This window comes from Candidatus Rokuibacteriota bacterium (assembly GCA_016188005.1).
Taxonomy (GTDB): domain Bacteria; phylum Methylomirabilota; class Methylomirabilia; order Rokubacteriales; family CSP1-6; genus UBA12499.
The window spans coordinates 1-51,861 of record JACPIQ010000076.1; the positions used below are offsets into that span (position 1 = coordinate 1).

Below are 51,861 nucleotides of genomic sequence, written 5' to 3' on the forward strand. Positions count from 1 at the left end.
CCACGGGTCGTTCGTGACGAGCACATCGCCGGGGCGGAGCGACGCGCCCGGATACACTCTGAGCACGTTCTTGAGGGTGGAGTGCAGCGCGCCGATGTGACTGGGATTGCCGTGGGAGGCCTGGACCAGCATGTCGCCACACGGATCGCAGATCGCGCAGGAGTAATCGTGGGCATCGCGCACGATCATGGAGAACGACGTCCGGACGAGGGCGGCGGCGACCTCGTCCGCGATGCCGGACAGCCGGCGCCAGAAGACCTCGAGGTCGAGCGCATCCGCCTTCATCGTCCGGCTCCTGCGAAGTGGAGGTGGAGGTTGCCGTGCCGGTCGACGCTGATGTGCCCGGGGTAGGGGAGGACGGTCGTCGACTCCTCCTCCTCGACGATGCACGGGGCGTCGAGCTGGGTCCCGGGACCGAGCGCGTGGCGCTTCGCGACGCGGAACGGCACGAATGCGTGGCTCAGCGGATCGTAGGCGGGGCGACGAACCGCCTCCCGATCGGCGCCGCGCGGGCGCTGGCCCTCCAGCGCCGCCGTGTCGAGACCGACGAGGGGACGCCGCGCCGCCAGCCGGACGTTGATGATCTCCCGCTCGACGCCGACGAGGATGCGCCCGTAGAGCCGCTCGTACACACGGTCGAATGCCCCGGCGATATCGGCGCGGGCGGGCTGAGCGCCGTTCAGGGGAACCGACACGTCGTATCCTTGACCCACGTAGCGCATGTCCAGGCTCACGTCCCAGTCGGTCTGGGGCAAGTCGCGGACCTCGAGGAAGTGCATCGCCTCCTCGAGGAGGTTGGCGATGAGCTTCTCGAGGGTCACGGCATCGAGCTCGGACAGCGGGACCTTGTAGGTGCGAACGGCCTCGTAGATCATCGGCGCCGTCAGGAACGACAGCGCGGAGAAGAGCCCGGGCGAGACGGGGACGATGACGTGTCGGATTCCCAGCTTCCACGCGAGGCCGGCGGCGTGGACCGGGCCTGCGCCGCCGAACGCCACCAGGGTGTAGGCGGCGGGCTCTTCCGCCTTCTCGGCGAAGTGAACGCGAGCGGCGGCGGCCATGTTCTCGTTCACAAGGTCGTGCATCGCCCAGGCGGCGCCCGGGGTCGCGAGGCCGAGCGGGGTGGCGATCGACGTCTCGATCGCCGTCCTCGCCGCATCCACGTCGAGCGCCATCCGACCGCCGAGGAAGCTCGCGGGGCTGAGGTACCCGAGGACGAGGTCGGCGTCGGTCACCGTCGGCGCCGTCCCCCCGCGCCCGTAGCACGCCGGACCGGGATCTGCCCCCGCGCTCTCGGGCCCGACGCCGAGCATTCCGATCGCGTTCCGGGACGCGATGGAGCCGCCGCCGGCGCCGATCTCCAGCAGGTCGACGACGGGGACCCGAAGGGCGATGCCGCTGCCCTTCTTGAACCTCGCCTCTCGCGCGATCTCGAACTCGTGTGCGCGTGAGAGCCGGCCGTCGTGGACGAGGCAGGCCTTGGCCGTGGTGCCGCCCATGTCGAACGAGAGGACGCGGTCCAGGCCCAGGCGCCGCGCCAGCACCTCGGCACCCATCGCGCCCGCCGCCGGCCCCGACTCCGCCACCCTGATGGGATACTCGGCAGCCAGAGCGCTCGAGGTCAGCCCGCCGTTCGAGAGGACGATGTAGAGGCGGCCCCCGAACCCGCGCTGCCGCAGTCGTTCCTCGACCTTTCCCAGGTAGGCCGCCATCAGCGGCTTGACGTAGGCGTTCGCGACCGCGGTCGACGTCCGCTCGTACTCGCCGATCTCGGGCAGGAGCTGGCTGGACACGGTCAGGGCGACGTCAGGGAGCGCCGCCCGGAGCACGTCGGCGGCAAGCTGCTCGTGGGTCGGGTTCGTATACGAGTGCAGGAACGAGATCGCGACCGACGCGATGTTCTCCGCGCCGAGCTTCTCGATCGCCTCGTCAAGGCTCTCCGCCGCGAGGGGGACGTGGATCTCGCCGTCACTGAGGATCCGCTCGCGCACCTCGATCCGCCACCGCCGGGGGACCAGGGGCTTCGGGTAGGTGATGAAGATGTCGTGCATGTCATAGCGTCGCTCGCGAGCGATCTCGAGGATGTCGCGGAATCCGGCGGTCGTCAGGAGCGCGGTGCGGCTGCCCTTCCGCTCGATGATCGCGTTGCACGCGAGGGTCGTGGCGTGCAGGAGCACGGCGGTCCTGGCCGGGAGCCGTGGAATCGCCGAGACCAGCTCGTCCACGCCACGCAGGAAGCCTTCCGAGGGGTCCTGAGGGGTCGTGAGGAGCTTGAAGACCCGGAGGCCCGAGCCACCGGGGTCCCACACGACGATGTCGGTGAAGGTGCCGCCGATGTCGCATCCCACGACACACGGGTTGCCCTGGCCGTCGCCGATCGTCGCCACGGTTGTCACTCCTCCGCCGGGGTTGTTGGCACGGCGAGCGGCGGGGTCTTGCGTCGCAGAGCGCCTCCGTCGCCCTCGCTGAGCGGGAGCGAGACGGCGAGGGGACGGATCTCGCGCACGATGAGCGACGCGTACTGCGCCATGACCTCGCGGGTGAAGCGCGACTCCGGCCCGTGAACGCTGAGGGCCGCGACGACGGACCCGCTGACGTCGGACACCGGCACGCTCACCGCGAAGGCGCCCGAGATGTACTCCCCGAACGACGTTGCGTAGCCATCGGACCGGATCCGGTCGAGCTCTTCGCGCAGCCGGACGAGGGAGAGCTCGACGCCGTCCTCCGCCGCTTTCCGCGCGAGCCCCTCCAGCACGCTGGTCTGTTCCGGCTCGGGGATGAAGGCGAGCAGGACCTTGCTCGGCGCGCCGACGTGCAGGGGTGCGCGCGTGCCGATGCCGGCCCGGTAGCCGATCGGCTGCAGGGTCTCGAGCTCGGCGACACACAACCGCTCCAGGCCGACACGGACGTGGAGGGCGACGGTTTCCGCCGTCTGCTTCCAGATCCGGTGGAGCGGATCGCGAAGGGCCTCGGCGATGTGGCGGTGGCGGCGGAGGAGCTGGCCGGCCAGCAACACCATCCGCGCGCCCACGGAGTAGCCGCCGCTGCCGGTCCGCGTCACCATCCCGGCGCGGCCCATCGTCTCCAGGAGCCGGCTGACGGTCGCCTTGTGGAGATGCAAGCGCTCGGAGAGCTCGACGAGCCTGAAGTCCCGGTCCCCGAGCGTGACGAGGATGTCGATCGCCCGATCGACTGCACGGACGGTCCGCGGGTTAATGGGTTTCACGGTGCGCTATTGAGTCTCACAATGCGCAACTGACGACAATCAGCTGTTTGCAGGGTTTTCGTGACCCAAAGTCCCCAGCCTCAAGAGGCGGGCAGCGATCCCTGCGCCCACGCCCGCTGGCAGGAAGCGGTGAACCGACGCGGGTCGGGTCCGGCTCGTCGATCAGTCGGGGAGGGGGCTACGGAAGGGCTGCGGGGGCAGCTGGGGCCGGCCCGGGCGGGCCGTCGGCTCCCCCGAGGGCTCGAACACCTCGCGCTCGGCGCGCCGCTTCAGGTTCGCGAGCTGGCGCGTCTGCATGATCCAGTGCGCGGGCTCCCAGAAGAGCAGGTCCGCGATCAACTGCAGGAGCCGCGGACGAGCGGAGGCGTAGCCGCTGACCACGAGCCGCGTACGCCTCTCGGGCAATTCTTTCAGCTGGAAGCCCCACAGGGCGTCGATGTAGAAGGGCGGCCGCGGCCCCGCAGTGTCGAAGGGGCGCCCGCCTCGCAGGTTGATCGGCGCTCGCAACCCAAGAAAGCGCTCCGGGTCGAGCGCTGCGACTTCGAACCAGGTGCTGCCGCTCGGCGTTGACGCCAGGCGGCCCCCCACCGCCAAGTCCTGCCACTCGGGGTGGATCCGCTCGGCGCTCGGGACGCGACCGTTGTCGAGCCGATCCCAGCTGTACCAGCCGGCCCGATCGCAGCCCATCTGTACGAGCCACGGCCACACACGTGACGGTGGAGCGTTGATCGTCACGGCCATCGTCGCGCCGCGCTGGCCGCCGGGAACCAGGTCTGCACCCGGATACGGCGCCCGCACCTCCTCGTCCGAGGCGCCCCACCGAAGGATGCGGGGCCGTATGGCGACCGCGTAGGCCCCGGCCGAGAAGGCGAGCAGCGCGACGATCCGGCGAGCGTCTGTCACGGCCACAGCCGAGGGGGTACCGTCAGCGGCAGCCGGCGGGCGGTGTGCCCGGACCCCGGCGGGGCACGAGGGTGCAGGCGAACGTGGCCGGCTGCTCACGGTACCGGTCGAGGGTGGCCCGCAGCCGGGCCAGCGTCCGGTCCCGCTTCGCCAGGCCGATCCCGTAGATGGCCATGTCGTTGACCAGGCGGGTGTAGAAGATGTGCGGGGCGTCGCCGCCGCTGCCTATGCAGGGCGACGGCTTCTGGGCCACGCGCAGGAGCGGGCCGAAGGCCGTCACGTATTCGGCCAGGATGGGCGCGTCCCGGAGGTCACCCGGCACCTCGGGGAAGCGCGCGAGGAACTCGTCCACGGTCATCGGCGCGCAGCCCGTGCGAGTCCGCTCCCCGAGGTCCCGCGACAGGCGGATCTGAACCATCGCGCCCAGTATAGCCCCGTCCGCGGCCGGCGCCTATCCGCGCCGGCGCCGGAGGTGGCGCGCCGCGGCGTCGTGGGCCGGCAAGGGGCGTGCCGAGGAAGGTCCCGGCCGGGGTGCAGGGGCGACGGGGACTTGCGCGGCGGCATGGCCGGCGCTGCCCGTCTCGGCGGCACGCGGCGCCGGGTGCCTCTTCCGCATGCAGGCGCCTCGCGGCTTCCCCCCCTGCAGCCAGGACCCTTGACCGGCTCGTCCGTTGACGCCAGATGGCGCCATGAGCTCCGGGGGAATATTCTGGAATAGGTGTAAATGATGTGGGGTCGACGCTCGTCCAAGGCGGTGGTGGACCCATGAAGAAGGTACTGCTGGTCCTGCTCCTGGTGGTTGGAGTCCTGGCGTTGACCGTCACACCCGGCGACGCACACGGTCGCTGGCGTGGGGGCGTCTTCATCGGCGTAGGTCCCTACTGGGCTCCGCACCCGTACTGGTGGTACCCGCCGCCGTACTACGCCTACCCGACCTACGTCTATCCGCCGCCCACCGTGGTGGTCGAACAGCCGCCCGTGTACGTGGAACAGCAGCCGGCGCCGCCGGCAGCTCCCCCGGCGCCTCCCGCGTACTGGTACTACTGCCCGAGCGCCAAGGCCTACTATCCCACTGCGCCGGGCTGTCCGGAGGAATGGGTGAAGGTCCCGGAGCGGCCGCGGTGATGACCGGGTCCCTCGTGCGCCCTGCTGCGCCCGCGATGCTTGTCGGGTTGCTGCTCGTGACCGGCTGCGCCACCATTCCGAGCGGCCCGAGCGTCATGGTCTTGCCGGGCACCAGCAAGAACTTCGACCAGTTCCAGACGGATGATGCGGTGTGCCGCCAGTGGGCCTCCCAGCAGACCGGGACCACCGCCGAGAAGGCCTCCACGCAAAGCACCCTGGCGGGGGCCGCCATCGGGACGGTGGTGGGTGCCGCCGCGGGCGCCGCCCTCGGGGCGGCGGCCGGCAACCCGGGCGTGGGAGCGGCCGCCGGGGCCGGGGTCGGCTTGCTCGGGGGAACCGCGGTCGGCGCCGGCCGTGCCGAGGCCTATGGCGGCTCGGTGCAGCGCCGTTACGATCAGAGCTACATCCAGTGCATGTACGCCAAGGGCCATCAGGTCCCGGTCGCCCGCGGGTCGCGCGTGCAGCAGCCGGCAGCGCCCCCGCCGCCGCCCCCGCCGGCACCTCCGGCCGCGGTGCCTCCGGGCACGCCGCCGCCGCCCCCCGGGCCGCCTCCGCCCCCGCCCCCCCGCTAGGCCTCCGCCTCCGGCTGCCTAGGCGATGCCCTGGCCGCCGCGGTGCGTATCGGAACGATGACCGCGCACCTGGCGAAGCGGGAAGATCTGGCGCCCGGAGCGGACTCGCCCGGTGAGGTCCAGCACGAAGTCGAACGTCGCAAGCTTGCTTTCGGGCCCGTCCTGGAGCTTCACCACGAGATCCTTGTCGAAGATCGGGTCCCGCTGGTTGCTCGGCTCGCCGGGAAGGTAGAGCTGGGTCGTGAGGACTGGACGGTTCGGCGCCTGGACCTTCACGTGGAAGTGGCGCGTGCGGCCGGGATAGGCCCCGGGCACGATCGTGTCGAGCCGGTAACGGCCCTGGTCGTCGGTGAGCTGGTGACCGCGCAGCCGGTAGCCGGCATTGTCATAGTCGCCGCGGTCGTCCGCGTGCCAGAAGTCGATCAGCGCGCCCGGGACGGGCTTGCAGTCGGTGGACAGGACCCGCCCGGATACGACGATCCTCCTTCCGGTGACACCGGGCTCCAGAAACGATGTCCGCCGTGGCGAGTGCGGCTTGAAGAACGGCCCGGCCGTCTGCCTGGGTGTGGGGCCTGTGCCCTCACCGCAGGCCGGAGTCGGTCTGAGCGGCTGCGCCCGGGCCATCGACGCCAGCGCCCCGCCAAGCGCCAGCACGCCCGGCACTGCGGCGGTGACTCTCAGGAAATGTCGACGCGACGTGCTCTTTCTGGTCATGAGAGGACTCCTCTCCCGTTTGCTCGGTCGATCCCGCTCCAGTGAACGCGGGGTCGGCCTGTCACATCGAGCTCATCGTACTCCGTGATCATCCGCCCGGACGCGGCAGGCACCTGATCCGCCCACTATCCAAGCATCGGCCATGGACGTATGTAGTCGTCTTTTAACGTATATATAGAAACTCCTACAAAAACCGATCGGCAATGGTATATTCCATGGTGATGGACCTTCGGCAGGTCGCTGAGCAACCAGACGGGCCGACGCGACGCTGCCCGGTGTGCCGGGCGAAGGTCGTCGTGAGGCATCCGGACGGTGTCGTCATTCACAACGCGATTCTCAAGATCGACTCGACCGGACGGGTCGACGCGAAGTGCGCGCACTGCAAGGCCTGGGTGGAGGTGCCCTTGCGTTACGTCGGGTGAGGCGGTCCCCGCAAAGGCGACAGTCGAAGCCGAAAGACACAAGCCGGGAGGATGGGCGTCGGGCGCGCCCGCCTCCCGGCTTGTCGTCTCAGGGAGCGACGTCGCCACCGGAGCAGAGTCATGCGTATCGAGCGTTCCACACCGATCGGCATTCTCGACGAGCACCCGGAGTGGTCGTCCCGGCTGCTCGCCGAGCTCCAGCACCGCCGGCTCCCCTTCGAGAAGATCGACCACTCGAACCACGCCTTCGACCCCCAGGATCGGAGCCGGCGATACGCGGTCATCGTGAACCGCACGAGCCCGTCCTCCCACCGGCGGGGGCACGGCGGCGTCCTCTTCTACGCCGAGGCGCTCTTGAGCCATTACGAGGCGATCGGCGTGCCCGTCATCAATCCCGTGGCGGCCTGGCGCTTCGAGAAGTCCAAGGCGCTCCAGGTGGGGCTCTTCGAGCGCCTCGGCCTCCGCTATCCACGCGCGGTCGTCGTGAACCATCGCGACCAGATGCGCAAGGTGAGCGAGGGCCTGCGCTTCCCGCTCCTCGCCAAGCCCAACGTCGGCGGGTCCGGCGCGCTGATCGAGCGCTTCGACTCACGCGCCGAGCTCGAGGCGCGCGCCGACGCGGTCGACCTCGGGCCCGACGGCACCGCCCTGCTCCAGGAGTACATCGAGCCGGAGGCCGGCGCCATCGTCCGGGTGGAGGTGATGGACGGCCGCTATCTCTATGCGATCCGGATCGTGCGGGCTGCGGCCGACTTCAATCTGTGCCCCGCCGACATCTGCCAGGGTCCCGACGAGCCCCCCGCTTCCGATCTCGGGACGTGCCCGGTCGAGGCGAAGCCGGGGCTCACCGTGACGCGCTACGATGCCCCGCCGACGGTGATCGATCAGGTGCTCGCGCTCACGCGTGCGGCGTCCATCGATATCGGCGGCGTGGAGTACCTCGTGGGACGCGCCGACGGGCAGGTCTATTTCTACGACGTCAACGCCACCTCGAACTTCGTCGCCAACGCGGCCAGCGTGCTGGGGTTCGACCCCTTCCCGCTCTTCGCGGACTACATCGAAAGGAGAGCGTCATGGCACTGAGACTTGGAGACACCGCACCCGACTTCACGGCCGACTCCACCGAAGGACCGATCCGCTTCCACGAGTGGATCGGTGACCGCTGGGCGATCCTGTTCTCGCACCCCCGCGACTTCACGCCCGTGTGCACGACGGAGCTCGGCTACGTCGCGCGCCTCAAGCCGGAGCTCGACCGCCGCAACGTGAAGGCGATCGGCCTCTCGATCGATCCCGTGGACTCGCACAGGGGCTGGGCGGCCGACATCAAGGAGACGCAGGGGTACGCGCCGAACTTCCCGATCATTGCCGACCCGGCACGCGAGGTGGCGGACCTGTACGGGATGATCCATCCCGCACACGACGAGGTCTACACCGTGCGTACGGTCTTCGTGATCGACCCCAAGAAGAAGATCCGGCTGACGATCACCTATCCGCAGACCACCGGCCGCAACTTCGACGAGATCCTGCGCGTCATCGACTCGCTCCAGCTCACGGATGCGCACAAGGTGGCGACGCCGGTGAACTGGCGGCAGGGCGAAGATGTCATCATCGTGCCCGCCGTGGGCGACGAGGAGGCGCGGGCGAGGTTCCCGAACGGCTGGCGCGCGCTCAAGCCGTATCTGCGTCTCACGCCACAGCCCGGCCGCGAGCACGGGAGGGCGGTGCCATGAGCAGGGTGCTCGACGACGTGCTCGAGGCGAACGCCGCGTACGCCCGGAGCTTCGGCGACAAGGGACGACTGCCGATGCCGCCGGCGCGCCGCTTCGCGATCCTCACCTGCATGGACGCCCGGCTCGACCCGGCGAAGTACGCCGGCCTGGCGGAGGGCGACGCGCACGTCATTCGTAACGCCGGCGGGCGGGCGAGCGACGATGCCGTGCGGTCGCTCGTGATCTCGCACAAGCTGCTCGGAACGAGCGAGTGGTTCGTCATCCACCACACGGACTGCGGAATGGAGACCTTCACCGATCACGTCATGCGTGACCTGCTCGCCCGGAGCCTCGACACCGCCCGGGTGGACGCGAACGGCTGGCACGACACGGGACAGGGCGGGGGCTCCACGGAGGGCGAGTTCATCGACTGGCTCACGATCGGGGACCAGGCGCAGAGCGTGATCGCCGACGTCCGCCGGCTGCGCAGCCATCCGCTGGTTCCCGGCCGCATCCCGATCTACGGCCACATCTACGATGTGCGGAGCGGCGTCCTCGTCGAGGTCACGGAGGCCACGAAGCTCGGGGCCGCCCGGTAGCGAGGCGCCGAAGGAGCGTACCGTACGGCAACCCCACGGCACAGCCACCCGCAGGGCTGTCGTCACCGCTGGCCGGCCTCCCGGAGGTATGACGGGTCGATGAACGTCTCGGGCCTGAGGCCCGTGATCTTGTCTGTGCGTTCGATGACCCTGAGCATGCCAGCAAGGTCCTCGGGCGTCAGGGCTGCGTCTTTCACGAAGCCCTTCAGCTTGCCGACGACCGTGTCGTACGTGGCCTCGGCCCTGTCCTGGGGCGTCTTCGTGTACTTCGTGAGCACGGACACGGAAGCCGCCCTGTTGGCCGGGTCGAGCAGGAAGCGGTTCGCATCGCGGATCGCTCTGGCGTAGGCGACGGTGGCCGCGCGGTTCTTCGCGGCGAAGGACTTGCTCACCATGTGGCTGATGAACACGAACCGGGCCGCTTCGTTGACGTAGCCGAGCACCCTGAACCCGGCCTTCTGCGCGGTGAGGTCTTCGGGCGGCGAGAGCACCGTGCCTTGCACCGCGCCGGCGGTGATCGCGGCCAGACGCGTCGGCGTATTGCCGGACAGGACGAATTCGAAGTCCCTCTCGCCGAGCCCGTGGGCCCGGAGCAACTCGATGAGGAACAGAGTGGAGCCGGCCGTGACGCTCACCACCGCGATTCGCTTGCCGCGAAGCTTGTCGTACGTGTCGATGGTTGGTGCGGTGACGAGGGCGAGCGCGGGATAGGCGCCCCCTGCGATCATCGCGATCGGCGCGCCCTTGTTGACTCCCCGGATCATCGAGTCGGTCGCGGCGACACCGAAATCCGCCGACCCTGCAACGACCGCCTGAACGGTGTCCGGACCACCCAGCGCATCGATGAACTCGGGCCGCAGATTGTTCTTTGCGAAGAAGCCCTGCGTCTCGGCGACCATCGTGTCCCAGTAGTGCGAGCCGGCCTTGAGCCCGCCCCCGATCGCGACCTTGATCGGGGTCATCGCCGCCAGTGCCGTCTCCCGGGCGCCGGCCGCTCCCGCGGAGGTTCCGGACGACTGTGCCGACGCAGTCGCGGGCGCGGCAGCGTCGCCGCCGGTGACGCTGACGAGGGCGGCGATCAGGAGGACCGTTGCGGGAATACTCAGCTGTGGCAGGCAACGAATCTTCATCGGATGGACCTCCGTGCTTCGATCGTGGCCCAGGGCTTCACTGCGGGAGCCCACTCGGGCTGCCCGGTCACATCGCGCCTCATCCCGCCTCGTCCAGCCCCAGCAGCCTGCTCGGGTTGACCTGAACCATGGTGCGGATGGCATCCGCGCCGATCCCCAGCTGCAGGAGGATCCCGATGAACATGCGCAGCATCTCGGGCGCTGAGGGACACCATTCCCGAAAGTAGTCGGTCGTCAGCACGCACTTCTCCGGGCTCAGGTCCCGGATCAGTCGCAGGAGTCTCTGTGGTTCAAGCCTCTGGAATGGAAGCAGACTGAGAAAGCACAGCTCGATGGTGGCGCCGAGTTCCGCCATCCGCAGGATCTGCTCATCGCTGGCGCCGACAGAACCGGAATGAGGATGGCCGAACACCAGCCTTCGGAACCCGATCCGGGCCGCCTCTTCCGCCAGTGCGATGCTCTCCACGGGGGAGAGGTGGGACGTGGACAGCGCGAGCTTGTGAGCGTGGGCGACGGCGAGCACCTCTCTGGCACACGGGAGAAGACGGCCGTCGGTGTCGACCACAGAGATACCCTTGTCCGGCGTCAACCCCTCCAGGCGCGGAAACCACCCCTTCATGGACTTGCTGGCCGCCTCTCGCCGCAAGTCGTGCGCCGCGCTCCACGTGGGCATGAACACGAGCCTGGCTCCGAGGCGCGCCGCCGCCTCGACGACCCACGGGTCCACTCCCCCGACAACCGAATTCAACGTGATGCTGCCCAGTACGAGGATGTCAGGGACCATATGCCGCAAGTGGAAGGCTGGAACCATCGTGGGCCACAGGTGGGACTTGAGGACGATGGCGCGCATACCCAGATCGCGTGCGCACGCCGCCCACTCCCAGTCGTCCAGCCGCTTTGGGATGTCGAGCCCAACTTCGGGCTGGCCGTGCGTGTGGAGATCCACCGCCCCGCGCATCAGTTCCGTTGCGAGGCCTCTCATGTCGTCGCCCTCCCACGCGCCTCGGTTCAGAGACTCCGCCGCAGTTGCTCGGCAAGCGCCCTGAACTCAGCGTCCGTCAGGCGGCGCTTCTTCTCGACCGCGGCCTCATTCACCTGGTCCACCAGGCGGGCCACCATGGCTTCTGGTACGTCAAGACCCAGCTGTCGAAGCTTCGTCCCGACGCCAACGGCTCCGACCCCTCGACCGAGGTCGATCTGGAACGACTGGCCAATCAGGCCGGGGCTGTAGGGGAACTGGATGCTCTCGTCGAGGACAATGGTCCGCATGATGTGGTCTCGCTTGTACATCCAGTTCCTGTCTGCCACGATCGGCTTCTGCTCGTCGATTGGCATTCCGGTGCACTTCGAAAACAGGCGGGACACCTCGGTCAGCTTTTCCGTGGCGTACCCGAGGTCTTTTTCGTACAGACACATGAGCGCCATCACGATCTCGGCAAGGGGCGCAATCCCGGATCTGGCGGGATCTGAGCCGTTCACCGCGACTTCGGCCCCGCCGGCTCCAGCATCGAGGGCCGCGAGCGTGTTCGCCGTCCCGAGGCCAAAGTCGTTGTGGCAGTGAACACGAACCTTGACGCCGGTCTCACGGGTCACTTTCTGGACCAGGAAGCGCATGAGGGAGGGCTTGGCGACGCCCACCGTGTCATTGAGTACCAGCGTCGATGCCCCGGCTTCGCCGGCCATCCTGCCGGTCTCGATGAGGAACCCGAGGTCTGTGCGAGGGGCATCGGTGAACCCAAGGGTCACTTTCGGGGCGCCCAGGTCGAAGGCGAGCTTCACCGCGTCCAGCGCGCGTTGCTTGATGCCTTCGACCGACATGGCAGGCTCGCCGAGGATCCATTTCCGCGGAGTGGTGATCGAGGGGTGAACGAGATCGGCGCCACTCCCGACCGCCACGCGGATCTCCTCCTTCCAGTTTGCATATCCATAGGGGTGGTACGGACGGCACTCGACCTCCATCCTCGCCCTCACGCCCGCGTCCCGGCACGCACTGATGACCTCCTTGCAGCCTTGCGCGTGCAGCTGGAGTGTCGGCACCCCCAGGTCGTCGAGGGCTTTGGCAAGCTGGGCCTTTTGGCTCAGGGTCAGCCGAGCGTCGAACACGACCTCCTCCCGCAGCGTGATCTCCACCAACTCGATGGTGTCGACCAGCTGTTCCCCTTGCCGGACCGTGTCCAGGGAATTCAGGCTGCCCACGTAGATCTTGCTCTTGTCCAATGACCTCCCCCTTCTCTCGCGTTCGACGAAGAATTCTGGGCCCGCCCACCATGGAGCCGCGCGGTCCCGTCGGTGCGTGATGGCATCGTCAAGGCTCGCCGCGGACGGGGCTACCGCACTCGGCCGGAAGCTGGTGCCGTCACCCGTTCCCAGCAGAGCCGGCTCCAGCCCCACGGGACTGCCACCATCGACTGGGGCCCCCATCCGCCGGCGACGACGACCCAGATGTCCTCGGGTCGTTCGACAACGGGGATGTCGGCCAGGGCTGACATCCATTTCGGACGCGACGCCAGCACGCCGCGGCCGAGAAGGTCCTGTTTCTTGTTTCGGATCTTCTCGTACAGGTATCGCTGCACGTCGGCCTTCGGCCAACCACGGTCCGCGATGAGCCAGGCGTGCTCGGGATTCAGGATCACGATCAGCTCGGCCGGAAAGTAGGCGTTGTTCGAGCCCGGGGAGGTCGCCGAGCGAGCGACCGTTTCGAGGATGAGCTCGGGCTCCTTCGCCAGATGCTCGAGAACGTTCCGCGGGCCTTCCACGCGATGGGCGACGACAATGGTGGAATCCTTGTCGCACAGGTCCTCGTGGAGGCCCGGCCACGGTGACTCGGCGATGTTTTCCGCGAAGCAGTAGGAGTACTGGGCAGGGGATCCCAGCACGGAGAGAGTTCCCTTCCCGGGAACAGCCCCCACGGTGTTGATCACCGTCAAGGAGATGGCGCGCCCTATGGTCGCGTTCGACCTGAAGCCGGGCCCCAGGCATGCCATGCCCGAGGCGACGCCCACCTCGTCGGCGAGGGGGCCGCTCACCAGGACCATGTTCCCCGAAGGATGGGTGGTGATGGACGCCCATGAGAGTGCGTAGCGCTCCTGGGCCATCGCCTTGAAGGCAGCCAGCACGATGGGAAAACAGTCGGGCGTGCATCCGGCCAGCACCGCGTTGACCGCGATGTCTTTGACCGTGACGTTCGCGAAGACCGGGCCGACGCTTGGAGCGACGATGGTCTCGGGTGGCTCGGGCGAACCCCCCAGCATTCGAGATACCTTCTCCACGGTGGGGACCACCACGGGTAAACCATCACCCAACCGATCCTCGGAGAGCAGATCGAGCAGCGCTTCACTGAAGTCGCTCCGCGTGGAGGTTGGACGAAATGTGACCCCGCCGTCACCGTCCGCGGCGTGCAGCTCTCCCTCCACGGTCAACTGCTGGTAACGGGCCCAATCGCGCTCTCCCGTCGTCTCGGCCGGACTGGGACCCGTCCGGAGCCGGTCCGCGATCTCGGAGCTCAGGGCGCGCAAGACGTCAGCCGTGAGCCGGGCCGATCGAGCCGGTATGCGCACGATCGGCAGGTTTGGCATTGATCGCGAGGCCATCGTCTGCGCGAGGCGAATTCCCAGGTCGTTGCACACCATGACGCACGGAAGACCCTCTTTGATCAGCCGCCTGGTGAGGAGACAGGTTCTGTACGTGGCGCCCGCGTCGCCGATCCCGACAACAACGCCATCGGGCCTGTGACTCCGGATCTCACCAAGCAGTTGTCCTTCTATGGCCTCATCGTATTCGGAGAGCATGTGCCGCGTGACGAGGTGACACGTGACCTGGAGCGTCTGGAACAGGTCGGCCACGACCGGATAGAAGTCCCTGTACACGACGTACTCGGGACTCATCTTGCCGTTGTTGAAGAATACTACCGTCTTGCCTCCCAGGTGTTCCAGCCAGGCCCTGACATAGGCCGGCTCCAGCGACACCTTCGGTCGCAGGCTCTCAATGCTCCCGAGAGAAAGCCGCGCCTGTTTCGTGTCCACGGTGTCGACCTCTCCCATCTCTCCGGGTACCGAGGCGACGGTGCTCGCACCCTCGCCTTCACATCGTTTGAGCACCCGTCGACCGTACCTCTGCTCGCCGTCCCCGTCAACCACCCGCATCATCGCAGGGGTCCGTGACCGAGATGTCTTCTGAGTCGATGGGCTCAGTTGACACGGCGGTCGTGAATGGTATAAGAGGCTGGGGTCGCAACCTCAGAGGGGGAAGGGAGATCAGATGAAGAGCAGACGTGAGTTTCTGAAGATTGCTCTGGCAGTGGGTGCCACGGCGCCCTCCCGCGGTTGGGCCGCTGGCAGGCAGCTCGAGAAGGAGCTGGTGTTCTCGGGGCGCGGCGGCTCCCTCGGGGACGTTTGGAAGAGGAGCGTGATCCCCCCCTTCGAGAAGAAGTTCAACTGCAAGGTCACCTACGTGACGAACGACTCGACCCCCGCCTTCGCGAAGATCGTCGCCGAACGGCACCGGCCCCAGACCGACGTGCTGTGGGCCACCGACCAGACCCATCAGCAGGGCGTCGCGATGGGCGTCTTCGAGAAGTTCGACGCCAGCCAGGTTCCCAACCTGGCCAACCTGTATGACTTCGCCAGGTACAAGAACAACGTCGGGGTGTGGTGGAGCGTTGGCGCCGCCGTCATGGAGTACAACGCGCAGATCTACAAGGAGAGGAACATCCCGGCCCCCACCTCGTGGAGCGACTTCTGGGTTCCAGAGGTCAAGGGCCGCGTCCTCTGGATGGACCTGACAACGCTCCAGGGTCTGGTCTCCTTCTTGATGATCAACAAGCTCGCCGGCGGCTCCGAGAAGAACGTCGACCCCGGCTTCAACCTCCTCAAGTCCCACCTCAAGGACGTCGTCGGCATCGTGAGCTCGCCGTCCCAGGTCGACGAAATGCTCCAGCAGAAGTCGGCATGGCTCGTGCCGAATCAGCTGGCCCGCGTCCTCCTGCTCAAGGGCGCCGGCGTCCCCGTCGAAGCGGGCTATCCGAAGGAGGGAATCCCGGCCACGGGCTTGCAGCTCGAGGTCATCAAGGGCGCACCGCACCCCAACCTGGGCCTGGAGTTCGTCAACTGGGTCCTGACTGACGAGATGCAGCTCATCGTTGCCCGCGACATGGCGCTCGGACCCGTTTCCAAGACGCTCAGGCTCGACCCGAAGGTGGCCGCGCGGGTGATCTACGGTGAGGACAAGGTCTCCAGGCTCGTGAACTTCGACTACGACGTCATCGGGGCCAACTTCGGGAAGTGGGTCGAGCGCTGGAACAGGGAGTTCGCCAGGTAGCGGAGAGGTGCAACAGTGGTCGAGATTCGCGTCCTGGCTCCGACGGGCATGCTGGGCACCGGTTTCTCGGAGGTGTCCTTCTGGCAGGCCTTCGAGAAGTTTGACCCTCATTTCATCGGCTGTGACGCTGGCTCGACCGACAGCGGTCCCGACAAGCTGGGGACGGGCAAGTGTCAGTTTTCCCGCCCGGCCTGCAAGCGAGACCTCCGGCTCATGGTCCTGGCGGCACGCCGGTACGGCATCCCGCTCCTGGTCGGTTCCGCCGGGACCGCCGGGGCGGACCCGAATCTGGCCTGGCTGTCCGACATCGTCGCCGAGATCGCCCGCGAGGAAGGACTGCACTTCCGCCTGGCGCTCATTCATGCAGAGCAGGACCGCAGCTACCTGAAGCGACGGCTCCGCGAAGGTCGCATCAGGCCCCTCGAGCCGGCGCCCGAACTCACCGAGGCGGTGATCGACCGCAGCGAGCACATCGTCGGCATGATGGGCTCTGAGCCCTTCGTCAAGGCGCTGGACGGTGGGGCTGATGTGGTGCTCGCCGGCCGCTCCAGCGATACGTCCATCTATGCGGCCATCCCGATGACGAAGGGGTTCCCGCCCGGCCTTGTCTGGCACGCCGCCAAGATCCTCGAATGCGGGGCGGCGGCGGTTGTCCGACGTTCGGCGCCGGACGGGATGATCGCCTGGATCCGGAGCGACCACTTCGTCCTCGAGCCGGTCAACCCGACGATGGTCTGCTCCCCGGTGAGCGTGGCCGCGCACACGCTGTACGAGAACGGGAGCCCCTACATCCTTCACGAACCGTCGGGGCACCTCGACACGTCCGACGCCACCTATGAGGCGGTGAGCGACCGCGCAGTGAAGGTGAGCGGGAGCCGGTTCGTGCAGGGCGACCAGTATACCGTCAAGCTGGAGGGGGCCGAGAAGGTCGGGTACCAGACCATCGTCGTGGCAGGCGTTCGCGACCCACTGATCATTGCCCAGATCGACGACTGGCTGGCCGAGGTCCGGGAGAGGGCAGAGCGCCGCGCCAACGAGTTTCTCGCCGGCTCCTCGTCGAGCAGCTACAGCATCCATTTCCGCGTCTACGGCAAGAATGGTGTGATGGGCGCCCTGGAGCCGGTCCGGGAGGTCCGCGGCCACGAGCTGTGCCTCATCATCGAGGTGACTGCGAGCACCCAGGAGCACGCCACGGGCATCGCCGCCAGCACGGCCCACATTGCCGTCCACAACCCGATCCCTCAGTGGACCGGCCTGATCACCGGCCTCGCCTTTCCCCACGCGCCCCAGGAGATCGAGCGCGGCGCCGTCTACCGGTTCAACATGAACCACCTGGTATTCCCGGACGATCCGTGTGAGATGTTCCCCATTGAGCACGTCCAGCTCTAGAGGGACCCGCGCATGCCGAGACTCGGCGAACTGGCCCAGCTCATCCGCAGCAAGAACGCCGGGCCCTTCCAGCTCACCTTTGACATCATGTTCCAGGACCGGGCCACGTACGAGCGCGTGCTCGGTTCCGGGGCCCTGACCGTGGAGCTGTTCTCTCGGCTGTACAACACGCGGCCGGCCGACGTCCATTTGATCCCGTACAGCGCCGGGCTGGCGATCAAGGTGACCATCCCGCGGCCCGTCTTCGAGGGCGACCTCAAGGACACCGATATCTACGGCGGGCAGCAGTACGGCCCGCTGGTGGATCTGGAGATCCCGTAGGTGGTGGTGTCCCGCTCGATGCAGTGAGCTTCACCCACCGTCCCAGCCAAGGTCACAGGCTGCCTTTGGTGAAGGGGAGGAGAGGCGCCTGTGAGCACCACCTGTGATGGCCCGCCGCGACCGAGCATCGCAGTTGACATCGGCGGCACGTTCACGGATGTGGTACTGCGGCGGCCGGCGGACGAGGTGACGCGCGCCAAGGTCTTGACGGATGCGCGCCAGCCGGCCGAGGGAGTCATGCGCGGGGTGCGGAAGGCCCTCGCGGAGTCCGGTATCGCCCTCGCCGATTGCGACGTGTTCCTTCACGCCACCACTCTCGCGACCAACGCCATCATCGAGCGATCCGGGCCTCGTATCGGCCTGATCACCAATCGCAACTTCCGGGACACGCTCGAAATGGCTCACGAGGACCGCTACGACATCTACCAGCTGAACCTCAGCGTCGCGCCGCCGCTCATTCCGCGGGAGCTCCGGCTGGGCGTTCGGGGGCGCATCGACGTCCACGGGACGGCAGTCGAGGACGTCGACGACACCGACATCGAGCAGCGGCTCGCACAGTTGGTGGAAGCGGGTTGCCGGGGCGTGGGGGTCTGCCTGCTCCACTCCTACGTGAACCCTGCTCACGAGCAGCGCGTTCGAGAGATTGCCGCCGGCCACTATCCCGACCTCGATGTGACCCTGTCTTCCGACGTGCTCCCGGAGATCCGCGAATACGAGCGGACCGTCGTCGTGGTCGTCAATGCCTATCTGCGGCCGATCGTTCGCTCCTACCTCGAGGCTCTGGTGGGAGCGCTGCGCGCCGAAGGCTATCAGCAAGACGTCTTCGTCATGTCGTCGGCCGGTGGTGTCGTGCCCGTCGAGGAGGCCGAGCGCTTCCCGGTCCGCCTCGTCGAGTCCGGGCCGGCCGCCGGGGCCGTGTTCGCGGCCTGCTTCGCAGCGAGCGTCGGGATCTATGCCGGCACGGTCCTCTCGCTCGACATGGGTGGCACCACGGCGAAGGCGTCCGTGATCAGGGGAGGAACCCCGATCGTCGAACCGGAGCTGGAGGTGGCCCGGCAGGAGCGTTTCAAGCCGGGCAGCGGCATCCCGATCAAGCTGCCCAGCGTCGACCTGATCGAGATCGGAGCCGGCGGCGGCAGCATCGCCTGGCTCGATTCACTCGGCCTGCTCCGGGTGGGGCCGCGCAGCGCGGGGTCGCAGCCGGGCCCTGCGTGCTACGGTCTCGAGGGCACGCTGCCGACGGTCACCGATGCCGACCTGATTCTGGGCCACCTCAGCCCCGACTACTTCCTGGGCGGGAATATGCGGCTGGACGTGAAGGCTGCCGAGCAGTCCATTCGCGAATGGATCTGCCGGCCGCTGGACCTGTCGGTGCCGGAGGCGGCCGCCGCGATCCGGTCCGTCGTGGACGAGCACATGGCCGCCGCCGCCCGGTTGCACGCCGTCGAGCGCGGTCTCGACCCGGCGGTGATGACGCTGGTCGCCTTCGGCGGCGCCGGCCCGGTGCACGCCTGTGAGGTGGCAACGCGTCTCGGGATCGACACCGTGGTGTGCCCCCTGGGGGCGGGCGTGGCATCGGCGCTCGGGCTGATGGCGTCACGTCAGATCGGCGAAGTGAGCCGCTCGTGGATCCAACGGCTCGACCGCCTCGACTGGACCGGTCTCAACGCGCTCCTGGAGGGGATGCGTGGGGCCGCGCTCGCGCGGCTGACCGCGAGCGGCGTCTACTCGCGCGATGTGGTCGTCGAGCGGGTGGTCGACGCCCGGTACGTTGGCCAGGGCTACGAAGTGACCGTCGATCTCCCGCCCGATCGGCTCACCCCCACGTCCGGCGAGGCGCTCCTGGCCGGCTTCAGGGAGTGCTACGAACGCCGCTTTGGACGGCAAGTCGGTCTGGCTATTCCGATCGAGGGCGTGACGTGGCGAGTCCGGGTCGCACGGTCTCCGCTCGCCAGCCTCCCGCGCGTCTCGCCACGGGCGTTCGGCGAGGACGGCCAGGGCGCGCTGAAGGGGATGCGCGCCTGCCTCTTCGACGCCCGCCACGGGTACGTCGAGACGCCGGTGTACGACCATTACCGCACGCGCCCGGGGGACCGGTTGACCGGCCCGGCGATCGTCGAGGAGGAGGAGTGCACCGTGGTGGTCCCACCCGACTTCACGGCGTCTGTGCTGGGAGACCTGAGCCTGGTGATGAGGAGGCGAGGGTGATTGTCGAGCGCGGCACGTACGGCTCCCTGGAGACTGCCCTGGCCCGGCTGGGCTCGGTGGTCGACGAGGCGGCGACGGCGATCAAGCGGACGGCGTTCTCGACGATCGTCCGCGAGAGCAGCGACCTGACCTGCACCCTTTTCGACGCAACCGGCCGGTCTTTGAGCCAATCGGCGGTCAGCATCCCGGCATTCTGCGGGACGATGCCGCTGACGATGCGCGCCTTTCTGGACCACCTGCCGGCTTCGGCATGGCGGCCCGGCGACATGCTGATCACCAACGATCCGTGGCTGGGGACCGGCCACCTGCCCGACGTCAACATCGCGAGCCCGGTGTTTCGCGGCGGCCACCTGGTGGCGTTCATCTGCGTCGTCGCCCACATGCCCGACATCGGCGGCCGCGTCTGGGCAGCGGACAGCCCGGAGATCTACCACGAGGGGCTGCGAGTCCCGATCTGCCTCTTGGCCGAGCAGGGACGCGTGAATCAGGCCGTCGTGGACATCTTGCGCGCCAACGTGCGGCTGCCCGATCAGGTCATCGGCGACCTGAACAGCATGCTCAACGCCGTGCGGGTGGCCGAGACGCGGTTGACGCAGATCATGGCCGACTTGAACCTCGAGCGTTTCGAACCCATCTCGACGGAGATCGCCCGGCGCTGCGAGCAGGCCATGCGGGCGGCGCTGCGCCGCCTGCCTGACGGCAGATACGAGGCGAGGCGGGAGGGCGAAGGGATCGGCTCCGAGTTCGTCATCGAGCTGGCGGTGACGGTGGCCGGCGATGGCCTCACCCTGGACTTCACCGGGACGTCACCGCAGGTTCCCGCGGCGATCAACTCAACATTCGGCTACACGGCCGCCTACGCGTATTACGCGCTGAAGTGCCTGCTCAACCCCGACCTCCCCAACCACGAGGGCGCCTTCGCACCGATCACGCTGGTGGTGCCCGAGGGTTCCATCCTGAACTGCCGGCATCCCGCGGCGACCAGCTCGAGAGGCCTCGTCGGGCAGTGCGTCGTCGACACGATCAATCAAGCGCTGGCCCCCGCCGTTCCGACCGCTCCCGCCGAAAGCGGGACACCTCGCCCGATCGCGGTCGTGAGCGGCGAGCAGGACGACGGACGGCGCTTCGTCTCGGTGATCCCGCTCCACAGCGGGATGGGCGCGGGGCCGAGCTGGGACGGTCTTTCATGCGTCGCCTACCCGACCAACACAAGGAACACGCCCACGGAAATCCTCGAATTGACCGTTCCAGTGCTCATCGCCGCCAAGGGGTTCGCCGCCGGCTCGGGCGGCGCCGGCACGTTCCGCGGTGGCCTGGGCCAGTACTTCGCCTTCACCTTTCGGGGCCGGGCAGGGCTGCTCTCCATCCTCGCGCAGCGGGTCCGGTACCCGGCGCGAGGACTGGACGGCGGTGGGCCTGGCTCCCTCGCCCGGTTCCTGGTGAACGGCGAGCCCGCGAATACCAACGGGACCACGCCCCTGGCGCCCGGCGATTTCGTCGAGATGTGGACGGCGGGGGGCGCGGGCTACGGCGACCCGGCCCTTCGGGACCCGGCGGCCGCTGCCGCCGACGAAGCCCGTGGCTACCGCGTGCCGGCCGGGCAGGCCGATTCGTGATGCCGGCTGCTCTGGCCACCGGCCCCGTGGGCGTGGTTGCGGCCTTGCAGGGGGCTTCGAGCTAGCGTGTCGAGCATCGAACTACGGGATGTCACGAAGCTCTACGGGTCTGTCGCGGCGGTCGACGGGCTGTGTCTCGACATGGCGTCCGGCGAGTGCATGGCGCTGCTCGGGCCCTCCGGCTGCGGCAAGACGACGACGCTGAACCTCATCGCGGGGTTCCTCGATCCCGACGCCGGCTCGATCCTGATCGACGGCACATCGGTGGAGCGAGTGCCGGCCCACCAGCGCAACATCGGGATGGTCTTTCAGAACTACGCCCTGTTCCCACACATGTCAGTGGCCGCGAATGTGGCCTTCGGGCTGGAGATGCGCGGGGTGGCTCGCGGCGAGACCCGCTCGCGCGTGGCCGAGGCGCTGGAGCTCGTCCATCTCACAGGCATGGAGAAACGGTACCCGAAGCAGTTGTCGGGCGGGCAGCAACAACGGGTGGCCCTGGCGCGGGCGCTGGTCATCAGGCCGAGCGTGCTCCTCTTCGACGAACCGCTCAGCAACCTGGACGCCGGCCTGCGGCAGGAAATGCGCTTCGAGATCCGCGCGATCCAGAAGGCGGTGGGGATCACGACGATCTTCGTGACTCACGATCAGGAGGAGGCGCTGGTCATCGCCGACCGCCTGGCCGTCGTGAACTTCGGCAAGGTGGAGCAAGTGGGGACCCCTTCCGAAGTCTACGGTTCGCCCCGTACCGTCTTCGTGGCCCGGTTCCTCGGCCAGGCGAATCTGTTTCGGGGGACGGTTCGGCGGCGAGACGAGGGCGGCGGCGTCGTGGAGACCGCGTCGGGGCTGCGACTCGCCGTCGGCCGGCCCTCCGGGAGCGAGACGGGGGATCAGGTCACGGTCGTGGTCAGACCGGAGAGTATCGACGTGACCTCGGAACCGACGCCGGCCCAGAACTGCTTCCCCGCCACGGTCCGGCAGGTCACCTACCTTGGCGCCACCATCCAGCTCTCGCTCGCCTTCGGCGACATGACGGTCCAGGTGTGGTCCAAGGCGGAAGGGGCGATCCAGCCGACACCTGGTGAACGGGTCTTCGTCAACTGGCCCGCCGAACGAGCGCTGGTGGTGGAGGACGGTACGAGATGAGCGGGGGCGTCACCGTCGGGAGCGTGCTCCATCCGGCTTCGGCGAGACGGAGGCGGCGCCCGCCGCTCGAATACCGGCACTGGGCGCTGGTCGGGCCGGCCCTGTTCCTGTTCCTGGCCTTGCTCGTCTCGCCGATGCTCAACCTGCTGGCCCAGAGCTTCCTCGAGTTTCGCCCGAACGTCGGCATCATCCCACGTCTCACGGTCGCCAACTACACGACCTTCCTGACGGATCCCTTCTACCTGGGCGTGCTTGCCCGCACCTTGCGGCTGGCGGTCATCGTCGCGGTGGTGTGCGTTGCGGTGGGCTACCCGGTGGCGTACCAGCTGGCGCGGACGGAGGGACGCCGGCGGGCGTACCTGACCCTCGTGGTCGCGTCGCCGCTCCTCATCAGCGTCATCGTTCGCACCTTTGGCTGGCTCGTGATCCTCGGGCCCAATGGCCTGATCAACGCACTCCTCCAGTGGCTGCACCTGATCGACGAGCCGCAGAGATTGCTCTTCACCGAAGGAGCGGTCGTCGTGGGGCTCGTGCACGTCTTCCTTCCCTTCATGATCCTCTCGATCACGGCGTCGCTGGAGCGCATCGACCCGAGTCTGGAGCGGGCGGCGCGCAACCTCGGGGCCAGCCCGCGGCGGGCCTTCTGGCGCATCACCCTGCCGCTCAGTCTGCCCGGTGTGCTGGCCGGCACCGTCATCGTCTTCGCGCTCAGCACCAGCGCCTTCGTGACCCCGGCCATCCTGGGCGGCTCGCAGATCAAGGTCATGTCGGCGCTGATCTACCAGCAGAACCTGCTGCTCCTGAACTGGCCCTTCGGCGGGGCCATGTCGGTCATCATCCTGTTGATCACCAGTGGGGTCACCCTGGGCTACACGAGGCTGCTGGAGGGTGGCCGATATCGGGTGGTGTTCCAGTGAGATCGGCCGCCCGGGCTCCGGCGGCCGCCGGCCACGGCGGGGGTGGTCGACGGCGCCGGGCGCTGCCTTCCCTTCTCTCGCTGTTCAACGGGGCAGTCTACGCATTCCTGCTCGCGCCCATTGTCCTCGTCCTGGTAGCCTCGCTGACCTCGGCCGGATACGTCAGCTTCCCCCCCGTGGGTCTCAGCCTCCGCTGGTACGCGGAGATCGGCCGGCGCCACGAGTTCGTCGATGCGCTGATGGTCAGCCTCACGGTCGCGGCGGCAGTCAGCGTCGTCTCCACGGTCCTCGGGGTGCTGGCGGCCCTGGGCCTCGTCCGTTACCGATTCCTCGGCCGCGATCTCCTGAACGCCCTGTTCCTCTCGCCGCTCATGCTGCCGGGCATCGTCATCGCCGTCGCCGTTCTCCAGTTCTATGCCCGCGCGGGGGTCGCGGCCACGCCGCTCACGCTCGTTCTCGGCCACGTGATCATCACGACGCCCTACACTGTCCGGCTGGCCGCCGCGAGCCTGGCCGGCTTCGACCGGAGCCTCGAGCGTGCCGCCCGGAACCTTGGGGCCAGCCCGCTGCAGACCTTCCGGCGCATCACCCTTCCGATCATCGCCCCCGGCGTCATCGCTGGAGCCATGTTCGCCTTCATCGTGTCCTTCGATGACGTGAACGTGGCGCTGTTCCTCTCGAGCCCGCAGACGACGACCCTGCCGGTGCTCATGTTCAGCTACAGCAGCCAGGAGACCAGCCCGATCCTGACCTCGGCCAGCGCCGTGCTGATCCTCGTCGTCGCTGCACTGGTGCTGGTCATTGACCGCCTGATCGGCGTCAGGAACGTGCTGGGCGCGGAATGACCGCATCACTCTCGCACGAGGAAGTGGCCAGCTCGCTTCGCTTGGAGGACTTGGATGTGCGCACCGCGAGTCAACGCTCCGGGAGGAGGGCTACATGAAGATCGGCGTCGTGCTGCCGCAGACCGAGATCGGGAACGACCCGGCCGCCATCAAGGCGTATGCGGAGGCCGTCGAGGAGATGGGCTTCACGCATATCCTGGTCTTCGACCACGTGCTGGGCGTCAATCCAGATCGCCCGGGCGGGTGGAAGGGGCCCTACACGTATCGCCACGGTTTCCACGAGCCCTTCGTGCTCTTCGGATTCCTGGCCGCCGCCACGCGCCGGGTCGAGCTGGTGACGGGCATCATCATCCTGCCGCAGCGGCAGACCGCGCTGGTCGCCAAGCAGGCCGCGGCCGTCGACGTACTCTCGGGGGGGCGGCTGCGGCTCGGGGTTGCCGTCGGCTGGAACCCGGTCGAGTTCGAGGCGCTCGGCGAGGATTTCTCGACCCGGGGCCGGCGGATCGAGGAGCAGGTCGAGGTGATGCGTGCGCTCTGGACGCGGGAGCTGGTGACGTTCGCGGGGAAGCGCCATCGGATCTCCGACGCCGGCCTCAACCCGCTCCCGGTGCAGCGACCGATCCCGGTGTGGATGGGCGGCGAGAGCGAGGTCGTCCGGCAGCGGATGGCCCGTATCGCCGACGGATGGATGCCCCACTTCCGGCCCGGCGCGCCGGCGCAGGCCACCGTCGATCGGCTCCACGGCATGATCCGCGACGCCGGCCGCGACCCGAAGGCGTTCGGGATCGAGGGCCGCATGACGCTGCCCCAGATCCCGCCGGCGGACTGGCGCAAGGAGCTGGAGGGATGGCGCGCGATGCGCGGGATCAGCCACCTCTGCATCCACACCTCCGGGATGGGGCTGGCGACGCCGGCCGATCACGTCGAGACGCTGCGCCGCTTCCGGGAGACCGTCGGCCTCCCGTAGCGCAGGCGCCCCTCGAGCCCTGCACGTCGGCGAAGAGCGCCGTGACCTGCCTGCGCTCGCCCTCCAGCGCATCGTGCGACGTGAGGATCTCCTCGGCTGGGTGGCGCGGGGTGTAGCTGCCGCGCGGGTTGCAGACGCGATTCCGCGGCGGGTTGGCGGCGGTGCACGCGGGACAGCCGAGCGACAGCCGGCCCCCGCGTCGTCCGCAGACCCTCGTGGCGGGCGGATGCGCGCCGCGGCACCGCTGCGCGGCGCCGCCGCACCCGTCTAATTTCGGCTTGACATCGCACAGGTGTAGACTTCACAGTCTTCAAGATTGTCGACAATCGAGCGTGCCGACGGCCGGAGACCGTCGAGGGGAGACTGGTGCGCAGAGGTGCGACCGACATCGCGCGCGTCCTGGAAGAAGACATCGTGGCCGGGCGGCTCCGGCCGCGCGAGCGGCTGGTGGAGACGGAGCTCGCGCAGCGCTTCCAGACGAGCCGAGCGCCGGTGCGCGAGGCGCTGCGGCTCCTCGAATCCGACCGGCTCGTTATCAAGCCGCCGGCCAAGGGCGTGCGCGTCGCCGACCTTTCGCTCGAAGAGGCCGAGGAGATATTCGTGATTCTCGGGACGCTGCAGGGGCTGGCCGCGAGGCTCGCGGCCCGCAGGATGTCCCCGGCCGACCTGAGACGCCTCGAGCAGACACTCAGGAAGATGGAGCGACTCGGCACCGCGACGGACCTCCACGGCTATTTCGACCTCAATCTCGTCTTTCACGATCTGATCGGCCGGGCGGCTCGGAACCAGAAGCTGCAGCGGCTGACCGACAGCCTCGGCAAGCAGGCGAGCCGCTACCGGTTCGCGGCGATGGCGGGCGACGGGCGCGTGGCGAAGTCCATTCGCGAGCATCGGGCGATCTTGGAGGCGATCCGGGCTGGCAAGGGGCGCCTGGCTTTCAAGATCGCCGAAGAGAGCGCGGCCGGCGCCTTCAAGGCCCTCCGCCGCGCGCGCACGCGGCCGGATTCCCCCGTCCTTCTCGGCTGAGCCGATGCGGCTCGTTCTGCTTGGGGGGCAGGTGATCACCGGTGACGGCACGCGATGGGAGCGCGGCGTGGTCGTCGTCGACGGCGAGACCATCTCGGAAATCGCCGACGCGCTGGCCTATCGGGGCCGTCCAGAAGATCGAGTGATCGATCTCGAAGGACACACGGTGCTGCCCGGGATCATCGACTGCCACGCCCACCTGACGCTCGACGGCGGCCCGAACAACGTGCAGCAGGCGCGCGCGGACACGCGCCCGTGGGCGACCATCCGCGCCCTCCGGAATGCGGCGGCCGCTCTCTCCGCGGGCGTCACGACGCTCCGGGATGCGGGGGGTGACGGTGAGGTCGTGTTCGCTGTGCGCGACGCGATCGCGCGCGGGCTCGCGACGGGGCCTCGGGTGGTGGCGTGCGGCCGCCCCGTCTGCATCACGGGTGGTCACGGGTGGTGGATCCCGGGGCTCGAGGCCGACGGGCCGGCGGCCGTGCGGCAGGGCGTGCGGAGCCTCGTGAAGGGCGGGGCCGACGCGATCAAGCTGATGGCGACGGGCGGGCTCACGGAGGTGTCGCCGGACGTGGGGATGCGCGCCTCGCAGATGGAGGAGGACGAGCTTGCGGCGGGCGTGGCCGAGGCGCGCAAGGCGGGCCGGCGAACGCCCGCGCATGCGCACGGCGCGGAAGGGGCCAGGCGGGCGGCGCGGGCGGGGGTCGACTCGATCGACCACGGGATCTTCCTCGACGACGAGGCCTGCGGGATCATCGCCGAGCGCGGCGCGTGGTACACGCCGACGTTGCGCGCGACCGCGCCGTCGCCGCTGAAGACCGTCGATGCGGGCTGCCCGGCGCACATCGTCGAACGTCATCGGATCGCCCAGGGCCATCACGCCGAAAGCTTCCGGCGTGCACTGCGGGCGGGCGTGCGCATCGGTTACGGAACTGACTCGGGATCCACCGGCAACACCCACGGCGAGAACCTTGCCGAGCTCGCGTTGATGGTGGACCTCGGGCTGCCTCCGCTGGCGGCGCTCCACTGCGCCACGGCCGGCGCCGCGCGGCTGCTCGGCCTCGACGATCGGCTCGGCACCCTCGCGCCGGGCAAGCAGGCCGATCTCATCGTCGCCCGCGGGGACGTGCTGGCCGACATCCGTTCCCTGGCCGATCCGCACACCGTACGCGCGGTCGTTCGCGGCGGCGAGATCGTCGTCGCGAAGGACGGGCTCGTTGCCAGGAACACCCTCACCGCCAAGGACTGCCACTGATGAGGAGGACGCAGATGAGACGCTCGCTTGGGATCGCAACGCTTGCCGCGCTGTTGCTGGTCACGGCCGCCGGCGTTACTCGTGCGGAGTCGATCAGGATCGGCTGCCCGGCCGCCCTGCCGCTGTACTACCTGCCAGCCAGCGTGGCCGACTCTCAGGGATTCTTCCGCAAGGAAGGGCTGACCGTCGAGATGATCAACCTGGTCGGCTCCGACGCCGCGAAGGCGCTCCTGGCCAAGAGCGTCGACGTCAGCTGCAACTCGCTCGATCATGCAATCAAGGCGGCCGCCCAGGGCCAGCAGCTGAAGATGATCGTGGCGTTCCAGCGGACGCCGGCGATGGCGCTGCTCGTCCTGAACAAGCACCGCGACCAGATCAAGTCCGTCCGCGACCTCAAAGGCCGCGCCGTCGGCATCTCGGTGGTGGGGGCGAGCGCGCACCTGATGCTGCGGTACGTCCTCGACCGGGCCGGGCTCGGCGAAAGGGACGTCCGGCTCGTCTCCGTGCCGGGCCCCGCATTCATCGCGGCGATGAAGCAGGGCCAGATCGACGCGGGCATGAACTTCGAGCCGTTCGTCACGCGCTTGATCCGCGAGGGCGTGGCGTTCCCGCTGCTCGACCTGCGCCCCGTGAAAGCCGCCGAGGCCGTGATGGGTGGCCCGGAGTTCGTCCACACCGGGATGCTGGCGCGGGCGGAGACGATCCGCGACCGGCCGGCGACGATCCAGAAGGTGGTCAACGCGATCGTCCGCGCCCACCGGTGGATCCAGGAGCACTCGCCAGCCGACATCGCGAACGCCCTCCCCGACCTCAAGGACAAGGAGGACTTCATCACCGCGATGGGCACGCTCAAGGATGCCTACTACCCGGCGGGGGTGCCAACGGAGGCGGGCGTGATCAAGACCATCGGGTTCCACCGGGCGGTCGGCACCTTGACGGCCGATCAGCGGCTCGACCCGCGCGCCCTGCTCGACACGACGTTCGTGCTCAAGGCGTCGGCGCCGTAGTCCGTTCACGCTCTTCCACGGGGGATCCTCGGTGGCCAAGGCAAAGCGGCTGTTGCTCGGCATCGACATCGGAGGGACGTTCACGGACCTCGTCCTGCTGGACCCCGCATCATGCGAGATGCGGGTGGAAAAGGTGCTCACCACCCCGGAGGCGATCGAGCGCGGCGCGCTCGACGGCTTCCGCAAGCTCGTCGCCGGGGGCATGGCGCCAGCCGCGATCGGGCGCGTGATCCACGCGACCACCGTCGCCACGAACGCGGTCATCGAGGGGAAGGGGGCCTGCACGGGCCTCATTACCACGCGTGGCTTTCGGGACGTCATCGAGATCGGCCGGGAGATCCGTTACGATCTCTATGACCTCGCCATCGCCTTCCCGCCGCCCCTCGTGCCCCGCGCGCGCCGCATGGAGGTCGACGAGCGCCTCGCAGGGGACGGCTCGGTGCTCCGGCCGCTCGACGGCGCCGCGGTGGAAGCGGCGGCGGCCGGGCTGCTCGCTGACGGCGTGACCTCGGTCGCGATCGGGTTCCTGCACTCCTACGCCAACGGCGCCCACGAGGCGGACGCGGCGAAGGCGATCGCCGCCCGGCATCCCGACCTGTCGCTGAGTCTGTCGTCCGAAGTGGCCCCGGAGATCCGCGAATACGAGCGGTTCGCCACCACGGTGGTCGACGCCTACATCAAGCCGCTCGTCAGGGGCTACCTGGAGCAGCTCGAACGGACGCTCCGGCAGGAGCGCTTCAAGGAACGGCTGTTCATCATGCTCTCGAACGGCGGCATCGCCGCGCCCGCCGTCGCCGGCGCGACGCCGGTGAAGATGCTCGAGTCCGGACCGGCGGCCGGGACGCTGGCGGCGGCCTTCTACAGCCGGCAGCTGCGGACGGACAACCTGCTCGCCTTCGACATGGGCGGTACGACGGCGAAGATCTCGCTGGTGGAAGACGGCCAGATCGAGCGGACGCGCGAGTTCGAGGTGGCGCGCGTGCACCGCTTCAAGCGCGGCAGCGGGTACCCACTTCGCACCTCCGCCATCGAGCTGACGGAGATCGGCGCGGGCGGGGGGAGCATCGCCCGGAGGGATCCGCTGGGACTCCTGAAGGTCGGGCCGGAGAGCGCGGGCGCGGCGCCGGGGCCCGCGTGCTACGGCCGGGGGGGCACGGAGCCGACGGTGACGGACGCGTTGGTCGTCCTCGGATACCTGAACGCCGACTATTTCCTCGGCGGCTCGATGGCGCTCGATCGGAAGGCAGCCGAGAAGACCATTGACGCGCTCGCCGAGAAGCTCGGCATGAGCCCCGTCGACACGGCGGCCGGCATCTACGACGTCATCAACGAGAAGATGGCCGCCGCGATCCGGATGCACCTGGCGGAGCAGGGGCGGGATCCCCGGCTCTTCTCCCTGTTCGCGTTCGGCGGCGCCGGCCCGCTCCACGCCTCCGAGCTGGCCCGCCGGCTCGGAATCCGGCGCGTGATCTGCCCGCTTGGTGCCGGTGCCACCGCCGCCTTCGGCGCGCTCGTCGCGCCTCCCGCGATGGACCTCGTCCGTTCCTACCAGACGGACTTGGCGACGGCCGACTGGGCGCGGGTCAACCGGCTCTTCGAGCAGATGGAAGCGGAAGGGCTCGCGATGCTTGGCGAGGCGGGCGTGCCCCGGCAGGCCGTGCGCTTCGACCGTACCGTCGACGTCCGGTACGCCTTCCAGGGGTACGACCTTTCGGTCCCCACGCCGGCGGGGCGCCTCTCGGCGGCGGTCACGGGGCGCCTGCGGGCCTCGTTCGAAAAGGCGCATGCCGAACGGTACGGACGCCGCTACTCGGACGTCCCGGTGGAGGGGGTGAACTGGCGCGTGTGGGCGTGCGCCCCGGCCCTCTCCCTCCGGACACGGCGCGCGGCGCCGGCGAGCGCGACGCCACCGCTCAAGGGCAAGCGCCGCGTGTACCTGCCCCAGGGGCGGAAGTTCGTGGAGGCGCCCGTCTACGACCGCTACCTGATGCCCGCCGGACGCGCGCTGCGCGGCCCCGCCATCCTGGAGGAGCGCGAGTCGACCGTGGTCGTTGGATCGCGATGCACGTTCCGGATCGATCCGCAGCAGAACCTCGTCATGGACCTGGAGGAGGCGTAGCGATGGGCCGCCGCTTCGATCCGATCACGACCGAGATCCTCTGGCAGCGGCTCATCGCGCTCGTGGACGAGGCGTCGATCAACCTCGTGCGCAGCTCGTTCTCGACCGCGGTGCGCGAAGCGAACGACTACGCTTGCGTGTTGATGGACGCGCGCGGCGATGCCGTGGCGCAGGCGAGCGTGAGCGTGCCCTCGTTCATCTGCACGCTGCCCATCTCCGTGAAGCATTTCCTGCGTCGCTTCCCGCCCGCGTCGCTCTCGCCCGGCGACGTGCTGATCTCGAACGACCCGTGGATGTGCAATGGCCATCTTCCCGACGTCAACCTGGCCGCGCCAATCTTCATGGGCCGCCGCCTCGTCGGCTTCGCCGGCGCGGGCGCCCACTGGCCGGACGTTGGGGGCAACCAGTACTCGGCGGAGTCGCGTTCCGTGTTCGAGGAGGGGTTGCGAATCCCGATCTGCAAGATCGTGGAGCGCGGGCGCGAGAACCCGGTCGTGATCGACTTCATCCGCAACAACGTCAACGTCCCCGACCGTGTGCTCGGCGACATGCGGGCGCAGCTCGCGGCCCTGCGCGCGATGAGCGATGGGCTGGTACGGCTGGTCCGCGAGTATCGCTTGGCCGACTTCGGGCCGCTCGCGGCGCACATCCAGCAGCTCGCCGAGGCGGAGATGCGCCGGGAGATTCGGAAGATCCCCAACGGGCGCTACCAGGGGTCGGTCGAGACGGACGGCTTCGACGCCCCGCTCCGCCTCGTGGCCACCGTCGCGGTCGAGGGGGCGAAGTTGATGGTCGACTACACGGGGACGTCGCCCCAGACCGAGCGCGGGCTCAACAGCGTGCCCAACTTCACCTACGCATACACGGCCTACACCCTCAAGTGCCTGCTGGCGCCGCATACGCCGAACAACGAGGGGAGCTTCCGTCCCATCTCCGTCACCGCCCCGCTCGGCTCGGTGCTGAACCCGCGCTTCCCGGCGCCCGTGAACGGCCGCACGATGTCCGGCCATTTCCTGCACGCGCCGATCTTCAAGGCGCTCGCCGCTGTGCTGCCCGACCGTGTGATGGGCGAGAGCGGGGGGTGTCCGATCTGGGGACCCATGTGGGCGGGCACGCACCGGGGGGAACGCTTCACGCACCTCCATTCGGCGAACGGTGGCCTCGGGGCCTCGGTCTCGCGCGACGGCGTGTCCTGTCTGCCGTTCCCGAGCAACGTGCCCAACACGCCCGTCGAGATCACCGAAGCGGCGGCGCCGCTTCTGGTCGAATGCAAGGCGCTGCGCCAGGACTCCGCGGGGGCCGGGGAGTACCGCGGCGGACTCGGCCAGGTAGTGGCCATCCGCGTCACCGCCGCGCAGCCGGTCACGGCCGCCCTCCGCTGTGACCGCACGCGCCGGCCGGCGGAGGGCCTCCACGGCGGGCAGCCGGGCGCGACGGGCCGGGTGCTGATCAACGGGGCGGTGAATGCGGACCCGAAGGCGAAGATGCGGCTCCAGCCCGGCGACGTGCTGACGATGGAGACGCCGGGCGGCGGCGGATTCGGCGATCCCCGGAAGCGCGACCGCGGCGCGGTCGAGGCGGATCTCCGGAACGGGCTGATCTCCGAGTCGGCGGCGCGCGACATCTACGGCCTCGCCGCGAGTCCCGGGGACCCGTGAGCCTCTCGTCCCCGGCGGTCGTGGCCGCGGCGCCTCCCGTCATCGAGCTTCGCGGCGTGGCGAAGACGTTCGTGACGAAGGGGCGGGCCCTGGCCGCGCTGGCGGACGTCAGCTTCTCCGTCGCGCCCGGCGAGTTCATCGCCATTGTCGGGCCCAGCGGATGCGGGAAGTCCACGCTCCTGAACCTGATCGCCGGGCTCGGCGGCGCAGTGACGGGGCAGGTACTGTATCGCGGTGCGCCCGTCCAGACCGTGAACACGGGTGTCGGCTACGTCACGCAGGACGACAACCTCCTGCCATGGAAGACGGCCGCGGGCAACGTCGGGGTCGCGCTCGGGCTCCGCATCCGGAGGATGCCGCCGGGTGAGCGCAGCCGCCGGGTGCGCGCTTATCTCGACAAGATGAACCTCACGGGCTTCGAGCACTACTACCCGGCGGAGCTGAGCGGCGGGATGCGCAAGCGAGTCGCCCTGGCCCGGGCGCTCGTCTACGATCCCGAGACGCTGCTCATGGACGAGCCCTTCGGCGCGCTCGACGCCCAGCTGAAGCTCGTCCTTCAGGACGAGCTCCTTCGCATCTGGGAGGCCACAAGGAAGACCGTTGTCTTCGTCACCCACGACCTGTCCGAGGCGCTGATCCTCGCGGACCGCGTGGTCGTGCTGACGGGGCGCCCCGGCCGGGTGAAGCTGATCCGCGAGGTCGACCTGCCGCGGCCACGGGACGCCTTCCAGGTGCGCTTCACCGAGCACTTTGGGCGGCTCCACCGGGAGCTGTGGGACGCGCTCAAGGCGGAAGTGCGGAAAGGGGAGGACGTGTGACGCCGAGCCGCGACGAGGCGATCATCGAGCGCGAGGCGGCTGAGGCGCGTCCCGTGTCCGCCCCGCTGGCCGAGAGCTCGGGCGACGAGGACGCCCCCGCGCCGCGACTCTGGGCGGCCCGGCTCGTGCTCGCCACCGTGATCCTCGGACTCTGGGAGGCCATCGGCGGGCGGTGGGTCGATCTCTTCTGGATGAGTAAGCCCTCGCTCATCATCAAGGACCTGATCGTGCAGGTGCGGACGGGCGAGATCGTCGTTCACCTCGCCGCGACGCTCGAGGAGATGGCCATCGGACTCGTCGTCGGCGGCGGCGTCGGGGTCTTCCTCGGCCTCGTGCTCGGGCGCCGTCGGGTGCTCGCCGACGTCCTCAACCCGTTCATCATCGCCCTCTACAGCCTGCCGAAGGTCGCCCTGGCGCCCCTGTTCATCCTGTGGTTCGGGATCGACCTGCTGTCGAAGGTCATTCTCGTAGCTGTCATCGTCGCCTTCCTCGTGTTCTTCAACACCTATTCCGGCGTGCGCGAGGTGAATCCGAACCTGCTCAACGTGCTCCGCGTGATGGGTGCCACCAACCAGGAGATCTTCCGGCAGGTGATCCTGCCATCGGCCGGCTCCTGGATCCTGACCGGATTCCGCATCGCCGTGCCCTACGCGCTGATCGGCGCCGTCGTCGGCGAGCTGATGGCATCGAGCAAGGGCATCGGCTACCGGCTGACGTACGCCGCCCAGATGTTCGACACCACCCGTGTCTTCACGGCGCTCCTCGTTCTCATGCTCGTGGCCGCCGTGCTCAACGAGGTCGTGACCCGCATCGAGGCGTGGGCGCTGCGCTGGAAAGCGAAGGGATAAGCCCCAGAGGGGATCGCGATGGACGACCGACAGCTTCGCCAGTGGGCGCAGGACCATCTCATCCGCACGGGCCTTCTCATCGATGTCGTCCCGCCGTGGGAAGGGCCCATCTTCGCCCGCGCGCAGGGCAGCGTCATCGTGGACACGGCCGGCAAGGAGTATCTTGACTTCAACTCGGGCCAAATGTGCTCGGCCCTCGGCCACAACAACCCGCGCGTCGTGAAGGCCATCCAGCAGGCGGCGACCACGCTGACCCACGCCAGCTCCGTCTTCTACAACGTGCCGCAGATCGAGCTCGCGAAACGTCTCGCGGACCTCGTCGACCGGCCGCTCGCCAAGTCGATGTTCATCCAGTCGGGGGCGGACTCGACCGAGGGTGCCATCCTCCTCGCCCGGCGTTACACCGGCAGGACCGCCATCGGCGCCTTCCACCTGGCCTTCCACGGCTACAGCGACGTGACGCGGGCGATGAGCTTCTGCGCGACCGCGCCGGGCTACGGCCCCGTCTTGCCCGGCATCTACGCCTTTCCGACGCCGTACTGTTACCGGTGCCGCCAGCGACCGGCCGACGGCGGTTGCTGCATGACGTCGCTCACCGTCGGTCTCGAGGTCCTCGATCGTCAGTGCGGCGGCGAGCTAGCCGGCATCATCGTCGAACCGCTCGTCAGCGCGGGCGGTGTCATCGATCTCCCGCCCGGCTTTCTCGGCGCCCTACGGCGCGAGTGCGACAAGCGCGGCGCGCTCCTCATCCTCGATGAGGCGCAGACTGGGCTCGGCAAGCTGGGGACGATGTTCGCCTACCAGGAGGCAGGCGTGATACCGGATATCATGACGCTCTCGAAGCACCTGGGTGGTGGCATCGCGGTGAGCGCCGTCGTGACCACGGCGGCGATCGAGGACCGCGCGGCCGCGGGAGGGATGATCTTCGGCCACTCGCATTCTGGAGACCCGTTGGCGTGCGCGGCTGCGGTCGCGAGCATCGAGGAGATCGTGGCCGAGAACCTGCCGGAGAAGGCGCGCCACATCGGCCAGCAATGGCAGTCGCTGATGGGCGAGCTTCAGAAGCAGCACGAGGTCATCGGCGACATCCGCGGCCGCGGTCTCCTGCAGGGCGTCGAGCTCGTCCGCGACCGGGAGACCCGGGTACCGGCGACCCGCGAGACGACGAAGGTCTTCCAGGAGTGCGTGCGCACGGGCCTCCTCTTCTCGGTCCGCGGCCCGCATCGCAACGTCCTCCGCTTCGTCCCGCCGTTCACGACGACGCCCGAGCAGCTGGCGCGCGCCGCGGAGATGCTCGACGCCGCGATCCGCAAGGCGTGAATCCGCGTGCCAGAGCGGCGCGGGCGCCGGCCCCATCGGAGACGACATTCTTCCGTGACCGTTCCCCGATGACATCTTGGCGTGGCACCAGCACCTGCACCGCCGCGCCCTCGATTCGACGCGTGGCCGCGATGCTACGGACGCGCTGGCCAGCGACCGTGCCGGCGCGGAGACGAGCCATCGCCGATCAGCGCTGAGCCGCGTGCTTCCCGTGCCTGGAGCGCCGCCACCGCCGCTCGCGTCTGCTCCCCGTCGCCGCCCTCCGCCTCACGGGCCGAGTGCTCGTTCCCGCGGCCGATCGCGCCGGACGCGCTCCGGAATCGCCGCGCCAATAGACCATGCGCGGCGCGGAGACCGTCAAGCGCCCGCCGTCAGCGGCGTGCAGAGGTCCGGGACCGCGACGCTCGTCGGCCGCCTCGCCCGGTCGCCGGACGCTCCAGCTCCACTCTGGCCACGGGAAAGCACTCCATCCAGGCCGCCAGTCCCCCCATGAACCGGGGGAGGCCAGCGGCGAGGGCCAGCACTTCCAGGACCTCGAGGACCTCCACCTTCGTGGCGCCATGCCGCTTCGCCACCTCGATGTGGGCGGCGATGTGCCCCTGGCCCGAGCCGAGGGCGGTGTGGACGGCGACCGAGATCAGCTCTTTCGTCTTGCGGTCGAGCCGCCGGTTGTTCGTGTAGGAGATCGCGAGCAGGTCGTTCACCGCCTTCATGAACGGCAGGTCCTCGGCCACCAGCACCTTGTGGTAGTCGAGCACGTAGCCGCGCCGCCGCGCCATCTCCTGCAGGTAGGCGCGCTGGCGGCCGACGTCACTCCGGCTCATCGGTGGGAGTCCAACGTCGCCAGCGTTTCGAGGCTCAGGAAATAGCCCAGCCCCTCGTCGATCGCCTTCCGCAACGGGTGGATCAGGACGAGCCGCGTGTAGCGCAGCAAGAGGTCGGGTTTCGCCGCGAGCTGCCGGGCCAGCTCCCAGGCCCGCGGCAACAACGCGCGCCGGGGCATGACCTCGGCCACCAGCCCGAGGTCCTTCGCCTCCGCGGCCGACAGCACCTGCCCGGTCAGCATGAGGTACCGCGCTCGGTTCAATCCCAGCAGCATCGTATAGACGACGTTGATCCCGTCGCCCGGCACGTGCCCGCCGAGCTGGAAATGCGCGGTGTCCTCGAACGTCGCGTCTTCGGCCGCGAGGACGATGTCGCACATCAACGCGAGTTCCGCGTGCCGCTTGGCCGGCCCGTTCACCACCGCGATCATCGGGATCTCGATGTCGAGGAGCCTCGTCACCAGCCGCCGGGCGTTCCAGTGGACCCGGTCCAGCCCCGCCGGCGTCAGCTCGACCCCGCCCTCTGCATACACCGTCCGGTGGGGATCGGACCGCGGGCCGATGAACTCCTCCCCGGTGCCGGTCAGGATGACGAGCCGGTTGCCCCGATCCGCTCCGACCGCGCCGAGCGCCTCGACCAGCTGCGCCTGCGGTCGCAGGCCCCACCGCAACGGGCCGCCGTCCGTGTGGAGCGTCATCTGGAGGGTGCCGTCGCGCCGCTCCATCAGGATGTGGTCATACTGCTGCGAGTACTCGTCGAAGGTGGACATGGTTTCCTCCGTGGCTGGATCGCGAGGGCCCGCGCCGCCGTTCAGCGCGCGTCGTCCGCGATCAGGCAGATGTGCTCGGGGTCGACCGACACGAACAACGTCTCGCCGACCTCGGCGGAGAAGTCGGCCGGGCTCTGGGCCTGGAGGACGCGGGACCCCGCGCGCAGCTGGACGATGGTGAGGTTGCCCTGGAACAGGACGCCGTCGACCTGGCAGCGCAGCACGTTGGCGGCCGCGGGGCGCGTGCGGTCGAGGCGGAGGTGCTCGGGGCGGATGCAGAGGAGGACCGGCCCCCCGTCGCCTCCCTCCCCGGGGACCGGGCGGCCCAGGCGCAGGGGCCCCTCGGCGACGTCCGCGGCGAGCCGCCCCACCCGGCCGCCGTCGGCGGCGACCGCAACCGTCGCCTCGAGGACGTTCGCGGCGCCGATGAACTGGGCCACGAACCGGTCAACGGGCCGCGCGTAGAGCTCCCGCGGCCGGCCCTCCTGGCGGATCCGCCCGGCGCTCATGACGATGACGCGGTCGGAGATCGTGAGGGCCTCGATCTGGTCGTGGGTCACGTAGATCGCCGTGATCCCGACCCGGTGGAAGAGGCGGCGCAGCTCGTCGCGCATCCGCTCGCGCAGCTTGGCGTCGAGGTTGCTGAGCGGTTCATCGAGCAGTAGGAGCTTCGGCTGATAGGCCAGGGCCCGGGCCAGGGCCACCCGTTGTTGCTGGCCGCCCGAGAGCTCCGCGGGGTGCCGTCCCCGGAGCTCGTCGAGCTCCACCAGGCGGAGCGCCTCCGCCGTGCGCTCGGCAGCCTCCCGCCGCGGGAGCTTCCTCGCCTTGAGGCCGTAGGCCACGTTGTCGAACACGGTCATGTGGGGCCAGAGAGCATAGGATTGAAACACCATGCCCAGGCCCCGCCGCTCGGGAAGGGTGAACAGCCCGCGCGCGACCGACGTGACCGTCTCCCCGTCGATCCGGATCTCGCCGGCGTCGGGCGCCTCCAGGCCGGCGATGCACCGCATCGTCGTCGTCTTGCCGCACCCGCTGGGGCCCAGGAGCGTCACCAGCTCGCCCTTGTCGACGCTGAACGTCACCTCCGCCACCGCCAGCGCCGGCCCGAACCGCTTCGCGAGCCCGACCACGTCGAGGTACGGCACTAAAAGGCTACGCCCCGGCCGCCCGTCAGCTTCATGAAGACGTAGGTGGCGGCCAGGATGATCACCGCCTGGACGAGGGCCAGCGCCGCCACCGCCGGCGACGGCTCGAGCTCCGAGAAGATGTAGATCGCCACCGACATCACCACCGACTGATGGGCGTAGAGCAGGCTCGCGATGTCGAATTCCCGCATGAAGATGATGAACACGATCAGCCACGCCGAGACGATCCCGGGCTTGAGCAGCGGATAGAGGACGTCGCGGAGCATCCGGAAGAAGGAGGCGCCGCCGACCCGCGCGCTCTCCTCGAGCTCCGGATCGATGGCGAGCAGGACGGAGGAGATAGGGCGGAGGGCGAAGACCTCGAACCGGGTCAGCAGGCCGGCCACGATGATCCAGACCGTCCCGTAGATCGGGGTGTGGATGTACGTCAGCAGCACGCCGACCCCGATCACGACGCCGCCGAAGGCGATCGGCATCGTGACGACGAAGTCGAGCGGGCCGCCCAGCCGGCTGCGCGAGCGATGGATGGCGTGGGCCAGCACGATCCCGATCCCCACCGCCAGGGTGGCCCCCACCGTCGAGATGAGCAGGGTGTTGACGATCGCCCGCCGGACGACCTCCGACGCGAACACCGCGCGGTAGTGGTGCGCCGTCAGCAGGCTGGGGTCGAAGCGGCCGGTCCACACCCGCGACGCCGAGACGAGGACGAGCGTCGCGATCGGCAGCACCAGGGTGAGCGTGAGGAAGCCGAGACAGAACGCGAGGGCCGCCCACCGCCAGCGCCCGAGCGGGATCACCCGCGGCGCGTAGCTCTTGCCCGTGATCGTGACGAACCGCTGGCCCCGGGTGGCGCGTTGCTGGCCGAGCCACCCGGCCAGCGTGAGGGTGACGAGGACCAGGCTCACCGCCGACGCCTTGCCGTAGTCGGGCCGGAACGCGAGGATCTCGAAGATCTGGGTCGAGAGCGTCTTGATGCGGACGGGCGCCCCCAGGAAGAGCGGGACGGCCAGGGACCCGGCCGCGGTCACGAAGATCAGGAGCAGCGCCGAGACGATGCCCGGCGCGGCCAGAGGCAAAGTGATCCGCCGGGCGGTCTGGAGGACTCCGAAGCCGGCCACCCGGGAGGATTCCTCCAGCCGAGGATCCATGCCGGCGAGCGTGGCCTTGGCGAACAGGTACATGATCGGGGTAAGGAAGAGCCCCTCGACGAAGGCCATGCCGCCCACGGTGTGGATGTCGAGCGGGGGCCGCGTGAGCCCCAGCCCGCCCACCAGGAGGCCGTTGAGGATCCCGATCTTCGGCGAGGCGAGGAACTTCCAGGCGATCGCGCCCTGGAACGACGAGATGAAGAAGGGAAGCAGGTAGAGCCGGTCGAGCGGCCGGCGCGCCGGCATGTCGGTGCGGGCGGTCAGCCAAGCCAGGGGGATCCCGAACAGGGCGGCCACCCCCGTGGCCCCGAGGGTGAAGGCCAGCGTGGTGAGCACGGCCTCCCGGATGCGGTCGTCGGTCAGGACCTCCACGTAGTTCTCGACGGAGTAGACCGTCCTGCCGCTCGGATCCTCGAGCGAGAGGCTGCCGTGGATCAGCGTGGCGACCGGGCCCAGGACCATCGCCGACGCGGCGACCCCGATGACGACCTTGATGGCCTTCTCGGGCGTCAGCCAGACCATGGCGCCGCCGCCGGCGCGACCGGGCGCACCGGCCCTAGAGACCGAAGGTCCTGATGAAGGTCTTCCGGAACTGGTCGAGCTCCTTCTGGGCGACCTTCCGGTAGTCGAACGGGATCAGGTTCAGCTTCGTGATCAGGGGGAGCAGCCGCTCGTTCGGGCTCTCGACGTCCGGCCGGAAGGAGAGATAGCCGGACTCGCCCATGAGGTACTGCTGCCCTTCCTTCGAGGCGTGGAACAGCCTGACCAGCCGGGCCGCGTTGGGGTGGGGCGCGCTCTTGAAGCTGAAGAAGCCGTCGACCACCGGCACGATCCCGTCCTTCGGATAGGCGACGCGCAGGGCAGCTTTGTTCTGGGTGACCGCCCGGTAGGCGGAGAAGGAGGTGCTCACGACGATCGGGTACTCGCCGGACACCGCCGCCTCGACCAGCGTCTCGGAGCTGACGATGAACCCCGGCTTGATCCGGGCCAGGTCCTCGAAGTACTTCGCGGACAGCTTGGTGCGGAGCACGTAGAAGTACTGAGTCCACCCCGCCGACTTCGACGCATCGCCGATGGCCACCCGGCCGACGTGCTTCGGGTTCAGCAGGTCGCCCCAGCCCTCGAGGGTGTCCTGGACCTTCTGCGGGTTCCAGATGATGACCGGCACCCACATCGTCGGCACCCAGTAGCCCGGCTCGGCGTGGATCGTCGCGTAGGCCTTCTCCTCGGGGTTCGCCCATTCCTGCAGGAGCCCCTTGGCCTTGAGCCCGAAGAGCCAGGGCCCCATGGGGAAGCGGACGAAGTCCGCCGCGAGCTTGCCAGCCTTGAGCTCGGTCTCCAACCGCCCCTGGAGATCGGCGGTCTTGTAGACCGCCTCTTCGACCGCGAAGCTCTCGGGCAGCCCGCAGTAGGCGCGGAAGTGCCGGCCGAACTTCTCGCCCAGGGAGGCCGGCGCGTAGATCACGACCTTGCCCTCCGCCCGGCTCCCCTCGATGAGCCGTGCCACTTCCTGCTTCACCGGCCCGGGCTGGAGGCGAGCGAGCGCCGGCGGCTCGGCCGCGCCCGCGGTCCGCGGCCGGACGGCGTCGGTCAGGACGTGCACCGATGTCGCACCCAGCCCGACCCTGAGGAACGTTCTCCGGTTCATGACCACTCCTCTCTGGATCTCACGCGATGACGACCCAGGCCTTCGTTCCCCTCAGAGCGCCGCGAAGCGGCGGCGCCGGATCAGCTTACCCCGGCCGGGACTTCCCACCACCCGCCCGTTCTCGTAGATCACCTCTCCCCGGGAAATGGTGACCGTCGGCCAGCCCCGCACCTCGAAACCCTCGAACGGATCGTGCCCGGCCCGGGACAGCATCGCCTTACCGACGATGGTGTGGCGCAGGCCGGGGTCGAAGACGACGATGTCGGCGTCCCCGCCCACCGCGATCGTGCCCTTGTCGGGGTACAGGCCGAAGAGCTTGGCCGGGTTGGTGGCGACCACCTCGATCCAGCGGTTCAGCGTGAGGCGTCCCCGGGCCACGCCCTCGGAGTAGAGCATCGGCACCAGGGTCTGGATGGCCGGGGCCCCGGCCGGGATCTCGGCGAAGCTCCGGCACGGGTCCGTCTTGACCTCGGTGGTGATCGGGCTGTGATCCGTGGCGACCGTCTGGATCAGGCCGCTGCGGAGCCCGTCCCAGAGCGCCTTCTGGTCCTGGGCCGTCCGGAGCGGCGGATACACCACGTACTTGCCGCTCTCGCGGCCGGGCAGCTCGTACTGCGCGTCCGTCAGGTAGAGGTAGACGGGGCGGGTCTCCACGTAGACGGGGAGGCCGGCCGCCCGGGCCGCGCTCGTCACGCCGAGGGCCTGAGCGTTCGAGAGGTGCACGATGTAGACGGGCGCCTCGGCCCCCAGGCAGAAGGAGACCGCCTCGGCGGTCGCGGCCGCCTCGGCGTGCACGGGGCGACTGAGCGGGAAGTAGCGCGGATCCCCCTTGCCCTGGGCGAGGAGCTGCTCGGTGAGGTAGCTGATCACGGGCTGGAGCTCGCAGTGGACCGTCGTGAGCGCGTCGTGCCGGCCGGCCTGGGCGATCAGGCGCATGAACTCGGCGATGCGGGCATGGAACTGCCCCCGGTGCATGAAGAGCTTGACACTCGGGAAGCCGGCGGCCACGACGTCGGGGAGCTCGGCCACCGCGTTCGGGCTCGGGTCGCAGACGGCCAGGTGGAAGCCGTAGTCGACGATCGCCCGGTCGCGGGCCAGCGCGTCGGCCGCTTCCACCGCCGCGCGCAGTGACCCACCCTCGGTCTGGCAGGCGAAGTCGATGAGGGAGGTCACGCCGCCCGCCGCCGCGGCCATCGTCCCGGAGACGAAGTCATCGGCCTTGGGCGTGCCGAACACCGGAGCCAGGTGGACGTGGGCGTCGACCCCGCCCGGGATGACGAGTTTGTCCCGGGCGTCGATCTCGCGGGCGCCGGCGGGAACGGTGCCGCCCAACTGCACCACCGTGCCCCGTTGGACGCCCACGTCCGCCTGGTACGTGTCGCCCGCAGTGACGACCGTGCCGCCCCGAATCACCAGATCCATCCGTCGCCTCCCCGCGCTCGGTGTGCGTGCCGCTGCCCGCTCCGGCAGCCGCCGCCAGCATTGCTCGGGTCACCCCGGGATGACAATAGTGCGCTCGCTCTAGCTCGGGTGAGCCCGCTCGACGTGTGCGGCGTCGCGTTCGTCCCCGAGCGGCTTGCTCCACCGCCCCGGTCCATGGCCGCGCCACCATCCTCGCTCGTCACGACCTCCGCTCAGCCACCCGGGGGACGCGGCACCGGAAGCCCACGTCTCGACGGAATTCCGCGGGTACGTGTACCAGATGGCCCGGTGGCCCTCGGCTTCCGGTGCTTGAGCGACGTCGAGGGTAGCACGACGCGGCGCCGCCGGCCCGCACTCGGCTCCAGAGCCGCGTTCATCACGAGGGGCAATCCTCATGCGTCCATCCTCCCCCGCGAGTCGCGCACCGTGCAGCCCCACGACCGGCGGGCCCCCGTGACATCCCGTCCGTCCGTCCGTTGACGCCTTGACATCGAGCCGGCGGGCCTGTATGGTGACTTCAGGTTTCAGGTTCACCCGGCTGCGATTGGAGAGATTCGAGATCAAACGCCGCGAGGACCCCGGGTCCTGCGGCGTTTTTGTTTGTCCTCCATTTCAGGAGGACGCCCCGCCATGGTGGCGGGTTTCACCGAGGCGCGAGCCTCAGAAGAAAGAGGTCGGTTCAATGGCACAGGGAACGGTCAAGTGGTTCAACGACGCGAAGGGCTACGGCTTCATCACCCAGGAGGCGGGGGAAGACGTGTTCGTGCACTTCAACGCCATCCAGGCGCAGGGCTTCAAGAGCCTTGCCGAGGGCGATAAGGTGGAGTTCGAGGTGACCAAGGGCCCGAAGGGGCTCCAGGCCGCCAACGTCCGCAAGATCTGACGCCGGAGCGGCGTCGAGTCGGGAGGCCGGGTCCCCGATCGGGGCGCAGAGTCAGGGCAAATGCCCTCTCTGCCCTGCCGATCCAGCGCGAGCTGGGCGGCGGACCCCCAGGACGAGCCCCGGCCTCCCGCCGGCGCCTGCCGGGTGAAGGAGAGCGCCGCGCCTCCGGCGCTCGAGCCCCCCACTCGGTCCCCCACAAGTGACGGGCGGCTCAAGCCGACCGGGAGCGCGTTCGTGTCAGCCCGTGGCCGAAGCAGGGCCCCGAGGGTGACAGGTTCCGCTGGGTCGCGGGACAGGAGGCATGGGAACGCCTACCGGCTCCGCGCTGCCCGGGCTCTCTTGAGCGCCTCGGGGTGCTTGGACCACCAGGTGTGGCCACAGATCCCGCACTGCAGCTCAGCGCGCTTGCCGTTCGGCCTGAGCCGCCCTGTCGCCACGATGTCCGCCACGAACTCGGGGCCGATGACGAAGGCGCGACTGCACCGCGGACAGAGGAGCCGCTCAGCACTCTTCATCCTGTCCGGAGCTGAGCGGCGGGGTCGTGGGCGGGCGGGCATGTCGGAAGAGAGTGTGGGCGTCGCCCCGACTCACTCCACCCGAAAGACGAGCCGGTGCGTGTCGGTCGCCGTCTGCCCGCTGGCGGTGTTGCCCTCGATGGACAGCACGAGCGTATTGAGGCCGGGTCCCAGCGGGATCCGCACGACCTGGTAGCCCTCCGGCTTTGGCGTGAAGCGCCCCGTGATGTTGTCGCCATTCAGCAGCGCGCTGAAGGTGACGGGCCTGACACGAGCGCCATAGAAGATGACCAGCGGGAAGCTGGTGACGCCGGCCCTGAGCCGGGTGTCGGGGCTCGTCGGGCTGGCGTACGCGAGGAATCGACTCGCTTCACCGTCGAAGCGGCCGCCGAGCGTCAGCGGGGTCCGGGCCGTGGACGCGTAGTCCAGGCGGTAGAGGTGCACGATCCCAGGCTCGGTGGGCACGTCCCGGAGCTCGGGCCGGGCGGTCGCCGTTCCGCTCCGATCCCAGGCGCGAAGATCCAGGCTGTAGCTCCCCCCGGCGGTGCCCGTCACGTGGAGTGTGTACGCGCCATCCATCGGCTGCCGGACGTCGAGCACCCTGCTCCGGCGGTCGACCCCCTCGTCCATGTAGGAAGACCTTGGGATCGTCCGGTGCGCCACCGTCGCGGTGGGGTCGAGGCCGGTGCGCCGGCCCTGCGGATCGGTCAGGATCAGGTTGCTCACCGCCTCCGCTCGGCTGGAGAGCAGGATGGTGACGCGCGAAAGATCGCGCACCTCGGCGATCGTCACCGCGGGCGTCGAGCCTGGCGCGTAGACCACCTCGTAACGATCGACGGCGCCTGGCTCCGCGGTGCGGCCCGCGTGCCGTGCGGTCGCCGGCATCCCCGCGCGATCGGGCACACGCACCCCGACGTGGTAGGGGACGCTCGGCGCCGAGGCGGTGATCTGGAGATCGTAGCGTCCTTCCACCGGTTCTCGGAGCATGAACCCGCTCTCCGCCGCCGTGCTGTGGGTCACCGCCGGCGCCTCCGAGTGCCAGGCGCCCGTCGCCGGGTCTCGTCCGAGGCGCCGCCCCCGCGGGTCGGTCAGCATCCAGCTCGTCACCGGACTCGGCGGCCGGCGGCTCGTCCTGTCCTGCTCCCCCGCGGCGACCCGGAGGACGAACGCCCGGGGAGCCAGGCGGAACGGATCCATCTCGACCACCCGGGGGGGCGGGCGTCGCGCCCGGGTCCAGACCCTGAACGTGTCGAGGATCGCCTTCAGCTCCCCCAGGTGCGCGGGCTCGCCGCGGGCCAGGAGGATGCGGCCGACCTCGTCGTCAGAGAGGTCGAGCGCGAAGATCGGTCCCCGCGGCCGCGTCTCGATCTTCCTCGGGGCGAAGCGCTCGTGGACCTCGGTCAGATGGATCTCGAAGCCGCGGAAGCCCTGCGCGGTCTTGAACGTCGAGCGCACCTCGGCCTTCGTGCAGTGGGTCGAGCTGTCGGGACCGTCCGCGATGCACTGGTTCGTTGCCACCTGAAGCGCGAAGTCCCGGGCCGACGGCGGCGTCCGGGTCTTGGCCGCCTCCGCCCGGTCGGCGCTCTCCATCTCCCGGATCTCGAGGCTGAAGAGCGCCCGCAGTCGTCGCGCGTCTCTCAGCCCGATGTCGATCCAGGGCGCGCAGGCGTCGCGGGCGCCCGAGGCCTCGAGGCTGTACGAGGGGGGATACCTGAGCTCGATGCCGCACGTCTGATCCTGATGGCTCTTCCACGGGGCCTCCGCGGCGCCGGTGCCGAGCGGCGCGGAGAGCGTGAGGACGAGAGCGCCGGCTCCGACGAGCCGAATGGAGTCCGGGATCACGGGGTGTTCGAGAAGGTTCGGCTCAAGGACACGGGCGCAGCCCACAGCGTCTGGCCGTTCCAGGTGAGCAGCGGTTGGCTCCAGCGCACGGTCACCCCGAGCGCGCTCGGCGACGCCGTGACGAGGACGTCGTCCGGGGTGAGGGGCGCGTCGGCGTGGCTGGCCCGGCTGATGACCTGGGCCTGAATGCGCCCGAGAAGGGCGCCGGGCTCGGCATCAGCGGTACGCCCGGCGGGTCGGGCGTCGACCACCACGCGCTCGATCACCTCGTTGAGCTCGAGATAGCGCCCGCCCGCCGCGACGGCCACCGAGCCGAGCCAGCCGATCACGGCCAGGACGACGCCCCAGCGCAAGAGTGTCATGACCATGGTGTTGTCTTCTCCTCGACCCGGGCCCAGGTCCTCGGCGCCCACGGTGGCGAGGCCGGCCCGGACCATGGGTACGGAACGAGGGAGTGCAGCCCCGGTGCCAACGCGCCCGCACGCGGAGAGGACCCGATGTGTCGGGGACTTGAGCTGCGCGTCACCCCGTCGACGGTCCGCGAGGCCGGGCGAGCTGCCACTTCTCGTCCAGCGGGGTCCCAGGAATGGTCGAGGCGACCCGGCTCACGCAGAGCCCGCGCCGACGAGAACCGCAGGCGTGCCGCTTGCCTGCACCGGGCGTGTGCCGGCGGTGCACCGGGGTGGGGCAGGGGCCCGCCACCCGGACCCCGCGGGATCGACAGCGCGGCGAGCGCCTGTGTCCTGACTATGCGCTTGACTCTCCCGCGCCGGCGCCCGTAGAGTTGGGCGGCCGTGAAATGGAGAGCGGTTCCGCAAGATGGAATCGGCCGACGCCGGGGGGGGCGCGCGGGCTCGGCCGGCACGAGGGCGACGGAGATCACCGGGGAGGGAGCAGACGATGATCCGGACGACGACGTCCATCGGTGTCGTGCTCGTCGTTTCAGTCCTGGCGCTGGCTTCCTGGAGCGAGGCGGCTGACCCGCCGGCGCCCGGCCTCCGTCCGGTGGCGTCGGCCAGTGTCGCCTGGGGGACCTCGAGCCAGGGCGGCCTGAGCTATCTCGTTGGCGCCGGCTCGGCGTCGGTGCTGGAGAAGCACATCAAGAACGTGAAGTTCACCGCGCTGGTCTCCTCGGGATCAGCGGAGAACGCGCGCCGGATCCAGGCTGGCGAGTTCCAGTGCGCCCAGATGACAGCCGACACGGCGCATTTCGGATACCACGGCGGACGGGAGTTCCAGCAGCCACTCGGGAAGCTCCAGTTCGTCAGCAATCTGTGGATTTCCCCGGAGAACGTGATCGTTCCCCGGGAATCGCCGATCAAGTCGCTGGGGGACCTGCGGGGCCGGCGCATCACCAGCACGCCGGGGTGGGGGGCGACGATCTTCGCTCGCTCGATCCTGGAGGCGGTCGGGCTCAAGAAAGGCGACTATGACATGGTGGTGCTCTCGGCGGCCGATGGGGCCACCTCCTTCCGCGATGGCCGGGTGGATGCCGCGATGTGGGCCTTCGGCGTGCCGACGGCGACGCTGACCGAGATCGCCCTCTCGAGAGCCATCCGCTTCATCCCCACCGACACCAAGACGGCGCAGGTCATCCGGGAGAAGTACCCGTACTGGTTTCTCTCGACGATTCCGCGCGGGGCGTACCGCGGGGTCAGCGAGGACGTGCCGACCATCGCCAACAACAACGTGTTGCTCTGTTCGGCGGACCTCCCCGACGCGCTCGTCTACAACATGACCAAGGTCATGTTCCTCCATGCCAGCGAGATCAAGCAGTCGGTTCCGGCCGCGGAAGCCCTGGGTGTCCCGGCGATGGCGGCCTGGCCGGCCATCCCCGCGCACCCGGGCGCCCAGCAGTTCTATCGTGAGGCGGGTCTGATCAAGTAGGGCGGCCGGATCGGGCGCCGCCAGATGTGGGATCGGCTGCGGTCACTCCCGGGGCTGGGGTCGGGAGCCTGGCTGGGGTGGATGACCGCCGCCCTCGCCGTCACCCTCGCGCTGTTCCACGTCGTGACCGCCCAGTTCGGCCTGTTGCCCGGCCTGAATCAGCGGATCGCCCATCTCACACTCGTCCTGGCGCTCATCTTTGTCTCGAGCGCGAGCAAGACGGCGACCGTGGGCGGGCCGCTCGGCCTCCGCCGGTCATGGCCACACCTGGGCCTGGCGCTGCTCGCCGTGGTGGCCGGCGGCTACACCTATCTGGTGGAAGAGTCGATCTCGGACTCGAGCCGGGTCGGGACGATGACGGCGACGGAGCTGGTGGTGGGCAGCATCCTCATCGTCCTCTGCCTCGAGGGCGGCCGCCAGGTGCTCGGCCTGGCGTTCCCGCTGATCGCTCTGGCGGGGATTGCCTACATCCTCGTGGGCGGCCAGTTGCCTGCGCCGCTGGGCCACCCGCCGGTATCCTTCTCGCGCGCGATCGAGTTCCTCTACTTCAGCGCGGAGGGGATCTTCGGGCTGGCGCTCGGCGTCTCGGCGACGTATCTGGCGCTGTTCATCATCTTCGGCGCCTTCATGGCCCGGTCCGGGCTGAACGACTTCACGTTCGACCTGGCTCGTGCCCTCCTGCGCCGGTCGACCGGGGGGCTGGCGAAGATCGCCGTCTCCGGCAGCGGCGTCATGGCCACCGTGACCGGAAGCGACATGGCGAATGCCGCGGCGATCGGGGCGGTCAGCATCCCGCTCATGATACGCAACGGCTATCCGCCGGCGTTCGCGGCGGCGGTGGAGGCGGTGGCCTCGAACGGGGCCCAGCTGATGCCGCCGGTGATGGGCACGGCGGCCTTCCTCATGGCCGAGATCGTGAGAGTCCCCTACGGCCACGTCGCGCTGGCCGCGGCCCTGCCGGGGGCGCTCTACTACGTCCTCGTCTACGCGATCATCCACCTCCGGGCGGCCCGGCTCGGCCTCCGCGGGAGCGACGAACCGGCCGCTCGCCCCTGGAGCATCCTGCGCGCCCGGGGGCACCTCCTGCTGCCGATCCCCATCCTGCTCTATCTCGTGACGATGGCCCAGATCTCGATCATGCGGGCGGCCTACTATTCGCTGCTGTCCGTGGTCCTCGTGACGTTCCTGCGCCGCCGGACCGGGATGAGACCGGCGACGCTGCTCCGTGCCCTGCGCGACGGGGGTCTCACGCTGACGGGGATCGGTGTGGCGTGCGCGATCGTCGGCATCGTGATGGGCGTGTTCGGGGTGACCGGGCTCGGGTTGCGGCTCTCCGACGCCATGATCCAGCTGGCGGCGGGGAATCCCGTGGTCCTCCTCCTGCTGACGGCCCTGGCCAGTCTCGTCCTCGGGACCGGGCTGCCGACGCTCCCGACCTACATCATCCTGGCCATCCTGGTGGCGCCGGCCCTCATCCAGCTGGGGATCGATCCGCTCGCGGCCCACCTGTTCATCTTCTACTTCGGCAACGTCTCCTCCGTCACGCCGCCCGTTGCCCTGAGCGTGATCATCACCGCCAATATCGCCAGGGCGAACTTCTGGGAGACGGGGTGGCTGTCGATCCGGATGTCCCTGGCCACGTTCTTGCTGCCGTTTGCCTTCGTCATCGACCCGGCGCTCATCCTCCGAGGCGATCCCGTCAGCGTGATCGTGGCGGCCGGCCTGGCCGGCGGGGGCCTCCTGGCCCTCGCGGTGGCCCTGGAGGGGTACTGGCGCCGCGAGGTGCCGATCGGGCTCCGGCTCCTGGGGGGCCTCGGAGCGACGATCCTCGTGGTGGCGAAGTTCCCGGTCGCCCTGGTGGGCGCGGCGCTGGTCGTCCCCGTTGTCTGGCATCAGTGCTGGAAACGTCCGGATCGGGTTCGACCCTAGACGGCGCCCGCGCCCTCGCCCGAGAGGGCATCGGCCAGGCGCCGCCGGCGGGATCGGCCGCGCGTGATCGAGAAGCCCGGCAGTGGGCTCAGGCCAGGCCGCGGTGCCTCGAGAGGAAGCCCCGCAGCTCCTCCGCGCACCGCTCGGGGGCGGCATCGGCGATGTTGTGCGGCAGCCCGTGGTAGACCACGAACTCGCAGTCCCGGATGCGGTCGCGGAGCACCTCGTACTGCGCCATCGAGCTGATGGGGTCGTGCTCCGGGACGACGGCGAGCGTCGGGCAGCGGATCCGCCCGAGCGCCTCCGTGAGGTCGATCGTCGCCATGAGCGACACGAACCGCGCCAGCAGCTCCGGGCTCGTCTTCGCCGATTCGTCGAGGAACCAGTCGACGAAGCCCGGCTCGACCGTCGCGAGGTCGAACCGGTCGGCGATCCGGTCGCGGAGAAATCCGCGCACCCCTTTCGCGCGGATCTCGGCGCCCCACCGCTCCGCGTCCACGTTGGAGGGCTTGAGGCCCGGTGTGCTGGCGAACGCCGCCAGCGTGCGCACGCGTTCGGGGTACCCGATCGCGACCGCCAGCGAGATGATCGCGCCGCCCGACACGCCGGCGAGGTGGAAGCGCGCGGCACCGAGGTGGTCGGCCAGCTCGATCACGTCGCGGGCGAGCCGGTCGAGCGTCAAGCCGTCCGGCCCCGGGACCTCCGACGCGCCGTGGCCGCGGAGGTCCGGGCGCACGACGCGGCAGACGCGCCCGAGGATCGGCACCCACGCGTAGAAGCGTCGGGCGCTACCCATCCCGGCGTGCAGCAGGAGGAGCGTCTCCGGCGGCTTCCACGGGTCGGTGAAGTCGTCGACCAGGTACTCCAGCCGCAGCCCATCGCTCGCCGCGAAGCTCGGCATGCTCCCCTCCTCCATCGGATCCGCGCCGCGGGTGCCGCGATGCGACGCGCGTCGAAACGCGGGCCCAGCTCGGCCGGGCACCGGGCGGCCCGGTGCCGGTCGAGGTCTTGACTCCTCCAGGAGTTCCCCGTACAGTGTGGCATCCGCAATACGGAGATAATCTCCGTATCTTGGAACCCCCGTCAAGGGGGCAGGAGCCAAGGAGCACGCGGTGAACCAGCGGCAACTGGGGGTCCTGCTGCTCATCGTCGCCGGCGGCGCGGGGGCCGGTCCTGCGTCCCCACGCCCGTGCCACGGCGCGGCGGAGCCCCGATGGCCCTCCGCCTAGAGGGCGTCTCCAAGACGTACGGCGCGGCGCACGCGGAGACCGAGACCGCCGCCATCGCGAACATCGACATGGTCATCAACGACCACGAGTTCGTCTGCGTCGTCGGTCGCAGCGGGTGCGGGAAGACGACGCTGCTCCGGATGGTGGCTGGGCTCACCACGCCCACCGCCGGGCGGATCGTGCTCGACGACAGGCCGGTGCGGGGACCGGGGCCGAATCGGGGCGTGGTGTTCCAGGACTACGCGCTCTTCGCGTGGCGTACGGCCGCCGAGAACATCGCGTTCGGTCCGAAGATGAAGGGCCTGTCCGTTGCGGAGCGTGACAGGATCGTCAAGCGATACGTCAAGCTCGTCGGACTGGAGGGTTTCGAGGACCGCTATCCCTCCGCGCTGTCGGGCGGAATGCAGCAGCGCGTGGCCGTGGCACGCGCTCTGGCCAACCAGCCGGCGGCGCTCCTGATGGACGAGCCGTTCGCCGCGGTCGACGCGCTGACGAGGGCCTCGCTCCAGGAGGAGCTGACGAAGATCTGGCTCGCGGAGCGGCCGATGGTGCTGTTCGTCACGCACAGCGTCGACGAAGCCGTCTTTCTCGCCGATCGCGTCGTGGTGCTCGGGGACCGTCCCTCGGTGATCGTGGCCGAGTTCCGCGTGAACGTCGATCGCCCCCGGCGCTGGAAGGAGCTGATGGACGACCCGGCGTTCAGCGACCTTCGGCACCGGGTCCTGGAGGCGATCGGGCAGGCGGCCGAGACGGCCAACGGAGGAAGCCATGGCTAGCGGGAAGGCGACGGTTTCCCCGGCGGGTATCGCCCCTCGGCCTGGCGCCGCCGCCCGCCCCCCCCGACGGGCGCTCTCGACCATCGGCACGCTCGTGCTGGGTCCGTTCGTGCCCCTCCTGATCGTCTGGGAGGTCGTGGCCGACCTCCGGATCTACCCCGCGTACCTCTTCCCCGGCCCATCGGCGGTGGGCATGGCGTTCTGGGAACTCGCCGCATCGGGCGCCCTCTGGCCCCACATCGCCGACAGCCTGCTGCGCGCCGTGCTCGGGTTCGTGGCTGGCGTCGCGATCGCGCTCCCCCTGGGGCTCCTCATGGGCATCAGCCGTCCGATCGCCCGCTACTTCAACCCCCTCGTCATCTTCTTCCAGGCGATTCCCGGTCTCGCCTGGATCCCGCTCGTCATCCTCTGGCTCGGCATCGGCTACAAGGCCGTGACCTTCATCATCTTCATCAGCGTGTTCTTCCCGGTGCTCCTCAATACCATCGTCGGCGTGAGGGCGATCCGGGCGACGGTCATCGAGGCCGCCCGGACCCTCGGCGCGTCGCGTCTGGCGCTGGTCCGGGAGATCTACATCCCCGGCGCCCTGCCGTCCATCATGGCCGGCTTCCGTCTGGGCTTCGGCTTCGGGTGGCGCGCGCTGGTGGCGGGCGAGATGATCGCGTCCTCG

The 51,861-nt window shown here is 69.4% G+C and carries 46 protein-coding genes and 1 pseudogene; 27 read left to right on the plus strand and 20 right to left on the minus strand.

The features are described 5' to 3' along the window. The 5 genes from HYV93_15260 to HYV93_15280 form a co-directional block, all read right to left on the minus strand. Positions 1-285: hydantoinase B/oxoprolinase family protein (locus HYV93_15260; GenBank protein MBI2527331.1), on the minus strand; the 285-nt coding region annotated here is incomplete at its 3' end. Next, positions 282-2,387 carry a hydantoinase/oxoprolinase family protein gene (locus tag HYV93_15265; GenBank protein ID MBI2527332.1) on the minus strand — a complete coding sequence of 702 codons (2,106 nt, stop codon included), beginning with the start codon at positions 2,385-2,387 and terminating at the stop codon, positions 282-284. The genes HYV93_15265 and HYV93_15260, both read right to left, overlap by 4 nt. A gap of 5 nt (positions 2,388-2,392) precedes the next feature. Beyond that, positions 2,393-3,226 (minus strand): IclR family transcriptional regulator, encoded by an 834-nt coding sequence (locus HYV93_15270; protein MBI2527333.1) that lies wholly within the window; start codon positions 3,224-3,226, stop codon positions 2,393-2,395. 162 nt (positions 3,227-3,388) lie between these two features. Further along, positions 3,389-4,129: a hypothetical protein gene (locus HYV93_15275; protein ID MBI2527334.1), complete on the minus strand. Its 741-nt coding sequence runs from the start codon at positions 4,127-4,129 to the stop codon at positions 3,389-3,391. A 22-nt stretch (positions 4,130-4,151) separates the two neighbouring features. Then, positions 4,152-4,547, minus strand: a complete 396-nt coding sequence (locus HYV93_15280) for a hypothetical protein (GenBank protein MBI2527335.1) — start codon at positions 4,545-4,547, stop codon at positions 4,152-4,154. A gap of 347 nt (positions 4,548-4,894) precedes the next feature. Between HYV93_15280 and HYV93_15285 the strand changes: the two genes are divergently transcribed. Together HYV93_15285 and HYV93_15290 are read left to right on the plus strand one after the other, a co-directional pair. Next, on the plus strand, positions 4,895-5,254 hold the full coding sequence (locus HYV93_15285) for a hypothetical protein (GenBank protein MBI2527336.1): 360 nt from the start codon (positions 4,895-4,897) through the stop codon (positions 5,252-5,254). Positions 5,255-5,289: 35 nt separating this feature from the next. Beyond that, on the plus strand, positions 5,290-5,826 hold the full coding sequence (locus HYV93_15290) for a glycine zipper family protein (GenBank protein ID MBI2527337.1): 537 nt from the start codon (positions 5,290-5,292) through the stop codon (positions 5,824-5,826). 18 nt (positions 5,827-5,844) lie between these two features. Here the strand turns inward: HYV93_15290 and HYV93_15295 are convergent, their stop codons facing one another. Then, complete coding sequence (locus tag HYV93_15295) at positions 5,845-6,540, minus strand: intradiol ring-cleavage dioxygenase (protein MBI2527338.1); 696 nt, start codon at positions 6,538-6,540, stop codon at positions 5,845-5,847. A gap of 542 nt (positions 6,541-7,082) precedes the next feature. On the opposite strand from HYV93_15295, the gene HYV93_15300 reads away from it, so the two are divergent. From HYV93_15300 to HYV93_15310, 3 genes are read left to right on the plus strand one after another with little or no spacing between them, the layout of a single operon-like run. Then, positions 7,083-8,045, plus strand: coding sequence for a hypothetical protein (locus HYV93_15300; GenBank protein MBI2527339.1), 963 nt, complete (start codon positions 7,083-7,085; stop codon positions 8,043-8,045). Continuing rightward, positions 8,036-8,692 (plus strand): peroxiredoxin, encoded by a 657-nt coding sequence (locus HYV93_15305; GenBank protein MBI2527340.1) that lies wholly within the window; start codon positions 8,036-8,038, stop codon positions 8,690-8,692. The genes HYV93_15300 and HYV93_15305 overlap by 10 nt, the downstream gene beginning before the upstream one ends. Next, positions 8,689-9,270, plus strand: a complete 582-nt coding sequence (locus HYV93_15310) for a carbonic anhydrase (protein MBI2527341.1) — start codon at positions 8,689-8,691, stop codon at positions 9,268-9,270. The genes HYV93_15305 and HYV93_15310 overlap by 4 nt, the downstream gene beginning before the upstream one ends. Before the next feature lie 62 nt (positions 9,271-9,332). On the opposite strand, the gene HYV93_15315 is transcribed toward HYV93_15310, so the two are convergent. From HYV93_15315 to HYV93_15330, 4 genes are all read right to left on the minus strand, one after another. Beyond that, positions 9,333-10,169: an ABC transporter substrate-binding protein gene (locus tag HYV93_15315; GenBank protein MBI2527342.1), complete on the minus strand. Its 837-nt coding sequence runs from the start codon at positions 10,167-10,169 to the stop codon at positions 9,333-9,335. 310 nt (positions 10,170-10,479) lie between these two features. Beyond that, positions 10,480-11,382, minus strand: a complete 903-nt coding sequence (locus HYV93_15320; protein MBI2527343.1) for a hypothetical protein — start codon at positions 11,380-11,382, stop codon at positions 10,480-10,482. 26 nt (positions 11,383-11,408) lie between these two features. Next, positions 11,409-12,617: a hypothetical protein gene (locus HYV93_15325; GenBank protein MBI2527344.1), complete on the minus strand. Its 1,209-nt coding sequence runs from the start codon at positions 12,615-12,617 to the stop codon at positions 11,409-11,411. Between the two features lie 110 nt (positions 12,618-12,727). Continuing rightward, positions 12,728-14,440, minus strand: a complete 1,713-nt coding sequence (locus HYV93_15330) for a hypothetical protein (protein MBI2527345.1) — start codon at positions 14,438-14,440, stop codon at positions 12,728-12,730. A gap of 217 nt (positions 14,441-14,657) precedes the next feature. Between HYV93_15330 and HYV93_15335 the strand changes: the two genes are divergently transcribed. The 17 genes and pseudogenes from HYV93_15335 (at position 14,658) to HYV93_15415 (ending at position 35,173) form a co-directional block, all read left to right on the plus strand. Further along, positions 14,658-15,716: an extracellular solute-binding protein gene (locus HYV93_15335; protein ID MBI2527346.1), complete on the plus strand. Its 1,059-nt coding sequence runs from the start codon at positions 14,658-14,660 to the stop codon at positions 15,714-15,716. Positions 15,717-15,731: 15 nt separating this feature from the next. Beyond that, the gene (locus HYV93_15340; GenBank protein ID MBI2527347.1) at positions 15,732-17,105 is read left to right on the plus strand and encodes an acyclic terpene utilization AtuA family protein; all 1,374 of its coding nucleotides are present in this window, start codon (positions 15,732-15,734) and stop codon (positions 17,103-17,105) included. Positions 17,106-17,117: 12 nt separating this feature from the next. Continuing rightward, a complete protein-coding gene (locus HYV93_15345) occupies positions 17,118-17,426 on the plus strand; it encodes a DUF4387 domain-containing protein (GenBank protein ID MBI2527348.1) in 309 nt (102 codons plus the stop codon). Positions 17,427-17,516: 90 nt separating this feature from the next. Beyond that, positions 17,517-19,634, plus strand: coding sequence for a hydantoinase/oxoprolinase family protein (locus tag HYV93_15350; protein MBI2527349.1), 2,118 nt, complete (start codon positions 17,517-17,519; stop codon positions 19,632-19,634). Continuing rightward, a complete protein-coding gene (locus HYV93_15355) occupies positions 19,631-21,250 on the plus strand; it encodes a hydantoinase B/oxoprolinase family protein (GenBank protein MBI2527350.1) in 1,620 nt (539 codons plus the stop codon). Before HYV93_15350 ends, HYV93_15355 begins: the two co-directional genes overlap by 4 nt. 141 nt (positions 21,251-21,391) lie before the next feature. Then, entirely contained in the window at positions 21,392-22,393 is a 1,002-nt protein-coding gene (locus HYV93_15360; protein MBI2527351.1) for an ABC transporter ATP-binding protein, read from the plus strand. Continuing rightward, positions 22,390-23,310, plus strand: a complete 921-nt coding sequence (locus HYV93_15365) for an ABC transporter permease (protein MBI2527352.1) — start codon at positions 22,390-22,392, stop codon at positions 23,308-23,310. Before HYV93_15360 ends, HYV93_15365 begins: the two co-directional genes overlap by 4 nt. A gap of 62 nt (positions 23,311-23,372) precedes the next feature. After that, a complete protein-coding gene (locus HYV93_15370) occupies positions 23,373-24,155 on the plus strand; it encodes an ABC transporter permease (protein MBI2527353.1) in 783 nt (260 codons plus the stop codon). A gap of 94 nt (positions 24,156-24,249) precedes the next feature. Next, a complete protein-coding gene (locus tag HYV93_15375; protein ID MBI2527354.1) occupies positions 24,250-25,122 on the plus strand; it encodes an LLM class F420-dependent oxidoreductase in 873 nt (290 codons plus the stop codon). Positions 25,123-25,488: 366 nt separating this feature from the next. After that, positions 25,489-26,148 carry a GntR family transcriptional regulator gene (locus HYV93_15380; GenBank protein ID MBI2527355.1) on the plus strand — a complete coding sequence of 220 codons (660 nt, stop codon included), beginning with the start codon at positions 25,489-25,491 and terminating at the stop codon, positions 26,146-26,148. A 4-nt stretch (positions 26,149-26,152) separates the two neighbouring features. Continuing rightward, positions 26,153-27,403 carry an amidohydrolase family protein gene (locus tag HYV93_15385; GenBank protein MBI2527356.1) on the plus strand — a complete coding sequence of 417 codons (1,251 nt, stop codon included), beginning with the start codon at positions 26,153-26,155 and terminating at the stop codon, positions 27,401-27,403. Positions 27,404-27,417: 14 nt separating this feature from the next. Continuing rightward, positions 27,418-28,410, plus strand: a complete 993-nt coding sequence (locus HYV93_15390; protein MBI2527357.1) for an ABC transporter substrate-binding protein — start codon at positions 27,418-27,420, stop codon at positions 28,408-28,410. Between the two features lie 43 nt (positions 28,411-28,453). Then, a pseudogene (locus HYV93_15395) lies at positions 28,454-30,529 on the plus strand (hydantoinase/oxoprolinase family protein). Positions 30,530-30,531: 2 nt separating this feature from the next. Continuing rightward, entirely contained in the window at positions 30,532-32,187 is a 1,656-nt protein-coding gene (locus tag HYV93_15400) for a hydantoinase B/oxoprolinase family protein (GenBank protein ID MBI2527358.1), read from the plus strand. Positions 32,188-32,207: 20 nt separating this feature from the next. Further along, positions 32,208-33,005: an ABC transporter ATP-binding protein gene (locus HYV93_15405; GenBank protein MBI2527359.1), complete on the plus strand. Its 798-nt coding sequence runs from the start codon at positions 32,208-32,210 to the stop codon at positions 33,003-33,005. Beyond that, on the plus strand, positions 33,002-33,853 hold the full coding sequence (locus HYV93_15410) for an ABC transporter permease (GenBank protein ID MBI2527360.1): 852 nt from the start codon (positions 33,002-33,004) through the stop codon (positions 33,851-33,853). Before HYV93_15405 ends, HYV93_15410 begins: the two co-directional genes overlap by 4 nt. Before the next feature lie 18 nt (positions 33,854-33,871). Continuing rightward, on the plus strand, positions 33,872-35,173 hold the full coding sequence (locus HYV93_15415) for an aspartate aminotransferase family protein (GenBank protein ID MBI2527361.1): 1,302 nt from the start codon (positions 33,872-33,874) through the stop codon (positions 35,171-35,173). A gap of 371 nt (positions 35,174-35,544) precedes the next feature. Here the strand turns inward: HYV93_15415 and HYV93_15420 are convergent, their stop codons facing one another. Genes HYV93_15420 through hydA form a run of 6 tightly spaced genes read right to left on the minus strand, consistent with a single transcriptional unit; the run spans position 35,545 to position 42,130 of the window. Continuing rightward, positions 35,545-35,997, minus strand: coding sequence for a carboxymuconolactone decarboxylase family protein (locus HYV93_15420; protein ID MBI2527362.1), 453 nt, complete (start codon positions 35,995-35,997; stop codon positions 35,545-35,547). Then, positions 35,994-36,767, minus strand: coding sequence for an enoyl-CoA hydratase/isomerase family protein (locus HYV93_15425; GenBank protein MBI2527363.1), 774 nt, complete (start codon positions 36,765-36,767; stop codon positions 35,994-35,996). The genes HYV93_15420 and HYV93_15425 overlap by 4 nt, the downstream gene beginning before the upstream one ends. A gap of 41 nt (positions 36,768-36,808) precedes the next feature. Beyond that, positions 36,809-37,912, minus strand: a complete 1,104-nt coding sequence (locus HYV93_15430) for an ABC transporter ATP-binding protein (protein MBI2527364.1) — start codon at positions 37,910-37,912, stop codon at positions 36,809-36,811. Continuing rightward, entirely contained in the window at positions 37,912-39,582 is a 1,671-nt protein-coding gene (locus tag HYV93_15435) for an iron ABC transporter permease (GenBank protein MBI2527365.1), read from the minus strand. Before HYV93_15435 ends, HYV93_15430 begins: the two co-directional genes overlap by 1 nt. A gap of 34 nt (positions 39,583-39,616) precedes the next feature. Next, on the minus strand, positions 39,617-40,708 hold the full coding sequence (locus HYV93_15440) for an extracellular solute-binding protein (GenBank protein ID MBI2527366.1): 1,092 nt from the start codon (positions 40,706-40,708) through the stop codon (positions 39,617-39,619). Positions 40,709-40,759: 51 nt separating this feature from the next. Further along, on the minus strand, positions 40,760-42,130 hold the full coding sequence (gene hydA, locus HYV93_15445) for a dihydropyrimidinase (GenBank protein ID MBI2527367.1): 1,371 nt from the start codon (positions 42,128-42,130) through the stop codon (positions 40,760-40,762). A gap of 682 nt (positions 42,131-42,812) precedes the next feature. On the opposite strand from hydA, the gene HYV93_15450 reads away from it, so the two are divergent. After that, positions 42,813-43,013, plus strand: coding sequence for a cold-shock protein (locus HYV93_15450; protein ID MBI2527368.1), 201 nt, complete (start codon positions 42,813-42,815; stop codon positions 43,011-43,013). Positions 43,014-43,324: 311 nt separating this feature from the next. Here HYV93_15450 and HYV93_15455 read toward each other — a convergent pair whose 3' ends face one another. The 3 genes from HYV93_15455 to HYV93_15465 form a co-directional block, all read right to left on the minus strand. Beyond that, entirely contained in the window at positions 43,325-43,528 is a 204-nt protein-coding gene (locus HYV93_15455; GenBank protein ID MBI2527369.1) for a hypothetical protein, read from the minus strand. Positions 43,529-43,600: 72 nt separating this feature from the next. Continuing rightward, positions 43,601-45,370 carry a hypothetical protein gene (locus HYV93_15460; protein ID MBI2527370.1) on the minus strand — a complete coding sequence of 590 codons (1,770 nt, stop codon included), beginning with the start codon at positions 45,368-45,370 and terminating at the stop codon, positions 43,601-43,603. Continuing rightward, on the minus strand, positions 45,367-45,738 hold the full coding sequence (locus HYV93_15465; GenBank protein ID MBI2527371.1) for a hypothetical protein: 372 nt from the start codon (positions 45,736-45,738) through the stop codon (positions 45,367-45,369). The genes HYV93_15460 and HYV93_15465 overlap by 4 nt, the downstream gene beginning before the upstream one ends. Positions 45,739-46,270: 532 nt before the next feature. Here HYV93_15465 and HYV93_15470 point away from each other — a divergent pair. Together HYV93_15470 and HYV93_15475 are read left to right on the plus strand one after the other, a co-directional pair. Then, positions 46,271-47,257 (plus strand): TAXI family TRAP transporter solute-binding subunit, encoded by a 987-nt coding sequence (locus tag HYV93_15470; GenBank protein MBI2527372.1) that lies wholly within the window; start codon positions 46,271-46,273, stop codon positions 47,255-47,257. An 81-nt stretch (positions 47,258-47,338) separates the two neighbouring features. After that, the gene (locus tag HYV93_15475) at positions 47,339-49,186 is read left to right on the plus strand and encodes a TRAP transporter fused permease subunit (GenBank protein ID MBI2527373.1); all 1,848 of its coding nucleotides are present in this window, start codon (positions 47,339-47,341) and stop codon (positions 49,184-49,186) included. Between the two features lie 88 nt (positions 49,187-49,274). Here the strand turns inward: HYV93_15475 and HYV93_15480 are convergent, their stop codons facing one another. After that, on the minus strand, positions 49,275-50,087 hold the full coding sequence (locus HYV93_15480) for an alpha/beta fold hydrolase (GenBank protein MBI2527374.1): 813 nt from the start codon (positions 50,085-50,087) through the stop codon (positions 49,275-49,277). Between the two features lie 312 nt (positions 50,088-50,399). Between HYV93_15480 and HYV93_15485 the strand changes: the two genes are divergently transcribed. After that, a complete protein-coding gene (locus tag HYV93_15485) occupies positions 50,400-51,191 on the plus strand; it encodes an ABC transporter ATP-binding protein (protein MBI2527375.1) in 792 nt (263 codons plus the stop codon). Next, positions 51,184-51,861 (plus strand): ABC transporter permease (locus HYV93_15490; protein MBI2527376.1); only part of this gene is annotated, 678 nt, incomplete at its 3' end. The genes HYV93_15485 and HYV93_15490, both read left to right, overlap by 8 nt.

Excerpts from the sequence above, each read along its gene's own strand:
- HYV93_15470 (MBI2527372.1), top strand. The coding sequence starts at position 46,271 with ATGATCCGGACGACGACGTCCATCGGTGTCGTGCTCGTCGTTTCAGTC.
- HYV93_15345 (MBI2527348.1), top strand. The coding sequence starts at position 17,118 with ATGCCGAGACTCGGCGAACTGGCCCAGCTCATCCGCAGCAAGAACGCC.
- HYV93_15305 (MBI2527340.1), top strand. The coding sequence starts at position 8,036 with ATGGCACTGAGACTTGGAGACACCGCACCCGACTTCACGGCCGACTCC.
- HYV93_15295 (MBI2527338.1), bottom strand. The coding sequence starts at position 6,540 with ATGACCAGAAAGAGCACGTCGCGTCGACATTTCCTGAGAGTCACCGCC.
- HYV93_15435 (MBI2527365.1), bottom strand. The coding sequence starts at position 39,582 with ATGGTCTGGCTGACGCCCGAGAAGGCCATCAAGGTCGTCATCGGGGTC.
- HYV93_15335 (MBI2527346.1), top strand. The coding sequence starts at position 14,658 with ATGAAGAGCAGACGTGAGTTTCTGAAGATTGCTCTGGCAGTGGGTGCC.
- HYV93_15475 (MBI2527373.1), top strand. The coding sequence starts at position 47,339 with ATGACCGCCGCCCTCGCCGTCACCCTCGCGCTGTTCCACGTCGTGACC.
- HYV93_15455 (MBI2527369.1), bottom strand. The coding sequence starts at position 43,528 with ATGAAGAGTGCTGAGCGGCTCCTCTGTCCGCGGTGCAGTCGCGCCTTC.
- HYV93_15420 (MBI2527362.1), bottom strand. The coding sequence starts at position 35,997 with ATGAGCCGGAGTGACGTCGGCCGCCAGCGCGCCTACCTGCAGGAGATG.
- HYV93_15400 (MBI2527358.1), top strand. The coding sequence starts at position 30,532 with ATGGGCCGCCGCTTCGATCCGATCACGACCGAGATCCTCTGGCAGCGG.
- HYV93_15375 (MBI2527354.1), top strand. The coding sequence starts at position 24,250 with ATGAAGATCGGCGTCGTGCTGCCGCAGACCGAGATCGGGAACGACCCG.
- HYV93_15425 (MBI2527363.1), bottom strand. The coding sequence starts at position 36,767 with ATGTCCACCTTCGACGAGTACTCGCAGCAGTATGACCACATCCTGATG.
- HYV93_15290 (MBI2527337.1), top strand. The coding sequence starts at position 5,290 with ATGCTTGTCGGGTTGCTGCTCGTGACCGGCTGCGCCACCATTCCGAGC.
- HYV93_15440 (MBI2527366.1), bottom strand. The coding sequence starts at position 40,708 with ATGAACCGGAGAACGTTCCTCAGGGTCGGGCTGGGTGCGACATCGGTG.
- HYV93_15415 (MBI2527361.1), top strand. The coding sequence starts at position 33,872 with ATGGACGACCGACAGCTTCGCCAGTGGGCGCAGGACCATCTCATCCGC.
- HYV93_15285 (MBI2527336.1), top strand. The coding sequence starts at position 4,895 with ATGAAGAAGGTACTGCTGGTCCTGCTCCTGGTGGTTGGAGTCCTGGCG.
- HYV93_15320 (MBI2527343.1), bottom strand. The coding sequence starts at position 11,382 with ATGAGAGGCCTCGCAACGGAACTGATGCGCGGGGCGGTGGATCTCCAC.
- HYV93_15330 (MBI2527345.1), bottom strand. The coding sequence starts at position 14,440 with ATGGGAGAGGTCGACACCGTGGACACGAAACAGGCGCGGCTTTCTCTC.
- HYV93_15385 (MBI2527356.1), top strand. The coding sequence starts at position 26,153 with ATGCGGCTCGTTCTGCTTGGGGGGCAGGTGATCACCGGTGACGGCACG.
- HYV93_15310 (MBI2527341.1), top strand. The coding sequence starts at position 8,689 with ATGAGCAGGGTGCTCGACGACGTGCTCGAGGCGAACGCCGCGTACGCC.
- HYV93_15465 (MBI2527371.1), bottom strand. The coding sequence starts at position 45,738 with ATGGTCATGACACTCTTGCGCTGGGGCGTCGTCCTGGCCGTGATCGGC.
- HYV93_15485 (MBI2527375.1), top strand. The coding sequence starts at position 50,400 with ATGGCCCTCCGCCTAGAGGGCGTCTCCAAGACGTACGGCGCGGCGCAC.
- HYV93_15315 (MBI2527342.1), bottom strand. The coding sequence starts at position 10,169 with ATGGTCGCCGAGACGCAGGGCTTCTTCGCAAAGAACAATCTGCGGCCC.
- HYV93_15390 (MBI2527357.1), top strand. The coding sequence starts at position 27,418 with ATGAGACGCTCGCTTGGGATCGCAACGCTTGCCGCGCTGTTGCTGGTC.
- HYV93_15300 (MBI2527339.1), top strand. The coding sequence starts at position 7,083 with ATGCGTATCGAGCGTTCCACACCGATCGGCATTCTCGACGAGCACCCG.
- HYV93_15450 (MBI2527368.1), top strand. The coding sequence starts at position 42,813 with ATGGCACAGGGAACGGTCAAGTGGTTCAACGACGCGAAGGGCTACGGC.
- HYV93_15360 (MBI2527351.1), top strand. The coding sequence starts at position 21,392 with ATGGCGTCCGGCGAGTGCATGGCGCTGCTCGGGCCCTCCGGCTGCGGC.
- HYV93_15480 (MBI2527374.1), bottom strand. The coding sequence starts at position 50,087 with ATGCCGAGCTTCGCGGCGAGCGATGGGCTGCGGCTGGAGTACCTGGTC.
- hydA (MBI2527367.1), bottom strand. The coding sequence starts at position 42,130 with ATGGATCTGGTGATTCGGGGCGGCACGGTCGTCACTGCGGGCGACACG.
- HYV93_15365 (MBI2527352.1), top strand. The coding sequence starts at position 22,390 with ATGAGCGGGGGCGTCACCGTCGGGAGCGTGCTCCATCCGGCTTCGGCG.
- HYV93_15280 (MBI2527335.1), bottom strand. The coding sequence starts at position 4,547 with ATGGTTCAGATCCGCCTGTCGCGGGACCTCGGGGAGCGGACTCGCACG.